The 56,816-nt window shown below is 49.9% G+C and carries 55 protein-coding genes and 3 pseudogenes (1 of these 58 running past the window's edge); 29 read left to right on the top strand and 29 right to left on the bottom strand.

Annotated features, from left to right (window positions below):
* The 15 genes from B5F34_RS13300 to B5F34_RS13230 form a co-directional block, all read left to right on the top strand.
* Nucleotides 1-387: the 3' portion of an Imm51 family immunity protein gene (locus B5F34_RS13300; RefSeq protein ID WP_087339932.1), read on the top strand. It extends 6 nt beyond the left edge of the window; only the last 387 of its 393 coding nucleotides appear in the window; its start codon lies beyond the left edge, outside the window; it ends in the stop codon at nt 385-387.
* A gap of 105 nt (nt 388-492) precedes the next feature.
* Complete coding sequence (locus B5F34_RS13295; RefSeq protein ID WP_087339929.1) at nt 493-843, top strand: hypothetical protein; 351 nt, start codon at nt 493-495, stop codon at nt 841-843.
* A 48-nt stretch (nt 844-891) separates the two neighbouring features.
* Nucleotides 892-1,239, top strand: coding sequence for a hypothetical protein (locus B5F34_RS13290; protein WP_087339926.1), 348 nt, complete (start codon nt 892-894; stop codon nt 1,237-1,239).
* Complete coding sequence (locus tag B5F34_RS13285) at nt 1,229-1,579, top strand: immunity 51 family protein (protein WP_087339923.1); 351 nt, start codon at nt 1,229-1,231, stop codon at nt 1,577-1,579. Before B5F34_RS13290 ends, B5F34_RS13285 begins: the two co-directional genes overlap by 11 nt.
* 82 nt (nt 1,580-1,661) lie before the next feature.
* Entirely contained in the window at nt 1,662-2,213 is a 552-nt protein-coding gene (locus tag B5F34_RS13280; protein ID WP_087339921.1) for a hypothetical protein, read from the top strand.
* A gap of 78 nt (nt 2,214-2,291) precedes the next feature.
* A complete protein-coding gene (locus B5F34_RS13275) occupies nt 2,292-2,786 on the top strand; it encodes an SMI1/KNR4 family protein (protein WP_087339918.1) in 495 nt (164 codons plus the stop codon).
* Nucleotides 2,787-2,864: 78 nt separating this feature from the next.
* A complete protein-coding gene (locus B5F34_RS13270) occupies nt 2,865-3,725 on the top strand; it encodes a hypothetical protein (protein ID WP_087339915.1) in 861 nt (286 codons plus the stop codon).
* Nucleotides 3,726-3,818: 93 nt separating this feature from the next.
* The gene (locus tag B5F34_RS13265) at nt 3,819-4,025 is read left to right on the top strand and encodes a hypothetical protein (RefSeq protein ID WP_087339913.1); all 207 of its coding nucleotides are present in this window, start codon (nt 3,819-3,821) and stop codon (nt 4,023-4,025) included.
* 32 nt (nt 4,026-4,057) lie between these two features.
* Nucleotides 4,058-4,933, top strand: a complete 876-nt coding sequence (locus tag B5F34_RS13260) for a DUF4261 domain-containing protein (RefSeq protein ID WP_087339911.1) — start codon at nt 4,058-4,060, stop codon at nt 4,931-4,933.
* Between the two features lie 137 nt (nt 4,934-5,070).
* Nucleotides 5,071-5,526, top strand: a complete 456-nt coding sequence (locus B5F34_RS13255) for a macro domain-containing protein (protein WP_087339908.1) — start codon at nt 5,071-5,073, stop codon at nt 5,524-5,526.
* Nucleotides 5,527-5,600: 74 nt separating this feature from the next.
* Complete coding sequence (locus B5F34_RS13250; protein WP_087339905.1) at nt 5,601-5,855, top strand: immunity 17 family protein; 255 nt, start codon at nt 5,601-5,603, stop codon at nt 5,853-5,855.
* 22 nt (nt 5,856-5,877) lie between these two features.
* Nucleotides 5,878-6,336: a hypothetical protein gene (locus B5F34_RS13245; protein ID WP_087339902.1), complete on the top strand. Its 459-nt coding sequence runs from the start codon at nt 5,878-5,880 to the stop codon at nt 6,334-6,336.
* Nucleotides 6,312-6,761 carry a hypothetical protein gene (locus B5F34_RS13240; RefSeq protein WP_239448958.1) on the top strand — a complete coding sequence of 150 codons (450 nt, stop codon included), beginning with the start codon at nt 6,312-6,314 and terminating at the stop codon, nt 6,759-6,761. Before B5F34_RS13245 ends, B5F34_RS13240 begins: the two co-directional genes overlap by 25 nt.
* 265 nt (nt 6,762-7,026) lie before the next feature.
* Nucleotides 7,027-7,563 (top strand): DUF4948 family protein, encoded by a 537-nt coding sequence (locus B5F34_RS13235; RefSeq protein WP_239448961.1) that lies wholly within the window; start codon nt 7,027-7,029, stop codon nt 7,561-7,563.
* Between the two features lie 21 nt (nt 7,564-7,584).
* Nucleotides 7,585-8,463 (top strand): WG repeat-containing protein, encoded by an 879-nt coding sequence (locus B5F34_RS13230; protein WP_083380899.1) that lies wholly within the window; start codon nt 7,585-7,587, stop codon nt 8,461-8,463.
* Between the two features lie 26 nt (nt 8,464-8,489).
* Here the strand turns inward: B5F34_RS13230 and B5F34_RS13225 are convergent, their stop codons facing one another.
* Nucleotides 8,490-9,575 carry an IS110 family transposase gene (locus B5F34_RS13225; protein WP_087339899.1) on the bottom strand — a complete coding sequence of 362 codons (1,086 nt, stop codon included), beginning with the start codon at nt 9,573-9,575 and terminating at the stop codon, nt 8,490-8,492.
* A gap of 339 nt (nt 9,576-9,914) precedes the next feature.
* Here B5F34_RS13225 and B5F34_RS13220 point away from each other — a divergent pair, with 339 nt between their 5' ends.
* The 4 genes from B5F34_RS13220 to B5F34_RS13205 all read left to right on the top strand — a co-directional run bounded on the left by B5F34_RS13220 (nt 9,915) and on the right by B5F34_RS13205 (nt 11,473).
* Nucleotides 9,915-10,331 (top strand): hypothetical protein, encoded by a 417-nt coding sequence (locus B5F34_RS13220; protein ID WP_087339896.1) that lies wholly within the window; start codon nt 9,915-9,917, stop codon nt 10,329-10,331.
* Between the two features lie 205 nt (nt 10,332-10,536).
* On the top strand, nt 10,537-10,860 hold the full coding sequence (locus B5F34_RS13215) for a helix-turn-helix domain-containing protein (protein WP_087339894.1): 324 nt from the start codon (nt 10,537-10,539) through the stop codon (nt 10,858-10,860).
* 11 nt (nt 10,861-10,871) lie between these two features.
* Nucleotides 10,872-11,165 carry a helix-turn-helix domain-containing protein gene (locus tag B5F34_RS13210; RefSeq protein ID WP_087339891.1) on the top strand — a complete coding sequence of 98 codons (294 nt, stop codon included), beginning with the start codon at nt 10,872-10,874 and terminating at the stop codon, nt 11,163-11,165.
* Entirely contained in the window at nt 11,162-11,473 is a 312-nt protein-coding gene (locus B5F34_RS13205) for a helix-turn-helix domain-containing protein (RefSeq protein WP_087339889.1), read from the top strand. The genes B5F34_RS13210 and B5F34_RS13205 overlap by 4 nt, the downstream gene beginning before the upstream one ends.
* Nucleotides 11,474-11,529: 56 nt before the next feature.
* On the opposite strand, the gene B5F34_RS13200 is transcribed toward B5F34_RS13205, so the two are convergent.
* Together B5F34_RS13200 and B5F34_RS13195 are read right to left on the bottom strand one after the other, a co-directional pair.
* Nucleotides 11,530-12,828, bottom strand: a complete 1,299-nt coding sequence (locus B5F34_RS13200; protein ID WP_087339886.1) for a site-specific integrase — start codon at nt 12,826-12,828, stop codon at nt 11,530-11,532.
* A 21-nt stretch (nt 12,829-12,849) separates the two neighbouring features.
* Complete coding sequence (locus tag B5F34_RS13195; RefSeq protein WP_087339883.1) at nt 12,850-14,073, bottom strand: site-specific integrase; 1,224 nt, start codon at nt 14,071-14,073, stop codon at nt 12,850-12,852.
* Nucleotides 14,074-14,487: 414 nt separating this feature from the next.
* Here B5F34_RS13195 and B5F34_RS13190 point away from each other — a divergent pair, with 414 nt between their 5' ends.
* The 4 genes from B5F34_RS13190 to B5F34_RS13170 all read left to right on the top strand — a co-directional run bounded on the left by B5F34_RS13190 (nt 14,488) and on the right by B5F34_RS13170 (nt 18,597).
* Nucleotides 14,488-15,024 (top strand): RNA polymerase sigma-70 factor, encoded by a 537-nt coding sequence (locus tag B5F34_RS13190; protein ID WP_162609339.1) that lies wholly within the window; start codon nt 14,488-14,490, stop codon nt 15,022-15,024.
* Between the two features lie 140 nt (nt 15,025-15,164).
* Nucleotides 15,165-17,786, top strand: coding sequence for a DNA mismatch repair protein MutS (gene mutS / locus B5F34_RS13185; RefSeq protein ID WP_162609338.1), 2,622 nt, complete (start codon nt 15,165-15,167; stop codon nt 17,784-17,786).
* A gap of 347 nt (nt 17,787-18,133) precedes the next feature.
* On the top strand, nt 18,134-18,328 hold the full coding sequence (locus B5F34_RS13175; protein ID WP_087339874.1) for a transcriptional regulator: 195 nt from the start codon (nt 18,134-18,136) through the stop codon (nt 18,326-18,328).
* Nucleotides 18,316-18,597, top strand: coding sequence for a virulence protein (locus B5F34_RS13170; protein WP_087339871.1), 282 nt, complete (start codon nt 18,316-18,318; stop codon nt 18,595-18,597). The genes B5F34_RS13175 and B5F34_RS13170 overlap by 13 nt, the downstream gene beginning before the upstream one ends.
* Nucleotides 18,598-18,788: 191 nt before the next feature.
* Here B5F34_RS13170 and B5F34_RS13165 read toward each other — a convergent pair whose 3' ends face one another.
* The 7 genes and pseudogenes from B5F34_RS13165 to B5F34_RS13140 form a co-directional block, all read right to left on the bottom strand.
* The gene (locus tag B5F34_RS13165) at nt 18,789-19,688 is read right to left on the bottom strand and encodes a prolipoprotein diacylglyceryl transferase (protein WP_087339869.1); all 900 of its coding nucleotides are present in this window, start codon (nt 19,686-19,688) and stop codon (nt 18,789-18,791) included.
* A 95-nt stretch (nt 19,689-19,783) separates the two neighbouring features.
* Entirely contained in the window at nt 19,784-20,689 is a 906-nt protein-coding gene (locus B5F34_RS13160; protein WP_087339866.1) for a ketopantoate reductase family protein, read from the bottom strand.
* Between the two features lie 91 nt (nt 20,690-20,780).
* A pseudogene (locus tag B5F34_RS17410) lies at nt 20,781-20,891 on the bottom strand (DNA-binding protein); the annotation flags it as partial.
* Nucleotides 20,892-20,908: 17 nt separating this feature from the next.
* Complete coding sequence (gene ychF, locus B5F34_RS13155; RefSeq protein WP_087339864.1) at nt 20,909-22,012, bottom strand: redox-regulated ATPase YchF; 1,104 nt, start codon at nt 22,010-22,012, stop codon at nt 20,909-20,911.
* 182 nt (nt 22,013-22,194) lie between these two features.
* Complete coding sequence (locus tag B5F34_RS13150) at nt 22,195-22,656, bottom strand: outer membrane beta-barrel protein (RefSeq protein WP_239448957.1); 462 nt, start codon at nt 22,654-22,656, stop codon at nt 22,195-22,197.
* A gap of 164 nt (nt 22,657-22,820) precedes the next feature.
* Nucleotides 22,821-23,090: a hypothetical protein gene (locus tag B5F34_RS13145; protein ID WP_087339860.1), complete on the bottom strand. Its 270-nt coding sequence runs from the start codon at nt 23,088-23,090 to the stop codon at nt 22,821-22,823.
* Between the two features lie 337 nt (nt 23,091-23,427).
* On the bottom strand, nt 23,428-23,820 hold the full coding sequence (locus tag B5F34_RS13140) for a DUF3836 domain-containing protein (protein ID WP_087339857.1): 393 nt from the start codon (nt 23,818-23,820) through the stop codon (nt 23,428-23,430).
* 541 nt (nt 23,821-24,361) lie between these two features.
* Here B5F34_RS13140 and B5F34_RS13135 point away from each other — a divergent pair.
* Complete coding sequence (locus B5F34_RS13135) at nt 24,362-24,718, top strand: hypothetical protein (protein WP_087339855.1); 357 nt, start codon at nt 24,362-24,364, stop codon at nt 24,716-24,718.
* A gap of 11 nt (nt 24,719-24,729) precedes the next feature.
* Nucleotides 24,730-25,701, top strand: a pseudogene (locus B5F34_RS13130) (IS3 family transposase); the annotation flags it as partial.
* Between the two features lie 533 nt (nt 25,702-26,234).
* On the opposite strand, the gene B5F34_RS13125 reads toward B5F34_RS13130, so the two are convergent.
* From B5F34_RS13125 to polA, 8 genes are all read right to left on the bottom strand, one after another.
* Nucleotides 26,235-27,107, bottom strand: coding sequence for a hypothetical protein (locus B5F34_RS13125; RefSeq protein WP_140393012.1), 873 nt, complete (start codon nt 27,105-27,107; stop codon nt 26,235-26,237).
* Between the two features lie 156 nt (nt 27,108-27,263).
* On the bottom strand, nt 27,264-27,815 hold the full coding sequence (locus B5F34_RS13120) for a DUF1573 domain-containing protein (protein WP_087339847.1): 552 nt from the start codon (nt 27,813-27,815) through the stop codon (nt 27,264-27,266).
* 39 nt (nt 27,816-27,854) lie between these two features.
* Nucleotides 27,855-29,993 carry a DUF4838 domain-containing protein gene (locus B5F34_RS13115; protein WP_239448956.1) on the bottom strand — a complete coding sequence of 713 codons (2,139 nt, stop codon included), beginning with the start codon at nt 29,991-29,993 and terminating at the stop codon, nt 27,855-27,857.
* The gene (locus B5F34_RS13110) at nt 29,968-32,931 is read right to left on the bottom strand and encodes a tetratricopeptide repeat protein (protein WP_087339844.1); all 2,964 of its coding nucleotides are present in this window, start codon (nt 32,929-32,931) and stop codon (nt 29,968-29,970) included. Before B5F34_RS13110 ends, B5F34_RS13115 begins: the two co-directional genes overlap by 26 nt.
* A complete protein-coding gene (locus B5F34_RS13105) occupies nt 32,928-34,388 on the bottom strand; it encodes a glycosyltransferase (protein ID WP_087339841.1) in 1,461 nt (486 codons plus the stop codon). Before B5F34_RS13105 ends, B5F34_RS13110 begins: the two co-directional genes overlap by 4 nt.
* The gene (locus B5F34_RS13100; RefSeq protein ID WP_087339838.1) at nt 34,385-35,752 is read right to left on the bottom strand and encodes a hypothetical protein; all 1,368 of its coding nucleotides are present in this window, start codon (nt 35,750-35,752) and stop codon (nt 34,385-34,387) included. Before B5F34_RS13100 ends, B5F34_RS13105 begins: the two co-directional genes overlap by 4 nt.
* 261 nt (nt 35,753-36,013) lie before the next feature.
* On the bottom strand, nt 36,014-36,883 hold the full coding sequence (locus tag B5F34_RS13095; RefSeq protein WP_162609337.1) for a helix-turn-helix domain-containing protein: 870 nt from the start codon (nt 36,881-36,883) through the stop codon (nt 36,014-36,016).
* A 423-nt stretch (nt 36,884-37,306) separates the two neighbouring features.
* The gene (gene polA, locus B5F34_RS13090) at nt 37,307-40,135 is read right to left on the bottom strand and encodes a DNA polymerase I (protein WP_087339945.1); all 2,829 of its coding nucleotides are present in this window, start codon (nt 40,133-40,135) and stop codon (nt 37,307-37,309) included.
* Nucleotides 40,136-40,221: 86 nt separating this feature from the next.
* Between polA and B5F34_RS13085 the strand changes: the two genes are divergently transcribed.
* Nucleotides 40,222-41,199 carry a polyprenyl synthetase family protein gene (locus tag B5F34_RS13085; RefSeq protein ID WP_087339832.1) on the top strand — a complete coding sequence of 326 codons (978 nt, stop codon included), beginning with the start codon at nt 40,222-40,224 and terminating at the stop codon, nt 41,197-41,199.
* A gap of 140 nt (nt 41,200-41,339) precedes the next feature.
* Here B5F34_RS13085 and deoC read toward each other — a convergent pair whose 3' ends face one another.
* The 7 genes from deoC to B5F34_RS13045 all read right to left on the bottom strand — a co-directional run bounded on the left by deoC (nt 41,340) and on the right by B5F34_RS13045 (nt 50,318).
* Nucleotides 41,340-42,242 (bottom strand): deoxyribose-phosphate aldolase, encoded by a 903-nt coding sequence (deoC, locus tag B5F34_RS13080; protein WP_087339828.1) that lies wholly within the window; start codon nt 42,240-42,242, stop codon nt 41,340-41,342.
* Entirely contained in the window at nt 42,223-42,567 is a 345-nt protein-coding gene (locus tag B5F34_RS13075; protein WP_087339825.1) for a nucleotide pyrophosphohydrolase, read from the bottom strand. Before B5F34_RS13075 ends, deoC begins: the two co-directional genes overlap by 20 nt.
* A gap of 29 nt (nt 42,568-42,596) precedes the next feature.
* Nucleotides 42,597-43,049: a D-aminoacyl-tRNA deacylase gene (gene dtd, locus B5F34_RS13070; RefSeq protein ID WP_087339822.1), complete on the bottom strand. Its 453-nt coding sequence runs from the start codon at nt 43,047-43,049 to the stop codon at nt 42,597-42,599.
* Nucleotides 43,050-43,345: 296 nt separating this feature from the next.
* The gene (gene uvrC / locus B5F34_RS13060; RefSeq protein WP_087339818.1) at nt 43,346-45,184 is read right to left on the bottom strand and encodes an excinuclease ABC subunit UvrC; all 1,839 of its coding nucleotides are present in this window, start codon (nt 45,182-45,184) and stop codon (nt 43,346-43,348) included.
* A gap of 164 nt (nt 45,185-45,348) precedes the next feature.
* Nucleotides 45,349-45,873, bottom strand: a complete 525-nt coding sequence (locus B5F34_RS13055; RefSeq protein ID WP_087339815.1) for an adenine phosphoribosyltransferase — start codon at nt 45,871-45,873, stop codon at nt 45,349-45,351.
* Between the two features lie 57 nt (nt 45,874-45,930).
* Entirely contained in the window at nt 45,931-47,805 is a 1,875-nt protein-coding gene (gene mnmG, locus B5F34_RS13050) for a tRNA uridine-5-carboxymethylaminomethyl(34) synthesis enzyme MnmG (RefSeq protein WP_087339813.1), read from the bottom strand.
* 443 nt (nt 47,806-48,248) lie between these two features.
* Entirely contained in the window at nt 48,249-50,318 is a 2,070-nt protein-coding gene (locus B5F34_RS13045; RefSeq protein WP_087339811.1) for a family 20 glycosylhydrolase, read from the bottom strand.
* Between the two features lie 217 nt (nt 50,319-50,535).
* Here B5F34_RS13045 and B5F34_RS13040 point away from each other — a divergent pair, with 217 nt between their 5' ends.
* Entirely contained in the window at nt 50,536-51,318 is a 783-nt protein-coding gene (locus tag B5F34_RS13040) for a hypothetical protein (RefSeq protein WP_140393011.1), read from the top strand.
* On the opposite strand, the gene ybeY is transcribed toward B5F34_RS13040, so the two are convergent.
* From ybeY to B5F34_RS13025, 3 genes are read right to left on the bottom strand one after another with little or no spacing between them, the layout of a single operon-like run.
* The gene (ybeY, locus tag B5F34_RS13035; RefSeq protein ID WP_087339806.1) at nt 51,315-51,731 is read right to left on the bottom strand and encodes an rRNA maturation RNase YbeY; all 417 of its coding nucleotides are present in this window, start codon (nt 51,729-51,731) and stop codon (nt 51,315-51,317) included. The two genes, B5F34_RS13040 and ybeY, sit on opposite strands and share 4 nt — an antisense overlap.
* Before the next feature lie 37 nt (nt 51,732-51,768).
* Nucleotides 51,769-53,001: a nucleoside recognition domain-containing protein gene (locus B5F34_RS13030; protein WP_087339803.1), complete on the bottom strand. Its 1,233-nt coding sequence runs from the start codon at nt 52,999-53,001 to the stop codon at nt 51,769-51,771.
* An 8-nt stretch (nt 53,002-53,009) separates the two neighbouring features.
* On the bottom strand, nt 53,010-54,017 hold the full coding sequence (locus tag B5F34_RS13025; RefSeq protein WP_087339800.1) for a M20/M25/M40 family metallo-hydrolase: 1,008 nt from the start codon (nt 54,015-54,017) through the stop codon (nt 53,010-53,012).
* A 326-nt stretch (nt 54,018-54,343) separates the two neighbouring features.
* Between B5F34_RS13025 and B5F34_RS13020 the strand changes: the two genes are divergently transcribed.
* Both B5F34_RS13020 and B5F34_RS13015 read left to right on the top strand, forming a co-directional pair.
* A complete protein-coding gene (locus tag B5F34_RS13020; protein WP_087339942.1) occupies nt 54,344-55,129 on the top strand; it encodes a DNA alkylation repair protein in 786 nt (261 codons plus the stop codon).
* 375 nt (nt 55,130-55,504) lie between these two features.
* Nucleotides 55,505-56,677, top strand: a complete 1,173-nt coding sequence (locus B5F34_RS13015; protein ID WP_162609336.1) for a 6-bladed beta-propeller — start codon at nt 55,505-55,507, stop codon at nt 56,675-56,677.
* A gap of 35 nt (nt 56,678-56,712) precedes the next feature.
* Here the strand turns inward: B5F34_RS13015 and B5F34_RS17405 are convergent.
* Nucleotides 56,713-56,816 (bottom strand): annotated as a pseudogene (locus B5F34_RS17405) (IS982 family transposase); the annotation flags it as partial.

Raw genomic sequence — 56,816 nt, 5'->3', positions numbered from 1 at the left:
ACAACAGAAGAAAGAGACATCTTTGCTAATGAGTATGTCCAAATTTACACAAATGGTTCTGGAAACATCGTTTTGCTCTTCCAAAATGAGGTTGAAAAAACATTGGCAATAGGAGAGCAAATGAATGAGATAAACGAAGAAGCATACATGAACGGTTACAACTGGGATGCTTTCTTCAACTACTATCTGGCAGAAAATGCACCGGATATTTTGGAAAGTATGGAAAGCGACCCTGAAGCTGGTTCTTACGCAGCTTATTTTGAGGACACCGCAGAAAACGAGCAAAAAGCAAAACGCTTTGCCGACATCATCATCTCTTTAATAGAAAACGAAGAAGATATATATAAAATTCTTCGAGAGAAAGGAGATGAAATCGAATGGGATTAACCATTTGTATAAATAGAAATAATTTATGCGGATAACACGCAGATAAGCAACCGTAACAGGTTGCTATCTGCATCCCATTAGCATCGAAGAATAAATTGAAATGTAATGAAAAAGATATTTAGTACAGCACCAGATGGCAATGATAATGCACAATTTGTAGGAGTAGAATATGTAAAATTTTCTATTTCTCAGATTGAAGATGTTTGTGATTGGATGAGGAAAAACGATGAAATCGCTCAACCATTATTAGCAAATATAGATTTGTTATTAACTATAACGAGAAAATATTCTGTAGATGCAAATCTATTAATCGAGAAAGACAAAGTAAAAGAATGGAGAAAAGTTTTCAACGATTGGTTTGAGCGTGTTGGTAATAAAATTCCTGCCAAATTCAGGGACGGTATAAAAGCCAATGGTGATGAACTATTTAAAGAGTTAGAACAATATGGGTACTAATGATTTTAGAAAGTATAATCTGGATGTAAAACTTAAAACAAATAAAAAATGAAAATATTTAGTACTGCACCCGATGGTAATGAAATGGCTGATATGGCAAATGCATGCTACTTTAATTTGGCTATAAAACAAATTGAAGAAAATGCAGAATGGTTAAAAACAGCCAACAAACCAACACAAGCTCTTTTAGCACACATTGAAATACTAATTATGCTTGCAAAAAGATTTCCAATCGATGCAAATTTGAGTATCAAAAAAGACAAAGTTCAAGAATGGAAAAAGACGTTTAATGACTGGTTTGAGCGTGTGGGAAATAAAATTCCTACCAAATTCAGGGACGGTATAAAAGCCAATGGTGATGAACTATTTAAAGAATTGGAACAATATGGACACTAAAGATTTTGAAATGAAAATTCAACCTTTCTTTTGGGTTGATCATGAATCGACAGCTTCAGTATGTCTGAATGTTGGAGAATACAAAGCTGAAATCTTCGAAGCAAGAGAGGACGAGGGCTTTGAGGGGAACGGCTATGACTGGGAGTCCTTAGCTCGTGTCTTTGTGGAAGAACAAGTACCAGAATTATTGGATAAAATTGATTTTGATTCTGAAGGTAGTATGTTTTGTGCCTACTCAAAAGATAAAGAGGCATTGAAAAGCTTTATTCTAAAATTCAAGGAAGCGTGTGAAAACCATGTATTGATTATGGATTTGTTTTCTCGTGCTGAACTTGATTAAGAAACGATGCTAACAAACACCTGTGCCGCCTAATGGCGGCAAGCTGCAAACCATTACCGATAATCATAAAAACAAATAAGATATGAACGAACGATATGCCAAATGTATTCCATTCGATAAGAATGTAAAAGGCAGGATTGGTGGTAATCCTCCTAAATGTATAGAAGAACAAATCCCCTGCGATTATAAGTTCTATGCAACATTAGTACATCCTGAAAAGGAGAATACTATGCTTTCTATCTTAATTCATCAAGACTATAATGCTCTTATAGACAATAATATATATCCTTCAATAGCAGTAAAAATAGTAGAGCATGAATTTTCTGAAATTGGTAATTGCGTAGAAAGACGAAACACTAATTTAAGAATGTGTTCTATTAGTGAATATTCAGAAAATAAGGATAGTGAGAATATGCTTGTAAAAATAGGTGGTACCCCTTCTCTGATTCAAGATGAAGAATACTATTATAAAGAATTAGAAGAACAGGGCTTTTCTTTTTTCTTGTCAATAGACGAGGATGGTTATAATGATGATGTTCTCATTGGCAGTTATCCTTTCGGATATGGAGCATTATACCTGTATAAGCATCATATAAACAATGAAATAATCGCAGGATTTTGGCAATGTTCGTAAAAAATCGGTAACAAGCACCTGTACCGCCTAACGGCGGCAAGCTGTCGGACATTATAAACCAGTAAAAAGTAAGAAAATATGATTGAAGCATTAAAAAAGATAGGATTCATCGTCACGGAACGATTGGAAAGAAAAGAACTAAGTCCTGATTTCCTTAACCGGTATTCAAATCTTCCTGCCGATTATCTGGAGTTCTTACAGCAATTTCAAGTCATTACGAATGAATGTGAAAACGTATGGTTTAATTCCATAGAGGACTTTAATGGGGATAGCAATAGCGAATTTCGTTGGAATGAATTTGAATTGATGGGACTTGAGACATTTGATGATGATGAAGAGGAAACTGAAATAATACGTTGCTTTTGGGACACTCATGTACCTATTGCTTTATCTGTAAAAGACGGATACCGATATTTGAGCATAGATTTATCATCAGAAAACTATGGTAAAATCTATTGCGGAGTTGAACCCGAATTTGAAGAATCGGCGGAATTGGTTTGTGATAGCTTCAATCAATTGTTGGAAATGTTGTCTTCTAATGAGAAAGAGGATATATTGACAAATTTCAAATAGGTTTATAACAAGCGGCTTAACTGCCCCGAAAAGGTCGGTTAGCCACCAACCATTAGCCACTTAAAAATAATAATAAAAATGACACATAACGAAGCCATAGAACTATTATTGAAAGAGTACGCTTCTTCTGACAAGAAGCGGCTTACAGAGCTATTCATACAAACCTTGCCAATAGGTCGGATTCATTTTGGACTTCAAGTTTTGTCGAAAATGAAAACATATTATGTTCATTCATATTCAATATACGACATTCCTAAAACAGGTGATTTTGACAAAGATGAAAAGTTATGGATAAAAGAAAAAAGGAAACCATTTTCAGAAAGAAAATACCTTACCTTTGAGAATATGACTGTAGAACAACAAAGGATAATTATGGAAGAACCTACAAGAAGCCCTTGTCATGTTTGTTCATCTTCCTTTGAGAAGGATATTGAAAAATATCCATTCAGTCCTAAATATGGAGTACATGAATCTGATGTTTTTCACATGGTACAATGCTTACAGCAAGAAAATAAGGAAAGTGTGAATTTCCCATATAATCTCAAACAACAGGAAGAAGGTCTGAATGTTCTTGAAGAAGTCTTTGCGACTATTTTATCAGTGCAGGAATCAGACGGAATTCGTGATGTGTACAAGTTGTTGAAGAAAAAAGAATTTTTCAAGCATTGGAAGAAAGAGGGTAAGCGTATTGATGTGGAATTTTATGCAGAATTGGCTTTACAACGAGTATTGGAAATAATGGGATATCTTAGCATTCTCCACACAGAAAAATATAGAGGCTCATTTTATGAGTTTAATGAGGGATGTCCTCCAAGCAGTAGCAGTCGTTCAGATTGGAATTACCCAGTGGATTTTTGGAGAGGAAAAAATGGCATTGATAAGATAGCTTTTAAGTATTGGTTTGGAGAGTATGATGAACTTGAAAAATACTGGAAATAATAAAGTGGCTAACAAGCGGCTGAACGCTCCTGTAAAGGCCGGTTAGTCGCCCAACATTAGTCATTAATAATATACACTAAAAATATAACAAATATGGGACTTGGATTCAACATTCGCACAAGGATCAGGAATATCGGAGCATTCAAGCGCACCGTGGAGAAACTGGCCGCTGAATCCGGCTATCATGCAGAGCATGACGAATCTGCAACGAGGGTAAGTTTTTGCAAATTAGGCGACCTGTTCCTGAACTATCAATATGAGGGAAAAGAAAACTCCGTGTGGTATTTCTGGTGGGATTAACCGATTCGTTTCACATTCAAAAGCATTTCAATATGAATCAAGTATTTCAACAAGACCTAAATACAAAGGAACTGCAGCCCGGAGGGCCTTTACTTATAAACCTTCTGTTCAAGGAACCGGTTGAATTGCCGGACACGCAGAGGGTGGCTGATGTATGCCGGAAGCATTTCGGCAATGTAGAATGCCGCGAAGGTGATGACAAGTCTGTCTTCATCACCGCCCTGGACCACATGGTGGAGTTTGAGGACGGGAAAGCACCCGTGCAGTTCCTGATGACTTCGTGCATGGACTTTGACGGAAAGACCGTGGACGACTTCACCCGGAGCCAGATGTGGGACTGCCAGGAGAGCCGTGACCGTATCCTTGAGGAATGCCGGTACAGTATGCTCGCTACGGACTTCCTTGCCCGTGGCCTGTCTTCTCTGGAACGTGCCAATCTGGAAATGGACTACCTTGAAGCGCTCGCCGAACTGTTCCCGTCCTGCGAAGCGTTCTTCTTCAGCGGCAGCGGGAAATTGTTCGAGGCGGAGGAAATCCGCGGCAATCAGATAGAAGGTCCTGACCGGTTCATCCGCTATGCCGTAAACGTCCGTTTCTTCACGATTCAGGGTTCCGACGACATGCTGGTCGATACACTCGGGATGAACACGCTGTTCCTGCCTGACCTGCAGTACCACTTCCGCGGACTTGATCCGAACTGGGTAGTGAATCATGCCTACAACGTAGCCTCCTATCTGCTTACAAGCGGCAATGAAATAGACTCGGGAGAAACCGTCGATGGAATCAAAGACGGTTATATGGACCGCAGCATCCAGTGGAAATGCCAATACGAAGACGCGCTGATACAGCCCAAGCGTCCCGTACTTGACATCAACACGGGAGAATATGCATCTGGAAATCGGAAATAACAGGAACCGACAGTTCGGGTGAAACGATAAAGGCATTGTTTTGCCTGATATCCATCTGATGAAATAAGAAACTCAACATGCAGATAGCGTTTCGAAAGAGGCGCTATCTGTAACTTATAACAATAAAAGTAAGAACAATGATAGAGTATATTGAAAAAGGCGACATATTCCGCATTGAGGGCGTGAGCAACTATGCGCACGGGTGCAACTGCGCCGGTGCGATGGGTAAAGGCATTGCATTGCAGTTCAGAGAAAGATACCCGGCCATGTATCTTGAATATAAGCAGCTGTGCAAGGAGCATAAGTTTTGTCCCGGCGATGTCTTTGATTATGATTATGGCCACGGGCATATTTATAATCTCGGCACTCAGGCAACATGGCGGACACGAGCCAAAATAGAGTACATTGAGAAGGCATTGAAGCAGATGCTTGAACTTGCCGATCATGATAATGTGACGGCCATAGCTCTACCGGCCATCGGTGCCGGGTTGGGCGGTTTGAGATGGGATGATGTCAAAGCTGTTTTGGATAAGGTTTCAAACGATTATCCCAAGATTGACTTGTATGTAGTTGAGACTTATCAAAGTGAATAACGGTAGATAACAAACGGATTAATCTCCTTTGAAAGATTGATTATCCGCTGAACATTAACCCAATAATACAGACAATGAACGAACAGATAGACAGACTTTCTGAAAGGATAGCCGAGAATCCCCGCTACGGCTATCTGATAGTGGGCGGCATCCTGCTGCTATGGCTCATCGGCGTGATATGCGGGTGGAAATGGACCTACGAGCCGAACCGGTGGGGATGGTATTGGGTGCGTGAGACCTTCGGCGAGAAGGCGTTGCGCATTTGCGTGGGCGCATTGCTGGTCATCGCCCTGGCAGGCGTGGCGTGCCTTTATTTTGCCACGGCGTAGGAAACGAAAAACGGAATGCCTTATGAGGAAACAAGAATATAAAGAGCAAGAGCGGCCACGGCGCTACTATTTCTTCGACTATTTGTTTTGGTTGGGAGAAATAACATGGTTGAATTATCACACATACGATATCAAACAACCCAACGGGAATGAAATGTTGGTGGTTTGTTCCATGTCCTTTATATTCATACCCATTCTGACTATCGTTGGCCATTTTCTTTATGATTATGACCGCTCTATCTTCGAATTCTTTTCACTCGTCCTTTTAATCGTCTGGATTGTTGCCATCATCATGAAAGACAGGCTGCTCGGCAAAATATACCCACCCTCCCGTCGGAAAGCGGTCATGCAGCATTATGAAGGACGCAAGTTCAGCCAAACCAGGTGTTACTTTTTCTTTTTTACCCTCATTCTTTTATTCATACCGGAACTGGTTTTGTTATCAACCGCACTGAAATGGATAAACGAAACTATCAAATGACAGACAGCCGGAACGTGTTTTGCCGCTTCTTCTACATATTAGTGATGCTGCATAAAATCATGCATAGCCATTTCACCGACTGGAACAACAAAAGGAAGCGCAAGGCGTTGGGGGCTGGGATATATGCCCTGACTATCCTCCCCGAATTGCTCCTGCTGAACGGCACTCTGTTCGCGGCGGCGGGACAAGACGGGTATGTGCATCTGGAATCCAACTGTCAGAAGGTCGTCTTTTACGGCGTGTCGGTGCTGGCTTTGCTGCTGATGGTCATCCCTTGGGGATTTCTGGATGACAAGAAAATCCGCAAGGAAGTCCGGCAGGAACTCCGTGAGCGTCCCCGCTACTGGAAACGGGCGATGTTGATTTACATTGCGGCTATCGTGGCGTTGGTGGTAGCGGTGAACATTGCGTTTCCCTACTTATAATACTAAGCCGGAGTCAGCGCTGAAGTTCCACAACGGTGGAAAGGTTCATTGAAATAAGCGGAAAACTTAAAGTGTTGAAACGGGTCACAAACAGCTTCCTAACTTCCAAAAGCCGAAATGAAGCATCAGGAAGACTCCAAGGAAGCATATTGAAAATTGAGCGTAAATGTACTATTTTTCCGGCTTTTACGGCAGGATTGCGAGGTGTTTTTTATAATTTTGTATGCAAATGAAAGGCAAGATACGAAAATACATACCGATTTTAATGTGGACGGCGCTGCTGCTTGCGGCAGGGTGCGGCGCTCCTCCCGTGCCGCCGTCCGACGAGGAGATGACACGGCACTTCCTCGCGCATGAAGCGGCGTTCGAGACGCTTCGGGAGGTCATCGCCCGCTGTCCCTACGGGATGTACTATCCGGCCTACGACACACAGGACACCGCCTGCCTGAAAGGAATCTCCACGGAAGACCGGCATAGGCTGGACTCGCTGCTGGCGGCAATCTCTTGTGAGCGGGTGTTCTACTACGGGAAGGAGGCGAAGAAAGAGGCGATAAAGAAGTCCGGTTGGGACGGGCAGGACACCACCTACACGAGCTTTTCCATTCCGTACTTCTCGCACGGCTACTCGATTGGCGGGACAAGCAAGGACTTCGTGTACGATCCGGGATTGAAAAGCCATCCCGACGGGCACGTCACGGAACACGGGGATTTGAACGAGATATACCGCAGGGCATACAACGACACCACGCTATACAAACGGATTAAGGGAGACTGGTACATTCAGTTGGAGCATGACAACTGACCGATAACTTAACTGACGTATATGGAGAAAGGACAACGGAAATACGGGCTGAAAACAAAGGGAAACATAATATTCCTGTGTGTCGCCATGATTCTGTGCGGCTGCGGCTGCGCACGGCATTACACGGTCTTCCAATACGACAACGGCGACGATTATTCCAGTGAGGGGCTGTACCGTATCGTGGACAGGAAAGGACGCATCGGCTATGCCGACAAAGAGGGAAAGACGGTCATCCGCCCCCGTTTTGCTTTCGGCTATCCCTTTGAGGGAGGCAGGGCAAAGGTAACGGATTCCGGCCAACGGAAAGAGGTGCCCGGTTCCGGCGGAGAGTACCATTATTGGGAAAGCGACGGATGGTATTATATCGACCGGAACGGGAACAAGCTGCCGGATTACCGGCTGCTGCAGAGCTTACGGTACACTTATACGGGTGATTCCATCATAATAACAGACGATGCAGATAAAGAGCAATGCGCAGGCATCCATGAAAACATGATACGGCCTGTCCTGGCAGAGCTGGCATCCTCCCTGAACGGATGCGGAGAAGCGGAGCGCATGGCCGACCGAGCTGGATACTGCGATGTCCGCCATTACCTCGAAGTGCCCGGAACGGATTCCCTGCAGGGAGGAAATATCTGGATAACGGTGGACATCCTGTCGTCCAATAACCCGGATTTCAATCGCTGCTTGAATGCCATTGGGAAAAAGGAGTACTACGCCTTGAAATGGGCGCCGGAATCCCCGGAACAATGCCTTGTGTTCACAGAGGAAAGGAAACTGGTCGTCGTGTGGTGCAGCCTGTTCCATGACGGAAAAGAGGCGGTGCAAAAGGTAAGGAAGATATTGGAGCCTTTAACCGTCGATTCTCCGAAGTATAAGAAACAAACAGAAGGACACTAAAACTTAGAGTATTCTATGTTCATATCCTAACATATTGCATGATTTAACGTGAGATTAACATTTGCAGTTTTATTCGTTCTTGTTTTCTCTGTGTAGAATTTATATGTGTTAGGGTCATAAAACGTTTTCTTCTTGACCAATGTCACGATAATTCGAATAAGTTTGTTCTTTACGTTGTTCAATGCGACCTGCGGTTTCTTTCCTCTTTTTATCAGGCGTTGGTAATATTCTTTGATTTCCGGGTTGAAGATTTTGGCGATGTGAGCCGCCTGCCCCAGTAGGGACTTGATAAGCTTGTTGGCGAAATGGCTCGTCCTTGCCGGCACGTCCACGCTGGTGCCGGACTGTTTCCCGAACGGTGCGACGCCATAGTAGCAGGCTATCTTCCGGGCATCATAGCCGAACTTCTTGAAGTTATTCGTGTAGATAATGATGCAAGCCGCATTCTGCCTTGCCACACCTTTTATGGAGGTGATGATGGCGTAATTCTCCTGTAGTTCCTTATCCGACTCAATGATAGAATCTATCATCCTGTCACATTCGGCGATGGCCTTGTTTATCTCAGCTGCAATGTGCTTGCTTTTCCGTTTGATGAAAGACATGGCCTTGTCCGCACCTATGGCTTGCTTGTCCTCCATACGCACCTCTATCGCGACCTTCTGTTGCACGAGTTTGTGCCTGTAAAGGAACACCTCCCTCAATTGGAAGAGGGATTCGCTCATGGGTTCAAACAGGACGGCCTTGTCCTGGTGCCTCCAGGCGTATTCCGCAATGACGGCGGAGTCCGCCTTGTCGCTTTTGACACGTTGTATTCCGCTACTGTGCTTGATGGCATAAGCGTTGGCTATCCAGATGTCATGTCCCTTGCCGTACAACCATTTGCTCAACCCGATGCTGCACGATCCGGTGTCTTCCCCGCAGAACAACCATTCGTCTTGCCTTGTTTGCCATGAGTTTGTCTTCACCCATTTGACGAAATTCCTGTAACCTTTCGGCCCATTGGGGAAGGAGCCGTGTTCTCTTGTGCCTATTTCCTGTATTCCGCACGCCAGGATAACGGTTGCGTCGAACTTTTCCTTCGAAAAGTCAATGCCAATGAATAACTTTTTCATATTTTTGTTCCTCCATCTTTAAAACTGATAAAGCTGTGTTTGACTCTAAACTCTAAATAGGCTCGTGGCCATTAATATTCTATCGGAGCTTTGCAGCTTGGCGGGGAGGAGCCGTAACGTGGAATAGTCTCTCGGGACTCGCTTCTTTCTGGTATCTCCTCCCTGCCTATCAGTCTTTATCTTCATACAACAAAGATAATCGACTGACATCGCATTTATAAGTTCTCGGTATAAATTTATCCGCTACGCTTAGCTTTATTAAGATAAATTCCCCACTCGCTTATCTTGCTGCTGCAAACTTAGAGCTTCTTCATTTAAGGAGGATTAATTGACAAAGGCATGGCTAAATTACAGGCAGCGATAGCAATGACATTGGACGGTTCCATTCCTACGGAAAGCGAACCGTTGATGGAGTGGATACAGTCGGACAGGGACGGCTTCCCGTACTGGCGGAAGCGCGGTACCAGACTCCTGTTTCCCGGTTATCCGCTGGTCAGTCTTATCTGCGAGAAAGACATTGCCGGGCCTTCCACGGTTTTCCATGCGGAAATATACGATGAAAAGAGCGTGGAATTTCTGCGGGGGCTGTCACTTTACAGCCTTGTCGATGAACTTGTAATCTTTCTTATCCCCTCGGTCAGTACCTTCCCTTTGTCCGTCTCCGCTCACCTCCCGTCAGGCAACTGGCGGCTCGTCAGATCCAAGACCTTCCGGAACGGCGTGTGCCGTCTGCATTATTGCAGGACGTTGCAATAGACCGTTGCAGGACATTGCAAATGCAATATGCCCGTCAGCCCTCTTCCTGGAAGGCTGATTTTTTATTTCTATGATATTCAGCGTTTTGCCTGTTTTCGGAAGAATAATCTGCCGCGTTGGTCTGTGATTTGGCCTTTATCATAATGAAACCTGTTGCGCAACAGTGTGAGAAACGAAGTATTCACGCACTAAAACAGAATTCAGTATGATACAGATAGACCGGGAGACATTCCAGATGATGCTCCACCAGATTATGGAACGCTTTGACAAGATAGAGGACAGGCTGAACCGCATGAACCGGCAGACGGCCGCCCTTGAAGGTGACAAGCTGCTCGACAACCAGGACATGTGCGAACTGCTCGGCGTGACCAAGCGCACCCTTGCGCGTTACCGCCAGAAGAAGCTCGTGACCTACTACATGATTGACGGACGCACCTATTACAAGGCTTCCGAAGTTCAGGAGTTCCTGAACCGGAAAGGGAAGGCGCTGCCCGCAAGGATCAGGAAAGAACTGGGTATTCAATCTTAATCAGAAGACGTATGGAAATAATATGTATAGACAAAAAGACTTTTGACGAGTTCCGGATCCGTTTCTGCGAACTTGAAAGCCGGCTTGCCCGGTTGTGCCGTTCAGGCAAGGACATGGGTTTGAAGAACTGGATGGACAACCAGGATGTATGCGACGTGCTTCACATATCGAAGAAGACATTGCAGGTGTACCGTGACAAGGGGCTTCTGCCTTTCACACGCATCAAGCACAAGATGTTCTACAAGCCTGAAGATGTGCAGAACCTGTTGGAATCAAGTTATCACCCCTTAAAAAGAAAGCCATGAGTTACCATTTCATAGAGAGGAAAGACCCTCACGTTGAAGTCCTTTTCCAGGGACTGGAGAATTTGGAAAGAATGTTGTCCAATATGGAAAAGACTCCCAAGCCGATGTTCAAGGGAGAACGTTTCCTGACGGACGAGGAACTGTCCGGCATACTCCGGATAAGCCGGCGGACCCTGCAGGAGTACCGCACGCTCGGTGTCATCCCTTATTACCTCCTTCAAGGAAAGGTGCTCTACAAGGAATCCGACATCCAGAAGATGCTGGAAGATGCCTACAAGAGATGCCGGGAAGAACAGAGGTGGGTATAGCATAAGACAGGAAAATGGAGAAACAGGCCGGGCTGCCGCTTCTCCATTTTTTTTCATCATCCGGCACGTTGCCGCCGTTTCCGCCTTTTCCCATCAAACTCTTCCTCATAAAGGAATGTTTCCCGGTTGAAGGAAGAGTCCTTCAGTTTTTTCATGTCCTCCTCCACCTTTTTGTCGGTGACTTTCGCATAAATCTGCGTGGTCTCGATGCGCAGGTGTCCCATCATGCGGGCCACCGTCTCAATCGGGACACCCAATGAGAGCGTGATATGGGTACCGAAATTATGCCGGGCCTGGTGGAAGGTAAGCGGAAAGCCGTATGCTTTTCCCAGCTCCGTAACAAGTGTGAGGAAATACTTGCGGCAATAAAGGTTGAACACCTTGTCGCTGTTTCTTTGGTCTTTGTACTTCTCGATTATTTTCATCGGGATGTCCAGCAGCCGGACGGAAGACGGTGTGTCCGTCTTCTGTCTCCGATAGTGTATCCACCAAGTTCCGTCATCAGCCTGCGTGATGTCGTCCGTCTTCAGCCTTTTCAGGTCGGCAAACGCCAGTCCGGTGAATGTCGAGAAGATGAACATGTCCCTGACGAACTGAAGCTGAGGTTTCTCCACCGGAGTTTCCATCAGCTTTTTCAGGTCCTCCAGTTTCATGTGGCGGCTTTTGCGCCGGGGAAGTTCCGGGTGCAGTCGGCAATAGGGGTCCCTGCGGAGCGTTCCCTGGCTCACGGCCCGCATGGTCATCTTCTTCAGCCTGTACAGATGTTCATGTACCGTCTTGGGGCTCATGTCGCGGTCTGTGCGTAGAAAGACCTCAAAATCATCATAGAAAACACGGTCAAGACTGCGCAATGTCACATCTTCTACACCTTTTTTCTCATGCACGAAGGCGGACAGGTGCTTGTATGACCGCATATAAGAATCGTAGGTCTCCTTGATTCGGTCAACTCCTATCCGTTTCCTGTATTCCTCGTTGTGTTCCCGGAAAAGGGCGAGCAGGGTAAGCGGCTTCTGCCCGATGCCCTTCACCGCATTCTTTACCAGTTCCGCCGTGATGAAGCCGAGGCTGTCCTTTATCCGCCTGTAATGTCCCTCAATTTCGGCGGTCAGGTCGTCTATGGCCCGATTCACGGTCACGGCGTTTGCGCTGCGGCCGTCGGCGCGTCCCTTTCCCGGGTTCCAGATGGCCGGATTGACTGATACCTTCGTGCCGATCTGCTCCCATTCGGCATCTATGCTGACCTTGCACAGCAGCTGGCAGGTCCCGTCCTTGCGGACTTTCGTACGGTTGATATAGAACAGTACCGCAAAGGTGCTGCGGTGTTTGATGTCGTTGTTCTCTGTATTCTTTTTCATATTACCAGTGTGTTTAAGTTGTTATATGACTACGGAGAAACGCTCCGCGATTCTTTCATTCAGGGCGTTCGTGTCAGAGTCTATCTTGTCGTCAGTCACTTTGGCATAAATCTGCGTGGTCTCTATCCGGCTGTGGCCGAGCATCCTGCTGACCGTTTCAAGCGGGACTCCGTGCGAGAGGGTGATCTCCGTGGCGTAGGTATGGCGCCCTGAATGGAAGACGAGCCTGCGGTCTATTCCGCAGATAACCGCAATGCGCTTCAGATAGAAATTCATTGTGCTGTTGGCATACATCGGCAACAGCCGGCCGTCCGGTGCGGTGTCGCGGTACTTTTCGATAATCCGCAAGGGAAGTTCCAGTAGAGGGATTTCAAACTCCACTCCTGTCTTTTCCCGTGAACTCCGTATCCACCATGTCCCGTCATCGGCCAGGGAAAGGTTGTCTGTCGTCAGCAGCCGCATGTCGCCATACGGGATACCGGTATAGCAGGAGAACAAGAACATGTCCCTCACATGGTACAGGGACGGATTGTGAAGCGGTGTGGTCATGATCCGGTGCAGTTCCTCGTCCGTGAGGTACTTTTGTTCCGGTTTCGGATGCACGGGTTCGTAACCGAAGAACGGGTAGGCGGTGATGATGCCGTCAGCGATGGATTCGCCTACCACGGTCTTCAGCCGGACCGTGAGATTGATGACAGTACCCGGAGCCAAACGGCATTCGGTACGCAGATGCAGGTCATATTTCTCAATGAAGGAAAGGTCCAATGTCGAGAACGGGACATCCGATACCTTGTATTGTGACCGGATGAACCTCTCCAGATGGCTGTATGCGTTTCTGTAACCAGCGAGACTTTTTGCCGTGCGGTTTATCCCGATCCGTTTCTCGAAATTGCCGATGAACTTCATGAAATAGGCCAACAAGGTTTCCTGTTCGGAGGCCATGCCGAGCAACCGGTGCTTCACTTCCTCGGCGCTGACACCATCACGCACGGCGGACAGCTCCGCATATATGCCGAGCGCTCTTGCCCGTATCTCATCCAGGCGGTTGTTGATTTCCTTAGCCGCCACGCTCTTGCCCGTAGCCCGGCCTGCCGCCCACATCTTCTGCGGCACCCTCAGCTTCATGCTGAAAGCAGACTCCGAGTATTTCCCGATGTTCAGCCTTGCCATCACGGGACAATACCCGTCGGCATCGGACTCGCTCTTTTTAAGGTAGAACGACACCTTTACATTCGTCTGATTCATAACCTTTTCCTTTCTTGCAAAATTACCGGATAAAGGTCAAATGAGAGGCATGACGAATATGGCAGAATATGGAAACAAGTCCCATGCTCAAAAGAACCGGCCCATATTTTTCCCGCTCTGCGAAAAAATGACTATCTTCGCTAACGCAAATATGCAGGGACAGCGTTCTTTACGGTGATATGACAGAGGAATCGGGAGTCCGTTTCGCGTGGATTTTCTTCCCCGAAAAAGGCAACGGATAGGTAGCAATTCATTTTCCTAACCCATCAAAAAACGGCTGATGCCCTCCAATGATGGACATGGAATACAACCGCACATCACCTTTCATTTCCAACTGCTTGCATTATTCCTCCGAATTTCATCCGTATGTTGGCGAGTTTTGCAATATTTGCGGCCATAGTTGCTATGGGTAAAATGGAAGACGAAAAAGATATGCTGCTGCGTTTGAAAAATGGAGACACGGAAGCCTTTGCTTGTGTGTACAGACGCTATTGGCGGAAAGTCTATCGTTTTGCTTCTCTTTATATCACTTTGCCTGCCGATGTGGAAGAGGTAGTGCAGGATGTCTTCCTCAGCCTGTGGAAGAAGCGCGGCACCATTGAGGTGGAACAGGGTCTGGACGGCTATCTGTTCATTGCCACCCGCAACACTGTTTTTAACCATTTGCGCCGTCATTTCAATTATTCTTTCTATCGGGCTACTTTGGAAGAAGCTGTCGGTAACAGTTATAATAATGTCGAAGAAGACCTTCATGTTGCCGAGCTCCGCCAGCGTTTGTACAGTTTGCTGGGTTCGATGCCGACCCGTCGTCGTGAGGTGTTTCTTCTGAGCCGCGAGGGCCAGTTCAGTTACAAAGAAATTGCCGTGCGGCTTGGCATTGCGGAGAAGACTGTAGAACGCCATATCAACGAGGCACTGAAATACCTGCGTCAGTATCTGTTGGAGTCGTAGAGGAATCAATACCGCTATTTTTTTGTGGTCCGCCACTCCCGTTTCTTTCCGTTGTACGTCCGTATTTTCGCAGAAAAGGAGTATCTTTGCCGGGAAAAGTCCGATGGGACAGTCTTCGCATACTAAAAAGCATTGATTCTATGGATAAAGATATCGTCCTCACCCCCATGATGAAGCAGTTTCTCGACCTCAAAGCAAAGCATCCCGATGCCTTGATGCTGTTTCGTTGCGGGGACTTCTATGAAACCTACTCCACCGATGCCGTGGTGGCTTCGGAGATACTGGGCATCACCCTGACCAAACGCAACAACGGCAAGGGCGGACAGACCATTGAGATGGCAGGATTCCCTCACCACGCGTTGGATACTTACCTGCCCAAGCTGATTCGTGCCGGCAAGCGTGTGGCTATCTGCGACCAGCTGGAGGACCCTAAGCTGACCAAAAAACTGGTGAAGCGCGGCATCACGGAACTGGTGACCCCCGGCGTCTCTATCGATGACAATGTGCTGAATTATAAGGAAAACAATTTCCTGGCCGCTGTGCATTTCGGCAAAGGAGCCTGCGGAGTAGCTTTTCTGGATATATCGACGGGAGAGTTTCTGACTGCAGAAGGGACTTTTGATTACGTGGATAAGCTGCTGAACAATTTCGCTCCCAAAGAGGTGTTGTTTGAACGGGGCAAACGCCCGATGTTTGAAGGCAACTTTGGCAACAAGTTCTTTACGTACGAGCTGGACGACTGGGTGTTTACCGAAACTACCGCCCGCGAGCGACTGCTGAAACACTTTGAGGTGAAAAATCTGAAAGGGTTCGGGGTGGAACATCTGAAAAACGGTATCATTGCTTCTGGAGCCGTCTTGCAGTATCTCATCATGACGCAACACACGCAGACCGGACACATCACTTCGTTGGCACGTATTGAAGAAGACAAATACGTCCGCTTGGATAAGTTTACTGTGCGCAGCCTCGAACTGACTGGCTCCATGAACGATGGCGGCAGCAGCCTGCTGGACGTGTTGGACAAAACCATCAGTCCGATGGGTGCCCGCCTGCTGAAGCGCTGGCTGGTGTTCCCGCTGAAAGACAAGAGACCTATTGATGCGCGGCTGGATGTGGTGGAGTATTTTTTCAGACATCCGGATTTCAAAGATCTCATCGGGGAGCAGTTGCACCAAGTGGGCGATATGGAACGCATCTTGTCCAAGGTGGCCGTAGGGCGTGTGTCGCCCCGCGAAGTAGTGGCGCTGAAAGTGGCGCTGCAAGCCATTGAGCCTATCAAGGCAGCCTGTCTGGAAGCAGACAATGCCAGCCTGAACCGCATTGGAGAACAACTGAATATCTGCCAGTCGGTGCGCGACCGCATTGAGAAGGAGATAAACAACGATCCGCCTCTGCTCGTCAATAAAGGAGGTGTCATCAGGCAGGGAGTCAGCGCGGAACTGGACGAACTGCGCCGCATAGCCTATTCGGGCAAGGACTATCTGTTGCAAATACAGCAGCGTGAGAGCGAACAGACGGGCATCCCCAGTCTGAAGATTGGTTACAACAACGTGTTCGGCTATTACATCGAGGTGCGCAACGCCCATAAAGACAAGGTACCCCAGGAATGGATACGTAAGCAGACACTGGCCAATGCCGAGCGCTACATCACCCAGGAACTGAAAGAATACGAAGAGAAGATTCTGGGGGCTGAAGACAAGATTCTGATATTGGAAGCTCAGTTGTATAACGAACTGGTGCAATCGCTTGTTGAGTTCATCCCGCCCATCCAGATAGATGCCAACCAACTGGCACGGCTGGATTGCCTGCTCTCCTTCGCCACAGTGGCCCGGGAGAACAAGTATATCCGTCCTGTCGTGGCCGACGATGATGTGCTGGAGATTCACCAAGGGCGTCATCCCGTCATCGAGAAGCAACTGCCCATAGGCGAGCAATACGTGGCCAATGATGTGCGTCTGGATACGGAAACGCAGCAAATCATCATTATTACCGGTCCCAACATGGCAGGTAAATCAGCCTTGTTGCGCCAGACGGCTCTCATCACTCTGATGGCACAGATTGGAAGTTTTGTGCCGGCCGAGAGCGCCCACATCGGATTAGTCGACAAGATATTCACCCGTGTGGGGGCCAGCGATAATATTTCGGTGGGTGAATCAACATTTATGGTCGAGATGAACGAGGCTGCCAATATCCTGAACAACCTTTCGCCCCGCAGCCTCGTGTTGTTCGACGAGTTGGGTCGCGGCACTTCCACTTACGACGGCATATCTATCGCCTGGGCCATTGTGGAGTATATACACGAGCACCCCAAGGCTCGTGCCCGTACCCTTTTCGCCACGCACTACCACGAGTTGAACGAGATGGAAAAGAGCTTCAAACGCATCAAGAACTACAATGTGGCAGTGCGCGAGGTGGATAATAAGGTTATCTTTCTCCGCAAACTGGAGCCTGGAGGCAGCGAACATTCTTTTGGCATACACGTGGCCAAGATGGCCGGTATGCCCAAGAGCATCGTGAAGCGGGCTGATGAAATCCTGAAGCAGTTGGAACAGGAAAACCGCCGGACAGGTTCCGTCTCAGGAAAGACCATCACCGAAGGGGCTTCGTCGGCGGGGGGCATGCAACTCAGCTTCTTCCAGTTGGACGACCCGGTGCTGTGTCAGATTCGTGACGAAATACTGAATCTTGATGTCAATAACCTCACTCCGCTGGAAGCGCTGAACAAGCTGAATGACATCAAGCGGATTGTGCGGGGGAAGTAGAGAGTTTTTTATAAAGGCGTGTAATTCCTTGTTGTTTCACTGGATTTATTTACCTTTGTAATAGGATAAAACAGAGGAGCGAGAGGTAGAAAAAGCTTTCTCTTCCCTTGGTTAGCCTTGAGGAATTCGATGAAGAAGCGGAAAAGGAATATCTCCGTCTGGTACAGCCCGAAGTAAAATCATCCTCTTTCCGCAGTCCAGGACAAGCATCGATACATTATAATAAAAGTAGAGCGTACTTTGACAGGTGGGAAACAAATGAAATAATAAAAAGAAAGGCCATCGATATGTTCATTCTTCAGCATTTTTGTTACCTTTGTATCGGTAACTATAAATGAACAGGAAGCATGAAAGTAGGAGATAAAGTACTTATTTCGCCCGACTTGACACTGCAAAAAGAGTGGCTACCGGGCATCATTATCCAAGTGGAGAATAATCCCTTTGTAGGCATCGTGATTTCCGCAGAAACGGAAGACCATAACGTGTTCTTCGGGCGGGAAGACTTGTTCAAACTGGCAAAGGAGGAAGTATGTTTGCCATAAGTTTCGACATGACGGTTTCAAGTCTTGAAGAGCATTATGGAAAACCATATAACCGTGCTTATTACGAAATAAAGGAATGCCTGAAGAAAAACGGTTTTGAGTGGATTCAAGGCAGTACTTACCTCACGGTCAATGGAAACCTAAGCAACTTGTATAAGGCAATCAATGACCTTTGCAAGTATGATTGGTTTAAGAAGTCGGTTCGTGACATCCGTGCCTATAAGGTAGAGGATTGGTCTGATTTTACTCAGATTGTCAAGGAAAGTTGATTCATAAACCCTACCCATTGTTTCGTTCCGCCCCTCTCCATGCAGGAGAAAGGCGGAATGTTTGTATTGACAGGTTGGGAATTGTAGTTTATGGATTTGCTGGACATGTTGTCCTTCGTAGATACGTCTGAGATGCTGGCGAAACTGAAGCAAGCCATATCTCTATTTGGGTACATCCTACAGGACTTTCGTCAAGCCTTTATCTTCTTCCCGTAGAAGAACATGCAATATATCCCGATGGCTACGAACGGGATGCTGAGCCACTGTCCCATGTTCAGCGTCATGCCTTGCTCGAAGGCTACTTGGTCGGCCTTGAGGAATTCGATGAAGAAGCGGAAAAGGAATATCTCTGTCAGGCACAGTCCGAAGTAAAAGCCGCGCCGGTGGGGGAAAGCAGCAGGCAGGGCGGCTACCTCGTCCTTCTTCATGCCGATGGTTGCCTCGGCGCGTGTCTTGAGACCCAGGCGGTAGAAATACAGCATGCCAAGACAGAAGATGAAGTAGGCGATGGCTTCGTACAGCTGTCCGGGATGACGTGGTGTCATGTCTACCCGTTCGAAGATGAAGGCCCAAGGCACATCGGTGGGGTTGCCGATGATTTCCGAGTTCATCAGGTTGGCTAAGCGGATGCAGCAGGCGCAGATAGGGGTGCCGACAGCAATGATGTCCAGCACGTCCATGAAGTGCATCTTCGTCTTGCGGCAATAGAGCCACAGGGCAATGATGAGGCCCAAAGTGCCGCCGTGACTCGCCAGACCTTCATAGCCGGTCCATTTCCATCCGCCGTCGGGCAGGAATTTGATGGGGATGAACATCTCGATGAAAGGCTTTATGCCAGACAGGTAGTATTCCGGCTGGTAGAACAGACAGTGCCCCAAGCGGCAACCAACCAGGATGCCGATGAAGCAGTAGAAGAAAAGCGGGTCGAACTTGTCATCGCCTATTTTCAGGTCGCGGTATTCGCGGCGCACGATGAAGTAGGAGCATGCGATGCCCACTATCCACAGCAGGCTGTAGTAGCGGATGGGAAACCCGAAAAGATGAAAGAACGTCGGGTCGGGGTTCCAGTGGATGTAAAGTAAAAGGTCCATGTTAATTGAGAATTGAGAATTAAGAATTGAGAATTAAGAATGAGGAATGATATACATGATGTCTATCAAAATATTCTTCGTTCTTTATTCTTCATTTATTTGAATTTCTCTGCCACGCGGCGGTACGTCGGGATGTTTACCCCGTGTGCTTCAGCCGCGTCTATCAAGTCGAACAACAGGCCTTGCACCTCACTCTCGTGTCCGCGGGCCAGGTCTTTCTGCATGGAGGCGGTGCTGTGCGGGTCCAGCTTGTCGATGACTTTCAGGTTGTATTCCACTAAGTCCGTCGGAAGGTCGATACCCAACCGGCGTCCCAATTCGTTGCTTTCGCGGGAGAGACCGATGAAGGTATCCCTGATTTCGCCGGGTTTCTGCACCTCACCCATAGGTACATCGTAATAAGCTCCTGTTACTGCCATGGCAGAGATGAACGACCATTTGACAAACGTGTCGCGGTTGATGTCGTCGGACAAATCAGCTTTGATGCCGCTCTCTTCGAGGTCACGTTTCACGGCCAGCAGCGTGTCGCGTGACACGTCCGTCCCTTTGTGCGCTCCATATACCAAGCGGAATATCTTGCCCATCTGTGTGATTTCCCCTTTGCCGCTGACGAAGCCCACGATGTAGATGCAACCGTCGAGCACCGTCACGCCGGGCACCAACCGTTGGATACGCGGCCCCGTGCCATAGACGTTGAGGATGGGGATAACCACCGTATCGGGCTTCGCCGTCCGCCGGATAAGGTCGGTGATGGAGTCGACGGAGTAGCCTTTCACACAAACGAAGATGACGTCGGCCTTGCCTTGGTATTCTTCGGCGGTGCAGGCGGGGATGTGGAGGGTGTGTTCGCCCTTCAGGTCGCTGTGCAGCTTCAGACCGTTCTGCCGGATGGCGGTCAGGTGTTCGCCGCGGGCAATGCAGGTCACGTCTTTGCCTGCCAGTGCCAGGAAGGCGGCGATGCTGCCGCCTACGCCTCCGGTTCCTGCGATTAAATAGTTCATTTTTATAGTGGTTAGTGGTTAATGATTAATGGTTAATAGTGCTTGAAGGCGATGGGGGGCGGGGCTTGTCGTTTTGTTGCTTCGCAGCCTGCAGTTCGGCCATTTGAGCTTGTGTCAGCCACACGGTTTCATCTTCCAGCCGGACCTTCAGTTTTATGGCTTCTTCCGGCTGGTAGATGATGATTTCATTGGTATCCTTCATGACTGTGTATATCCGCTTTACACATTGAACCGGAAGTGCATGATGTCCCCGTCCTGCACCACGTAGTCTTTGCCCTCCACAGCCAGTTTTCCGGCTTCGCGTACAGCGGCTTCGCTACCATATTTTATATAGTCATCGTACTTGATGACTTCGGCGCGGATGAAACCTTTCTCGAAGTCGGTATGGATGACTCCGGCGCATTGCGGTGCTTTCCAACCCTTGCGATAAGTCCACGCCTTTACCTCCATTTCGCCGGCGGTGATGAACGTCTCCAGGTTGAGCAGTTTGTAGATGGCTTTGATGAGGCGGTTGCAGCCGCTTTCCTTCAGGCCCAAGTCTTCGAGGAACATTTGCTTTTCTTCGTAGGTTTCCAGTTCGGCAATGTCGGCCTCGGTCTGGGCGGAGATAATCATCAGTTGGGCATCTTCGTCTTTGATGGCTTCGCGCACCTGTTCGACGTATGCGTTGCCTGTAGCGGTGGAAGTATCATCCACGTTGCAGACGTAGAGCACGGGTTTGGTGGTGAGGAGGAACATTTGCTTGGCGCAGGTTTCCTCGTCTTCGTTCTCCGGCACGACGGTGCGGGCGCTGAGGCCTTGTTCCAGGGCTTCCTTGTAGCGCAGCAGGAGGCCGTACTCGGTCTTTGCCTGCTTGTCGCCGCCGACCTTTGCCTGCTTCTCGACGCGCTTGATGCGGTTCTCTACAGTCTCTAAGTCCTTCAGTTGCAGTTCGGTGTCGATAATCTCCTTGTCGCGCACGGGGTTTACCGAACCGTCCACGTGGACGATGTTGCCGTTGTCGAAACAGCGCAGCACGTGGATGATGGCGTCACACTCGCGGATGTTACCCAAGAACTGGTTCCCCAGTCCTTCGCCCTTGCTGGCGCCTTTCACCAGTCCGGCGATGTCTACGATGTCGCACACGGCGGGCACGATGCGGCCCGGATGTACCAGTTCGGCCAGTTTGGTCAGCCGCTCGTCGGGCACGGATACCTGTCCCATCTGGGCGTCGATGGTGCAGAAAGGAAAGTTGGCTGCCTGTGCCTTTGCGCTGGACAGGCAGTTGAAAAGGGTGGATTTTCCCACGTTGGGAAGTCCTACGATACCTGCTTTTAATGCCATAGCTATATGTTGTTTTTTGGTTGTTAGCTTGATTGATTGTCCGTGCAAAGGTACAGATTTATCGTTGATGTGGCAAGCAATCTGCTTACTACTCGCGTTTGGTGGGTGGAAGCGGGCAAAAAAAGAGGGCATGCCCGAAAGCACGCCCTGTTCCAAAAAAGGTCGTCTGACCCCGTGTTTCTTCAGAAGCGGTACATAGCCGAAATCATCGGGACGAACTGGCTGTTGCTCATGATTTGTCCCTTGGCCTCTACGCCCAGCTTCCAATGGTCGGTGAGGTTGAACATGATACCTGCACCGAGGTTGACGCCGAACCAGCCTTCTTTATCGAAGTCATCCTTACCATGTAAATAGCTGAGACCTACCAGCGGATAGACTTCAAATACGGGAGCCCGGTAGACATTCCAGTGGAAGTCTGCATTGATGTCCCAGAATTTCACGTCATACTTTTTGAAATAGTGGTTAAAGCTAGCCACTATGTCAAACTGGTCGCTGATGTCATACAGTAAACGGCCGCCCAGGAAGCCTTGTTCTATGTCTGTACCATAACCCAAGTTCAGGCCGATTCCCCATTTACCATCTTGCGCCTGCATGCCGACTGCAGTCAGCAGACACATTGCCATTGCTAAGAATAATTTTTTCATGTCTTTCTATTTTTAAGGGTTGAACATAATTTGTCATCTCCTTGGCCATAACGGGCCGTTTTTGGTTATAACAAATTGCATGTTCTTTTGTTCAGGCGGGAGTAACTAATTTCGACAGAAAGTTACAAGACTTTGTGTCTCTGTGTTTGATGCAAACTAACTTCTCAGCCCTGTACTGCGAGTACGTTTTCCATCACGTAGTACACGGTGAAGAAGCCGATGCAGAGAAACGAAAAGCCTATACGGAACGCCGTGCCTTGCGGTGCTTCGGCTTTGTGTCGCCGGTAATACAGCAGCATGCGTACGGTGAAGTAAAGCGAAGCGAAGGCTGCCAGCAGGGCGAAATGCACCAGGCGGGTATAGCCCATGTAGCGCGATGCTCCCCACAGCAGGTAGCACAGCAGATTGAGGAAAGAGACGGTGGCGTAGTTCATTATTATCAGTTTTGCTTTTTTTACGTGGCAAAAATACGCTTTTATCGGCATATACGCCTCATGTTGCGGCAAGAAAAAAAGCCGGTATGCTCACGCACGCCGACTTTCATTCACGTTTTTATAAAAGGGTTTTGGTTATTGTTAGGAGTTTTTTTTAAGAGAGTAGAGGGGAGATTGTCCGAGAACTCTTCCGACACTATCATTCTGTCATCCCGAGCGCAGTCGAGGGATCTCAAGACACGTTCCTGTAGATTTAGTGAGATGGCTCGACTTCGCTCGCCATGACAGAATGATAGCAGCTGATAGATTTTCGGACAGCCTGAGGGGGGACAATGGCTTATTGGATGGATTCGGTCATTGTTACCGTCGATTCCGGTTGCAACACGTATTCTTCTTTTTGCTGATTCCACCGATAAGATGCGGTCGTGATGTTTCCATCTTTGTAGGTGTAGCGCATGCATAAGTCCTTTTGCCATTCTTTCGTATGCTTGTTCCACACCAGAATTTCGCTCATGGTCAGCCGGTTTTGCTCGTCATACGTGTAGTGATATTTCATATAGTTGGCCAATAAACCGCCGTCTGCTTTGTATATGGTTTCGGCCACTTTTTGCCCGTTCACTTCTTCTGCGTTGTAGAACAATTGTAATTCGTTCTCGGCAGAAAGCGTAAGGCTGCTTATCAACATCAGTGCTGATGCACACATTGTTTTTACAAAACTTTTAGCGTTCATAATATTCTCCTGTTTCTTTAGATTGCTGTCATTTGTCAATTGATTTATCTTAATTGCGGCGCAAAGGTAATGCTTTCTTGTGTATCCGCAAGTTAAAATCTGATTATTTATTGTCAATATGTCAAATCCGGCTTTCTGCGTAACTATCTTTTTGATACGGCGAATTAAGAATAAATATCCGTTGGATATTCTGTTTTGCTTTTGGCTCTACAGTTTGGGAGGCTGTGTGCGGAGAGTTTTTGCTTTCTGTCTGATGGTTAAACTGTGTTAATCCCCGGATGTCGCTTGGTTTCTTCCCGTATGTAAAAGAATAAAATCATGCGGGTGCATCGCTTACCTGTCTGTAACCCTTAGTTTGAGCGTCGTAACCCTTAGTTTGAGCATCGTAATATGGCACTTTAGCATCGTAACCTTTCACTTGAGTGATGAAAGGGTGAAGGCAGTTGTTGTATGCAGGTCGGCTTTCACCCGACAAAGAAAAATCCTCGGTGTTATCCTGAAATAGGTTGACTCCTCAAGCCACAGTTCATGTAATAAAAAAATGAAAAATGAGAATCGATTGACAAGAGCGCTGAATGACGCAGAGCGTTGTTCGATTGTATGTGAGGTGTTGTCCGGTAAGCTAAGCCGTGCCGGTGCCATCAAAAAATACCGTATCAGTGAGGTCACACTTTACCGTTGGATTCGTAAATTTGCATCTCCGAGTTTATTAGAAATGGAAAAGCAGCAGAACCAAGAAATCCAAAAGAAGAAAGAGACTCCCCAGGCCGAACTTGCCCGTTTGCGTGAGGAGCTCCGTGTGACCAAGGCCAAGGCCGCCCTATATGAGGAGGTGGTCTCTCTGGCCAGCGAGCAATACGGCATTGAGTTACTAAAAAACTTTGGTCCCAAGCAGTAGAATCTCTTGCGGCAAAGTGTCCGGATTATACCATTTCCGGCCTTTGCTCTCTGCTTGGGAAAACAAAGCAAGCCTATTACAAGCGTAAGCGCTCCCAGAGCCGGACACTTCTGGAAGAGCGTATTGCCATTGAGTTCGCCAATGAGACGCGTAGCTGCGATCCCGGTATAGGATGTGGAAAGATCTGGCACAGGTTCAACCGTAACGGTTCCCATATACGCATCGGCCGCGACCGTTTCCTGTTCATCCTGTATGCAAACGGATTCAAGCTCCGTGGGAAGGTCCGCGCCCCGAGGACAACAGATTCCAGACATGGTTTGGCATTGTATCCGAATTTGGTCAAGGGACTTTTGTTAACACGTCCGAACCAGCTATGGGTCAGTGACATAACCTATATCACCCTATGGAAATCGGAAGACGAGTACTCATTCTGCTACCTCTCCATCATCATGGACGATTACAACAAGGAGATTGTGGGCTATGCCGTTCACGACACGTTAGAGACCGCAGGCTGTCTGGAAGCTTTGGATATGGCCCTGGACACAACCGCACATAGGCGTACGCAGAAACTGATCCACCATTCAGACAGGGGCACCCAATACGCCAGTGCCGCTTATGTCACAAGACTTAAGAGCAATGGCATAGAAGTGAGTATGACCGAGAACGGAGATCCGAAGGAAAACGCCGCCAGTGAGCGTGTCAACAGCACTGTAAAGAACGAACTGCTCCATGGAGAACGGTTTACCACAATCCGGCAAGTCAGAGAAACATTGGCGCGAAGGATCAAATTCTACAATGAGGAACGCCCTCATATGAGCTTGAACATGTGCACGCCATTGGAATGTAGGAATATGACTGGAGTAATCGAGAAAAAGTGGAAGAGAATGAGAGAAAAGTATCTTGAACCGGAAAATATGGAGAGGGTTGAATCCCCAACTCAAACAAATGGTTTATCTTTGCAAGGACAAGAATACGGTGGGTGACAGCTTATGCCGTTACAGACCACCCCAAAATCAGAGGGGAGAGAACTCCACCGGATTTTGACAAGATAACGGATGAGTTCTACTTTGTCCGTTATGGAACTGGCAAAGGAAGACTTTGAAAGTGTATGAAAAAACGGGTAAACTCATATTAGGAATAAACATTTATGAGTAAACCTAAAGTAGTAATCAGGCTTAAACGAGTCAACCTAAATTAGGAAACCACATTTTGTGTTAAAGGGGGGTGAAGGATGTATCTTTCACAGTAAGGGGCTTATATACAGAGGGATGGGGTGGGGTGAAGGCGTGAAGGATATGGGCGTATCAGAGATGGACAGGTAATGACATAGGTGAAAAAAGCAAAGCTCCTTCGGATAAGCAAAGCTTCGTGCGGACATTCAGGCGAAAAAGAAAGAGAACATGCCGCGTAGCACGCTCTCTTTTCTGTTTGGAAACGCCTGAAACAGGCTGTTCTCTTTATGCGAAAAAGTCCGTACGCCACCGCAAAGGCGTACATCCAGGGGCGATGATACGGGTTAGTCTTCCGTAGGGTAGACGGGAATTACTTCAGTTGGTACATCGCTGTCCAACTGGTTCACATGGATGCTGACCTTGATGTAAGGCGTGTTGCCCAAGCCATCAACGGCATCCACGTTCCCATCGGCGTCAATCGGGTTGCCTTGGAGGCCGCGATATACGTTGTAGCGCACTGAATAGCCGTATTCGGGTTCGTTTTGGTTCTCAGTGATCGTGCTGTGGAGGACGGCACCATTATCATCTGCCACCATCTGTGTAACGTCATAGCCTCTTTCGGTATCAGCATTGACTTCATCGCTTGAGTTCAGGCCGATCCAAGCCAACTTGTCAGCGTATGTGAAGCGTTCCACATACGTGATTCCGTTCTCGGTCGGGTCTTGGATTTGGTTCTCAATCCACAGATAGGTCTCGAACGTGATTTCGGGCTGCGTTTGAAGCGCTGGTTGCAAGTCGATTTGAAGGCCTTCGACTTGGATGGTCAAATCGTCGCCAGTGATTTGGATCTTATTACTCATATATCCGGCTCCATTACTATCGCTAATAGGAGTAACTTTCACGTACTCACCATTAATGCGAATAGCGAAGTCATCCGCTTCAAGCACATACGACTCCCATTGGCTGAGAACATCATCGGGGATTTCTAACGTGAAATATACTTCGCCTTCGCCGATGCGGGTCACGGCTTTGGTGTCATTCAACGCACCGACGCGCATGCCTAATCCTTCTTCTGTGGTTACGCCCACAGAGGAAGCATACACTTCTTCCGTTGTCTGTTCCCCATCCCCCGGAGTATTACCGTTAGGCAGTTCATCCGAGGAACAAGCTGCAAACAACGCCGACGCTGCGAATAAAAATAAAAGATTTTTCTTCATTGTCTTACATTGTTTTTAATAAGTTAAACATAAGTTTGGTTCGATAAAGCCGGGACTGGACTGCTCCCGTCCCAACCATGTTGCGGATTCATTACGCCCTTGGGCGGCGTACGGACTAAGTTCTTCACATTTTCATTTTTTATTTTTTGCTTTTCATTATTTCTCTTTTTCTTCCCTCCAAGGATACTGCTCATGCGAGCGGCTGTCCTTGTTGATGTCCACGTAATAGCCGTGTTCGTTTTCTTCGCCGTCCACCAGTCCCTTCAGCATCTCGTTGCGCTCCACGGCTTCCTTATACAGCTCTTCGTAGTCGCGTGTATAGTCGGCGTGAGGCACCACGTTGACGTCGAACACCAGTTTGGCAATGCCGTGCGGTTTGATGTTGCCGTGAATGCGTATGACGTGCTGCACGAATCCAATGTTCTTGGCGCTCTGGTATTTGAACTTTAAGCGTATCGTTTTCTCGGGCAGCACCATGCGCGATTCCGGCATCGTGACGATGCATCCGCACGAGGGCTGTATGTCGCGGATGATGAGAGGCTCATCACCCGTGTTGGTCACGTCATAAATCAAGTCCAGATCCTGCCCTGCAATGACGGGGTAGTAGTGGCGGATAGAGTCGGGCACTTGCACCGTGGTCATGCCAATCTTTTTCTTGCAGCCGGTCAGCATCGTGCAGCCGACAGCTGCTAACAGGAGTCCGAACATTTTTATGTTAATCCATCTTCTCATATCGCATACCTACTCTCAAAAGACATCGATTTCATCCATCGCCAGGGTGGCCCGTTTGTGTGTGCCACTCTGTGTGATGCGTATCTGTACGGGTAATTCCGGTTTCAGTTTTCCTACTTTGCATTTCACTTTGTATTTTGTGAAAGGGGCGGCTGTCTCTGCCGCCGGAGGGGTGACGCTTCCTGCCGGTTGTTCTCCCTTTTGCCCTATCTCGATGTGGGCAGGCAGCAGGATGCGCCAACGCGGGGCGGAAAGCAACGAGAACTCCAGCAAGTCGCCGCTTTGCAGGCTGCCTGCGGGCACCTCCAATACTAATTGCTTTGCCGAGTTGATGAGCCAGCCTGTGTGATAGTCGGTGGGTAGGGCGTACTTCCCGTCGGTCAGCAGGTTGAGGTCGGTATATCGCCGGTCCAGCTTGCTGCCTGCTGCCAGCTGGACTTGGTTGAGTTTGTCGGCAGGGGTGGCATTTTCTGCCATCAGCTTTCGCCAGCCGTCTATGTAAATATCCAACCGTCCGTTGGCTTCGCGGTAATGCTGCATGTTGTCGAAAGCTTCGTGTCCTTCCAGCAGTTCAAGGCAGTCGGTTGCCTGGCGGGTATCGTATTTTCCTTGCGGCCGGCGCATCAGTTCCAGGCGCGTGAATTGCAACGCTGTGAGCAAACGGTTGAGGCGGGTACGCTCTTCGTCCTTGGCTTTCTTTGATTTCCGGTCCAATTCCCCGATGAAATCAGTGAATTTTTCTTCGTCCAACCAAGCTTCCACTGCATCGCCTATGCCTCCGTAGAATGGTAAGGTTGCTTTGCCCCGGCGGACTTCAGCTTCCCAGTCCAGGTAATGTTCCGTCAGAATCTCGCCTGTTACGGGATAGAAATGCTGCAGATAATGTGCGGCACATGAGTCCGTGGAGCAGTCCGGATTGACCAGCAGGCAGGAGAGGACGTAGGTCTGTACATCGTCCATCGAGGTATAGTCGTTGCCGCTTCCATTCAGGAAGATGCCTTTCACGCCTAAGCTGCGCAGGTGGCGCATGCGGTCTTTCATCAGTCCGAGGCAAGGGTAGGGTGTCAGGTAATCGTCGAAGTTGCGCATATAATCCCATACGTAGATGCGCGCGGTGACTTTCTTCCATTGTTCCAGCAGCTTCTTGAAACGCCGTGCCTGTGGGCTTTTACGGAAGTCGGCCTTTAGCGGTATGTCCATAGCACTGATCATGACTCCCGCATTGGCGGGCAACGGGCTGGCAGGTGCGTTTAAAGTAGTCAGGTAGGAAGAGGTGAAAAACAAGTGCTGCGGGAAGCGTTGTGCAAGCCGTTCCAGCAACCGGGTCACGGCGGGTGTGGCCGTCTTGGGAGTATTGCCGGCGCGGGTACAGGCAAGACAAGTGCATACGATGTCATTGTCTTGTGGCATGAGCATAAAGCGTGTCCCTTCCTTTTCGCTGAATTCATCGAGGATAAACTGCTCTATGGTGCGATACAGCCTTTCCGACGAGAAGCAGAACTGGTCGGCAAGGTGCTTGCCTTTCACCTGGGCCTGTGCATCCTGTGGCACTTCACCGCCGAAGAGCTTGTGCAGGTTATGTCCCCACAGCCCCCAGTCGTAGTCGGGGTTGTGCGATGCAGTGATGGGCATCAGTTCGTTGTCAGCATTGGAGGGAGTGTAAAGTCCCCGGTATTCAAACGCAAAGTCACCGGCCTGGGCCTCATTCATGTTCAGCATGGCAGGAGGCAGGTCGGGGGCACTGATGCGGTTGTCGTCGTGTGCGGCCGCTGCCATGAATTGGTAAAGCAGCCACAACATCGCCTCATTGTCGCGGGTGGTCAGTGTGAGCCTGTTGTTGTGGCGGTCAATGGCATAGGCGTGTGCGGCGTCCGGGTCTGTGCCTACCACAATGTGCAAGTTGTTCTTGCCTGCAGGTTCCCCCTGGCGGATAATGCCGGTCCGGCCCGTGCGACGGTTAAGATGATTATAAAGATACTCTGCCCAGCGCTCCCCGCCGTCTGTACCGTCTGATACCACGCAGTAGCTGTCGTAGGCATATAAACTCCCCGCCTGCGTCTTTGTGCGCGAGCAGGAAGCAAACAGCATCAGCAACAGGGTGGCGAGGCACAGGCCTGTGCGGCAAGGTTTAGAAGTGTATCTGTAACTGTACATATATATTATACAAATTTCTGTAGCTGGTTTCCAGATAATCCATGAAGTCAGAATATCCGCCTTCGCGTGCGTTCACCTGGTTATAGAAGGTGTTCCACGTTCCTAACACCCCTACCGAGATGTTCTTGTTTATCATGTAGCTGCCTCCTAATCCCACCATGGTGTTCATCTTGCTGAAGGTTCCGGGCATGGCGTATTCAATCAGTCCCGCTTCGGGTGCGCTGCCTATGCTTCCCGTGAAGTAGACATTGGTGCGTCCGTCGTTGGTGGGGAAGAACTTCACTTGCGTGGCTGCATTGACAAAGAGCTTCTTGTTGAGTAAGAATCCGTCTACCTTGCCGCTGACACGCACCTTGTCCCACGACTTGGCTGCGCCTATGCCTGCGCTCACCAGATGGTGCTTGGTCTCGTTCCAGTGGTCGAAAACCCAGAATCCTTCGGCATTCGGGTCTCCTTCGGGCTGTTCCCAGGCAAAGCGTTTGTCATAGAAGCGTATCTTGCGATATGAGGCATGTACATCCCATTCCACATCCTTGTTGGTGGTATAGGTAACTTGTGCGGTGGCAGAGATCTGCGGGAAGTAGCGGCTGGCCCATGCGGCGTTGGCCATTACACTCCACTTGCGCGAAAAGTAGTGTGTCCACTCCCCTTGCAACTGCACGCCCACGCCGCCCGGTACCTGGTCGGTAGGATCTTCGCCTGCCGCGCTGCCGTCGCGTCCGGCGTAATAGATACGTCCGGTGACGTCGTCGTGCTTCAGCTTGCGGGTATAAGCGGCTGTTGCCACGGAGTTGATGATGTCTTCCTCGCCGTAACGTCCCTGCATGTATTCCAGGAACACCTCATTCTTGTAAGAGCGGCTTTGCAGTCCTTCCAAGTGACGCCTGTGGCTGCGTCGTTCTTCGGGTGCAGGCTTGTATTTGCTCTGATACACGTAAGCCGAGTCATACTGTTTCAGCGCCTCATGTGCCGTTCCCTTGGCCAGCATCAGCGACGGGTTGCTTTCGTCGAACAACAGGGCTGTGTCGGCCACGGCCAGAGCTGTTTCCGGGCAGTGCTCCTTCAGCAACTGATAAGTGCGCAGTTCGCTGTTCTCCGAGAAAGCGCCCACCAGTCCTGCATTGTCGGGATAGGTATCCAGGCTCGGGCGAACCAGATCGATGGCGCGTTGGAACTGCTTCTGGCGGCAGTATGAGGTAGCCTGTTTCACGATGAAATCAGTCTCTTCCGGATAGATGGCACGGGCCGAGGCGGTGTAGCGGTCGAAGTCGTCGTGCCTTCCCAGCAGGGCCGACATGTTGATGGCATATTGCAGTCCCTCCATAGAAGACGGGTTGACCTGCAGCAGCCGTTCACTTTCCATCAGCGCCTTGTGGCTGGCTCCCTTTTCGATAAGTTTCTTGATGTAGGGGATAGCCGTTTCTTCGTAGGCTGAGGCATATAAGGCACGCTCTCCCAGTTTGGTGGTGTCCTGCATGGCATCGGCCAACAGGTGCAATGCCTCATCGCCCCGCCCCAGCTTGCCGTACACGTCGGTCAGTTTTACCAGATAAGTGGGTTCGTCCGGGTTGTTGGCATGCAAGGAGTCGAGTGCTTCCAAGGCGTTGTTATAACGTCTTAACTCATAGTTACAGGCAAACACCTTGTTCCAGGCAGATGCTCTGATGATAGAATCCTGCGCCCTGTTGGCTGCTGCCGTGGCGTAGGGCAGTGCTTCCCCGTAGAAACGGTCGGCCATCAGCTTGTCGGCTTCGTTCATGCGTAGCAAAGCCAGTTCGTTGGCTATCTCTGCGTCCGTTGGATTCAGGTCATATAGCGTTTTCAGTGCATTGTATGCCTTGCCGGTATTTCCCATCCGGCGGTAGACCACATATTCCTTATAAAGCAGTCCGGGCAGTTCTCCTCGTTTCTTTTTGGCTTCAGCCAGGTAATAGAGTGCATCTTCGTCATACCTGCGCAGAATGGCCGTATTCATCATGTAATCCAGTGCCTCGTCACTCTTGGAATTTTCGTACACTTTGCCGTAGAGTACGTATGGGTCGTTCATGCGGGCAGCGTTGGCAGCTTCTGCCATCAGGCCGTTGTAGAAAGCTGCCAGTCGGCTGCTTCGGTTGAACCGCATGCGTTCTTTGACAAATGCCAGTGCTTCGGCGTACCGCCCTTCACCGGCCAGGATTCCTGCCCGTTTGGTAATGAGGTCGGTGCTTCCCGGCAGTCGTGACACGCCTTTGCCCATCACTTCCAGGGCTTCGGTGGTATTGCCTTGCTGGAGCAGCAGGTTGCTCAGATAGAGGTAGTAAGTAGTGCTGTCCGGCATCAGGTCGACCAGTTCGCGCAAGGCGTCGATGGAGCCGGCTCGGTCTCTGATTTTGTACAGCCGGTAGAAGTTTTCTTCCACCCCATAGGCATATTCGCGGCTGACGGCTGTGTCGTTGGGGTAAATCTGGTGCAGCCGTTTCAGCAGGCGGTTAGCCTCCACATGGTTGCCCTGCAGGCGGTACAGTCCGATTTTCTTTTTCCACAGTCCCCGCCAATAGGGATTGATTTCCAGCAGTTCGTTGACGTAGCAGATGGCGCTGGAGTAGTTCTTGGTTTCTTCCTCTACCTTGATAAGCAACTGTTTGGCACGTACATTATCGGGATTATCCCGTACGGAGATAATGAGATAGAACCGTGCCTCGTCATAGTTCTTCTTCTGGTAGTAGTACTGGCCGTTCAGCTCGTTCAGGCCGGTGACTTCAGGGAATTTCTCCAATCCTTGGTCCAACAGCTGTTTGCCTTCTTCCCATTTGCCCTGTTTGAACATGCCGCGTACAGTAACCTCGTAGTAGTCGGGTGTACGGAGTCTGTCGTCGTCGGTTACGACGTTGGCTGCATAGAGGCTGAGGAAGCAGATGAATACAGCTATAAAACTGAGTAGACAACCATTCCGTTTCATGCTGCCACCTCCTTTCCTGAATTGATTTCGGGTGATGACTTCTTTTTCTTGTCGGTGCCTTTCCGTCGCATCTCACCCCATACCGCCTTGGTATTTACCAGATAGTTGAAATATCCTTTGATAGAGAATAAAACAATAAGCGGATGATAAAGGAACGGCTCTAATAAAGCTGCCCCCAGCACCCAGAAGTAGGATGTGACCTTGCGGAAGGAACCTCCCGTGATGTAGTCGTAGAACATGACTACCAGCGACAGCACGATACAGAATGTGTAGATGGCTAAGAAGATGACGAGTGCCGCCGGCCAGTTTACTACACCGGTAAATGCCTGGTAGATGAACGTGATGAATCCTACGAATTCTATGATGGGAGCAATCAGCTCGAATATGAACTGGTAGGGCATGGTGATAAGCCCCAGTTTCTTATAATTCTTGTTCAGCAGGAAGTCACGGTGCCGCACGAAGGTCTGTAACAAGCCTCGTCCCCAGCGGACACGCTGGCGGTAGAGTGTGCGTACGCTGCTCGGCACTTCGGTCCAGGCACAAGTGGCAGGAATCTGTACCACGCGGTACTTGCGTTTGAAGTCGCAGCAGTAACCTACCATGCGTATGAGCATATCCATATCTTCTGCGAAGGAGTCTGAGCGGTATCCACCTGCGGCAATGACAATCTTTTTGTCGAAGAGTCCGTATCCACCGGACACGTTCGGCATGGCGTTGATGGTAGACCATCCCATTTTTCCTACCAGGAACGAGCGCATATATTCCAAGGTCTGGAAGAGGGGAGCCGGCATGTGTGGCGGCCGTGCTTTGACAATCTGTCCGTTCTCTATCTTGCATCCGTTGGATACGGCCATGATGCCGCTGACGGCGATGACACTGTTGTCTTCCAGGAACGGCATGATACATTGCAGGATGGCATCGTTTGCCAAGATACAGTCTACGTCTGTATTAATAAAGTAGGAATAAGAAGAAGCATTCAGTCCTGCATTGACAGCATCGGCCTTGGTGCCTCCGTTTTCCTTGTCCACCACGATGAGGCGGTGATATTCCGGATTGGTAGATTTCAGCAGGCGCCGGTAGGGCTTGGTATGTATGTGTTCCACGTAAGCAAAGGGCACCTCTACCAGCTGGAAGTTTTCGATAAGCAAGTCCAAAGTCTTGTCTTTGCTGCCGTCGTTCACGATGATGACTTCAAACGTGGGATAGTCCTGTGCCAGCAGTGAGCGGGCATTGTTGACGATGGTGCGCTCTTCGTTGTAGGCCGGAGCGATGATAGACACACCGGGAGTATAAGGGCTTTTGTCTATGACATATTTGGCGTAGGGAGTAAGGTGGGCATTCTTGCGGCGCAGAATACCTATTTCGGCCAGCCACATCAGGATGACATACGAAACGATAAGCCCCATGGAGTAGAAGAAAATGGCGTATCCGTAGAAATAGAATATCAGGTCTTTCATGGCGCGTCATTATTTATGATGGGACTTTCCACGTGTTGAAACAGCAGCTGGTCTTCCCTCTTTGCCTGTGCTTTGAGCCGCAGGAAAGAAGTCTGCCCTTTGGCTCCCGACAGCCAGAGGCAGCGCAAGGCTGTACGCCGGGTGTAGTCGGATGCTGCTTTCTCGTAAGTTTCCGTAAAGAAGGGGATGCTTTTTCCGGATTGTATTTCCAAGAGTGCGTGCAGGATGCAGCGTCGCAATTGTTCCGTCTGTTTATGGTAGACTTTCTTCATGCCTTCTTCGCCAGCCTTGAATTTGCGTATGCCCATGCTGACAAATGCTGCCTCACGGTAAGCGAATTCGTGCGCGTTGAAGTATTGGAACAAGAATTCCATGTCGTTGTCTTTTCCCCAGTAAGCTACTTCCCTTATGAAGAAGGCCACCAGGTCGGTGTGTTCCATTTTCTGGAGGAGCGGCAGGAAAGAGGGTACCGGTTTGCCCGCGTCATTGATTTTGAAAAAGACTTCGTGCATCTCCATCTTGTCCCAGATGCTGAATACGGAACGGGTCAGGTCGGCATGTTCGAAGAAATAGAACGGGTCGATTTGGCTGTTGCCCATATAATACAGGCGTGCTGCCCGGCGAAGCCTTACATGCTTATTGTTGAGGAGGTGTGCCATGGTGCTGTTGGGCAACTCCATGTTGGTCAGTCTGACTGCCTGGATGACCCGCACTTTGTTGGCTTGTTTGCCTTCGGCAAGTCGTTTCTCCACATAGTCATTGATGCCGACCAGGCGCATGGCACGCTGGATGTTGGTCAGGTTGGGGTTGAGGGTATTGGTATGTGTACTTACTTCAATGAATATGTATGTCCATTGGCGCAGTTCCCATCTTTTCCATTTCTTGGGCTTATAGTCAATACGGCGGCTGATTTCATCGGTCGGCAGGTTCTCTGTTTTCGCCAGACACACATCAATCAGCTTCTCCAGGTATTGTTTTCGCAATTCGTCGTATTTCTTGCGGTTTCGTCTGCGCAGGTAGATGTCTACGCTCATGGTAATCACCAGCAGCAAGAATCCCAGGCAGCAAACAATCACCACTCCGTAGGATACTCTTACTACCCACGGATAGCCTGCAAACAAGTGCTTGTAGAGGTAGAAATAATACAAAGGTACGTTCCATCCCCAAATCTCGTACCGATTACCAAGGGGGGAGACTTCACTGTCGCTGTCACTGTCTGCGTTTCCGGCATCTTCGTCTTCGGAAGAGGCACCGGTCATTTCTTGCGCAGCAGTGTCATGGGGTGACGAGGCATCCGCAGGAAGAGGCGTGGCAAACGTACAGACCGTTGCCAGCAGGAGTATGATACATCCGTTCCTTTTCATGGACTACTGTGTGCATAAACATGTTAGTAAGAATGGGGTTATATATAGTTTGTTTTGTTTGCTTCTTTCAGTATATCAGTCCATCCGAAAGCGGATGTGTCGGTCGGGAGGAAAGAACTTGTATGAGCTTTCTTCTCCTATTGGCTTGCAAAGTTAAAGACAACAAAACTTTACACGCTATGATTCTGCGTCAAAATGATACAATAATAAACCATCTGGCGGGATTTATGACAATAAAGGTCCGTTTGTGGCTTTTTTTTATCAGATTGAGGTCGAATGCCGCAGTTCAGTCAGTGTCATGCCAAAATCATCTTTGCACAATTTCATCAGATAATTGGGAGTCAGTTCGTATTTGTCGGCGATTTCTACGATGCTCAGTTCCGTTTGCAGAATGTCGTGCAGGATGTCTTCCCGGCGTTTGTTTGTAAACCATTCTTTGGCACTCATCTGGAAGGTTTCCTTAAATTTTCGGTTGAGTGTGCTGGGTGGAATATGCAATATGGTGGATAAATCTTTTACCCGCATGGTGTTGGAATAGTTCTTCAGCACTTTCTCGCGGAAATCCAAGTTGCGGCCGAGCAAGGGAGCAAAAAGCGAGGCAATTTCTTCGGGTGCGTACAGGTGTTCTATCAGAATCAGAAGTATGCTGATTTTGTGGCTCAAGTAAGTGGAGTAGGCGTCCGGACGAATAGCGGGAAGGGCATTCAGCATCGAACAGGCCTCTTCTTCAATCAGATGGCGGATAGGCAGAATGAATAAGGGAGAGGCAGTGGCGGTGGAAGCCGGGCAGTACTGTTTCAGCTTGGTAGGGAGTTGGAACCGTTCGACCGGGCACGACAGTAAGGTGGCCGGTTGCATGGCATGGGCGTGGAACTTTTCTCCCACGGGGATAAAAAACAGACTTCCTTCGCTAATAACTTGTCCGTTATTCTGATTGGATATGTGAATAACTTGTAAGGAACCTTTTAATAAGAAATAGAGGGTAGAGGAGGAGTTGCCCACTTGGCTCAATACTTCTCCTGCTTCCAGGCGTACGCGCTCCAATGGAGGTTCTTTTTTGGCGTTGAAATCATTTGTTTTGCTGTCTTCTGCTGTCGGATGGTTCTTTCCCTGTTCCGTTCTTCTGCCCATGGCATTCATTTTTTTTGTTTGTTTTGTTGCTTGGTGGCACCTGTCCCGGTTGGACATTTGTCTCTTTGTTTGTTTTGTTTGTGCAAAAATATCCTATCTTTGCTTATCTTCAAAATGAATGCTTTGTTTTTCTGGGGGATGATAAGATTTTTTTATAAGTATATGGCAAAATGGAAAGACTCTTTTGCGTAAATGTCTTCACTTGGGAGATGTTGGAGAGTTTCAGGCGTGTAGATATATAAGAAGTCTGCTTCCAAGGCATTAGAACTTTCTTTCTTCTACCTTGAAAGCAGACTTCTTATATATAGCGTATTTCGCTCCGTAAGCTCCAGTTGCAGTTGTGGCACCAGTGCCCTGTCTTGACTCCGCTTCCGGCTGTCGGAGGCAGGAGAATTGCTCCGGTGGAATCAGTGTTTTTGGCTATCAGTGTGCCTCTAACCAGTTCTTCCCCCAGCCGCAGTCTGCTTTCAGCGGCACTTGCATGGGGCAGGCCTTTTCCATCTCTTCGAGGACAATCTGCTGCACGCGCTCCTTTTCTTCGGGTAGCACACTGAAGTTGAGTTCGTCGTGCACCTGTAGAATCATCTTGGATCGCAGTCCTTCGTCCGTGAACCTCCGGTAGATGCGTGCCATGGCCACTTTGATAATATCTGCCGCACTGCCCTGGATGGGAGCGTTGATGGCGTTCCGTTCGGCATATCCGCGCACGGTGGCGTTGCGTGAGTTGATGTCTGGCAGGAAACGTTTGCGGTGGAAGATGGTTTCCACGTAGCCCTGGCTGCGTGCCACTTCAATGCTGCGGTCCATGTAGGCTTTTACCTGCGGGTAAGTGGCAAAGTATCCGTCAATCAGTTCTTTGGCCTCCTGCCTCGACACGCCCATGCGCTCGGCAAGCCCGAAGGTGGAGATGCCGTAGATAATGCCGAAGTTGGCAGTCTTGGCTTTGCGCCGCATGTCTGGTGTCACTTCGTCGATATTGATTTTGTATATCTTGGCGGCAGTGGCGGCATGTATGTCGTTGCCGCTGCGGAAAGCTTCAATCATGTGCGGGTCGCCACTGAGGTGTGCCATGATGCGCAACTCTATCTGCGAGTAATCGGCAGAGAAGAATTCGCATCCGTCGTCGGGGATGAATGCTTTTCGGATTTCCTTGCCGTCGTCATCGCGTACAGGGATGTTTTGCAGGTTGGGGTTGCTCGAACTGAGTCGGCCCGTGGCAGTGACCGCCTGGTTGAACGATGTGTGTATGCGGCCCGTATGCGGGTTGATGAGCTGTGGCAGTGCGTCGACGTAAGTGCCCAGCAGTTTTTTCAGGCCGCGGTGTTCCAATATCCGGCCTACCACGGGATGTTTCGTGCGCAGGCTTTCCAGCACCTCTTCGGAGGTAACGTACTGGCCTGTCTTGGTCTTCTTGGGCTTGTCGGCAATCTTCAGGTGGTCGAACAGCACCTCGCCGACCTGTTTGGGCGAAGCGATGTTGAATGTTTCTCCGGCCAGTCGGTATATGTCTTCTTCTATCTCTTTCAGTCGCGTGCCGAATTCCCGGGAGGTCTGTTGCAGAGCTTCTGTGTCGATGCGCACACCGTTGGTTTCCATGTTGACCAGCACGGGTACCAGCGGCATTTCTATGTCGTAGAATAATTGGGCGCAGTGCTGTTTTTCCATTTCTTCTGCAAGCACGTTCTTCAGTTTGAGGGTGACATCGGCATCTTCGCAGGCGTAACGGTAGACCTCGGCAGGCGGTAGGTCGCGCATGGACTTTTGCCCCTTGCCTTTGGCGCCGATAAGCTGGTCAATGTGTATAGTGCGGTAGTGCAGGTAGATTTCTGCCAAGTAATCCATGTTGTGACGCAGCTCCGGCTGGATAACGTAATGAGCCAGCATGGTATCGAACAATGGGCCTGCCACATGTATGCCGTAGTTTTTCAGTACAATCATGTCGTACTTGATGTTCTGTCCTACTTTCAGGCTATGTTCATTCTCGTAGAGGGGACGCAACAGGTTTACGGTGGCCAGTGCTTGGTTACGGTCGGCGGGGATAGGTACATACCAGGCGCGGTTTTCGGCATCACTGAAGCTGGCGCCTACCAGTTCTGCTTCCATCGGTTCGGTGCTGGTGGTCTCCGTGTCTATTGAGAGAATTTCCGATGTAAGCAACTTTTGAACTAATTGGCGTATTTCCGCTTCGTTTTCAACCAGTTGATAGTCCACCTGTATGGTTTCTAACGTGTCGAGATTCGAATCTTTCCCATTGTCCGTCCCCTCGCCCGGAAAAATCGCAAACAAATCGCCTTGGGTGGGTGCGGTGCGGGGACTTTCTTCAGCCTGGGCAAAGAGTGGTCCGGCCAAAGCAGTGCCGGACAGTGGGGTAGAGGTTGGCTTACCCAGCACGCGGTCGATGAGGGAGCGGAATTCCAGTTCGTCGAAAATCCGGCGCAAGGCATCGGCATCGGGTTCTTCGCGTACCAGGGCATCCATGTCCAGCTCGATGGGCACATCCGTCTTGATGGTAGCCAGGAATTTGGAGAAGCCGATTTGCTCGCGGTTGCTCTCAACCTTGGTCTTCAGTGCGCCTTTCAGTTGATCGGTGTTTGCCAAGAGATTCTCGATGCTTCCAAACTGGGCGATGAGTTTCTGGGCTGTTTTTTCGCCTACTCCCGGGCAACCGGGGATGTTGTCCGAAGCATCGCCCATCAATCCCAGCATGTCAATGACCTGGCGCGTGTCGCTGATGGCGAATTTGGCCTTGACCTCTTCCGTCCCCATTTTCTCGAAACCGCCTGTGTGTTTAGGGCGATACATGTAGACACAGCCTCCCACCAGTTGTCCGTAGTCTTTGTCGGGCGTCATCATATAGGTAGTGATGCCGCGACGTCCTGCCTCGGTGGCCAGCGTACCGATGACATCGTCTGCTTCGTAGCCCGCAACTTCCAAGATGGGGATGCGGTAGGCGCGGATGATGTCTTTGATGACAGGCACGGAAAGGCGGATGACTTCTGGCGTCTCTTCACGTTGGGCTTTGTACTGCTCGTAAGCCTCATGGCGGAAGGTGGGACCGGCGGGGTCGAAGGCCACGCCGATGTGTGTGGGCTGCTCTTTCTTCAGCACTTCTTCAAGCGTGTTGACAAAGCCGAATACGGCCGAAGTATTGAAACCTTTCGAGTTGACCCGCGGGTTTTTGATGAGGGCATAATAGGCCCGGTAGATGAGCGCATAGGCGTCCAGAAGGAAGAGTTTTTCGGTTGAATTCATATAATAGTCCTTTTTTTTATGGTAAAAGTACAAAAAAATACGGTATTAACCGTTTTATTCGTATTTTTGTGCCACAAATTACGTATATGGACCGTTCATCTTTAATTAATGCACCGATTATCGGGGAGATGGAAGACTTCAAGCGGCTGTTCGACAGTTCGCTTTCCAGCTCCAACCTGTTGCTGCAGCATGTCATCGAGCACATCCGGCACAAGACGGGGAAAATGATGCGCCCGATGTTGGTATTGCTTTCTGCCAAGCTGTTGGGGGGCGAAGTCCGTCCCGCCACGCTTCATGCGGCTGCCGCGCTGGAGTTGCTGCACACGGCCAGCCTGGTACACGACGACGTGGTGGACGAGAGCACGGAACGTCGTGGACAACTGTCGGTAAATGCTGTATTCAATAACAAAGTGGCTGTGCTTAGCGGCGACTTTCTGCTGGCTACGGCGTTGCTGCAGGCTGCGCAGACCCGTCATATTGACATCATCGACTTGATTTCTGTTTTGGGCCGCGACTTGGCGGACGGGGAGTTGCTGCAGCTTTCCAACGTACAGAACAGGGAGTTTTCCGAAGAGATTTATTTCCAGGTCATCCGCAAGAAGACCGCCATGCTGTTTGCCGCTTGTACCAAGGCTGGTGCCCTGTCGGTGGATGCGGACGAAGAGAAGACCGAACTCCTGCGTCTCTTCGGGGAGTATATAGGCCTCTGCTTCCAGATAAAAGATGATATCTTTGATTATTTTGACAGTAAGGAGATAGGCAAGCCCACGGGCAATGATATGCTGGAGGGCAAGCTGACCCTGCCGGTTCTCTATGCCCTCAACAGCACGCACGATGCCGAGGCTACGGCCATCGCCCTGCGTGTGAAGAATGGCAAGGCCACACCCGATGAAATCAGTCGTCTTGTGGCATTTACCAAAGAGAAAGGTGGAATTGAATATGCGCAGGAAGTGATGGATGCCCACCGCCAACGGGCATTGTCGCTGCTCGATGGCGTGCCCGACTGCGAGGTGAAGAGGGCGTTGCAGGCGTATATCGACTACGTGGTGGAACGGGAAAAATAAAAGAAGGTCGGGTGGAGGCAAGCCTTTAAAGGCTGCCGTCGGATACAGACCTTCAAACAGCGAGTTCCGGGAGACGGAGCGTGGAAAGCATTCACGCAACCGATACCCGGAACTCGCTGTTTTTTTTGTATGCTACTGCCTTAGAACCATTTCGTTTCCTTGCCCAAAATGTCGCTTAGCAGCAGGTTGGCCAGGCGGCTTGTGCCCAGACGGAAGTAGAAGTTGTCCAGCCATTCTTCACCTAAGATTTCCTTCACCAGCGTATAATAGGTGAGAGCATCTTCCACCGTGTTCAGTCCGCCGGCGGGTTTGAAGCCGACACGTCGTCCGGTCAGCTCGTAGTATTCCTTGATGGCTTGGCACATCACGTAGGCGGCTTCCGGCGTGGCGGCTGGCTGTTGTTTGCCCGTGCTGGTCTTGATGAAATCGGCACCCGCATACATGGCCAGGATAGAAGCCTTTTTGATGTTTTCTGCCGTGCGCAAGGCTCCTGTCTCCAAGATGACCTTCAGGCGGTGCGTCTTACACGTCTCTTTCAATTCCTCGATTTCATCGCACATTGCTTCGTAATCGCCCGCCAGAAACTTACCTACAGGGATGACGATGTCTATCTCTGTGGCACCTTCGGAGAGGGCCAATGCCGTTTCGGCAATCTTCACCTCTGGAAAGGTCTGCGACGAGGGGAATCCGCCCGATACGCAGGCTATCTGGACATCCTCCACCTCAAGCGTGTCGCGCACGATTTCCGCAAAATTGGGGTAGACGCAGATGGCAGCCACATTCTTCAGATCGGGAAATTCCTCGTCGAAGCGGTTGACATTTTGCGTGAAGCGCATCACGCTTTCGTCGTTGTCTTCGCAGCGCAGGGTGGTGAGGTCTATGCAGCTGAAGAGGAATTTCTTTACTTCAGGCGTATTGTTCTCTGCCCGTTTTTTCTCGATGATTTCAGCCGTTTTGGCGGCTACTTCGGCGTCGCTCAGCCGGGTTTCATACTTGGCCAGTGCGGCGTCATACTTGCTCAGGTTACTGTCTTTCGTTTCCATTTTCTTTCAGTTTAGGGTTGTTTATGTGTCTTGTCCGGTCGCGGTTCGTTTTCTTTTCCAAGGTGCGGCGGAAAGCCTCGGTCAGGTCGGTTCCGGTCTGGTTGGCGAGGCAGATGAGCACCCAGAGCACATCGGCCAGCTCTTCTTCCACATTGTCTTTCTCGCCGGGTTTGAATGACTGGTCGCCGTAGCGGCGTGCCATGACCCGGGCCAGTTCGCCCACCTCCTCGGTCAGTACGGCCATGTTGGTCAGTTCGCTGAAGTATCGCACGCCATAGGTGCGTATCCAGTTGTCTACTTGCTGTTGTGCTTCTTGTAAGGTCATATTGGTACAGGTCTCGTGAATGGTACGTTCTATTCTTTGTTTTTTGTATCCATGCAGATGGTGACCGGGCCGTCGTTCAGCAACTCCACCTGCATGTCGGCTCCAAATTCGCCCGTGCCCACCGGTTTTCCCAAGGCTGTGCCGAGGTCGCGGCAGAACTGCTCGTAAAGCGGGATGGAGATTTCGGGCCGGGCGGCGCGGATGTAGGAAGGACGGTTGCCTTTCTTGGTCGAAGCGTGCAGGGTGAATTGGCTGACGACCAGGATGTCGCCGCCATAGTCCAGCACAGAACGGTTCATCACTCCGTTTTCATCGTCGAAAATACGCAGGTTGACAATCTTGTGGCAAAGCCAGTCGATGTCTTCCTGTCCGTCGCCTTCTTCTATGCCTACTAAGATAAGCATGCCCTGTCCGATGGCCGATTTGGTCTGCCCGCCAATGCTGACAGAAGCGTGGCGCGTACGTTGTATCACTACTCTCATGATTTTGCTTGCTATGGTTGGTTATCTTTTTGCAAAGATACGAATCTTTTTTGGTTTGTCTGTGCTTGGCGGCTACTTAAACTCCCGAAAGCGGATTTCCAAGCGCTTCGGAGCCGATTCCTTCGCGCTTGAAAGCGGCGTTCTAAAGGCTTTGAAGCACAGCCCTTGTCTATGGAAGGCAAGGGCCTGCCCGACAGAGTAATACCTCCGAGTAGGATGATACCCTCTGTTTGCAGGAAGACCTGTATCACTTTGTCGGGTAACCGGTTGCCGGTGTAGACCTGCAGACGTAATTTTTAGCCTTTTTCAGGCGTTTTCGCTTGGGCAAAGTATTCTTGTATGATTTGAGCTTTTGCACGGCCTATAACGGCTTCTAATGCCTCGGCAGAAGCTTCTCGTATGCGCTTCACACTCTTGAATTCTTTCAGCAGTGCTTCTTTGGCTTTAGGACCGATTCCCTTGATTTCATCGAGCTCGGAAGAGATTTGTCGCTTGCTTCGTTTTTCGCGGTGGAAAGTGATGGCATAACGGTGTACTTCGTTCTGGATGCGGGTCAGCAGGAGGAAGAGGGGTGAGGTCTGTTTCATGCCGATAACCTGTGGCGGATTTCCAAACAACAGTTCGGACGTGCGGTGGCGGTTGTCTTTGGCCAGACCTGCCACGGGGATGTCCAGTCCCAGTTCGTCCAGCACTTCCTGCACGGCACTCATTTGTCCCTTTCCACCGTCGGTGATGAGCAGGTCGGGCAGGGGGGTGTCTTCCTCCATGGCGCGTGTATATTTCCGCCTTACCACTTCTTGCATCGAAGCATAGTCGTCCGGTCCTTCCACCGTCTTGATGTTGTATTTCCGGTAGTCTTTCTTCGACGGTTTTCCTTTGATAAAGACCACGCAGCCCGCCACCGGGTCGGCACCTTGGATGTTTGAGTTGTCGAAGCACTCGATACGTATGGGCAGACGGTCCAGGTGCAATGTGTCTTGAATTTCTTTCAGCAAGCGAGTGGCTCTCTGTTCCGGGTTCAGCTTGTCTGCCTGTTTCAGGCGGTCGGCTTTGTATTGCTTTACGTTGAGCACAGACAAGTCCAGCAGCGTCTTCTTATCACCCCGTTGCGGCACGGTGAAAACGACGTTTTTCAGCTCTATGCCCGGGTCAAAAGGCACGATGATTTCGCGCGAAAGACTCTTATACCGCTCACGCATTTCCACAATGCCCAGCCCCAGCAATTCCTCCTTGCTTTCGTTCAACCGTTTTTTGTATTCGAAAGTGAACGCCTGGTTGATGGCACCGTTGGTAATGTGCAGGTAATTGATAAAGGCAGATTGCCCGTCGGTATCCTCCTCGATGGAAAAGACATCAATATTATGCAGCACGTGGCTCACTACTTCCGATTTGGCGCGGTAGTTCTCCAGCAGCAGATATTTTTCTTTTACGGCTTGTGCTTCTTCAAACTTCAGTTCTTCTGCCAGCTTCTGCATTTCCTGGTAAAGTTTTTGTTCAATCTCTCTGGTGTTGCCTTTCAGGATTTCTTTTATCTGTGCTATGTTTTGCATGTATTCATCGTGCGACTGCTTGCCCACGCAGGGTGCCGCGCAGTTCTTGATGTGATATTCCAGGCAGACGTGGTACTTCCCAGCACGGATGCTTTCCGGTGTCAGGTTATGATGACACGTGCGCAGGGGAAAGAGGTGCTTGATAAGGTCAAGCAGGGCGTACATGGTAGGCACATGGCTGTAAGGCCCATAATAGCTGGAACCGTTACGGATGATTTTACGGGTGCGGAATACACGCGGAAACCATTCGTTCTGTATGCAGATGGACGGATAGGTTTTGTCGTCTTTCAGCAGCACATTGTATCGGGGCTTGTATTTCTTGATTAGGTTGTTTTCCAACAGCAGTGCATCTTCTTCGGTCTTCACTACGATGTAGCGGATGTCTCTGATTTTGCTGACCAGGATGCGTGTTTTGCCCGCTTCGTGCTCCCGGTTGAAGTAGGAGGATACGCGTCGCTTCAGATTTTTCGCCTTTCCAACGTAGATAATGGTACCTTCGTCGTTCAAGTATTGGTAGATGCCTGGGCTGTCGGGCAGATTCTGCACGATGCCCCGCAGGTAATCGTTGGTCTTTAGTTCGTCCATAACATAATGAGGTTGGGTTGGGGATAGGAGGGCGGAGCGGTTGCAAGTGCACCTCTTCTTGGGTAGAACGGATGATGCCGTGGTCTATTCTTCTTGCGTTGAATCTTTCCGGCCGGCATCATCCGTGTATGTGGAAGTTTGGTTTCCGTACTACTTTGTCATGTTTATACGGTCAGCAGCGTGTCCAGTTCGATGTCGTTGCCAAATACACTCCGGCCGTTCAGTTCCTTCAGTTCGATGAGGAAGTTTACATATATCTTTTTCGGGCGCATGCCTTTCACCATCTGGCAGGCTGCTTGCATGGTTCCTCCTGTAGCTAACAGGTCGTCGTGCATCAGCACCGTATCTTCTGGTCCGATGGCATCTTTGTGTATCTGTATGGTGTCAGTACCGTATTCCTTTTCGTAGCTTATTTCTACGGTTTCGGCAGGCAACTTGCCTGGCTTGCGCACCATGACAAAGCCAGCTCCCAGCCGGTACGCCAGTATGGAACCCAGGATGAATCCGCGCGATTCGATACCTACTACCTTGGTGATGCCCTTATCCTTGTACGTTTCGTACAGACGGTCGGCTGCCTCGCGGAATGCTTCCGCATCTTTGAAGAGCGTGGTTACGTCGTAAAACAAGATGCCGGGCTTGGGGTAATCCGGTATTGTTCGAATGGTTTTTAAAAGAGTTTCGTTGCTCATAATCAGTCTTTTTATAGGGTTTATTGAATCTTTTGTTTCACGTGGAACGGGAGCCGCTCAGCGTCCGCAGAGTAGCAGGAGCACGTTGATGTCGCTGGGTGATACGCCTGGTATGCGGCTTGCCTGGGCTATGGTTTCCGGGTCTATCTTGGTCAGCTTTTGTCGCGCCTCGGTAGAGAGCGATTGCAGACTGTTGTAGTCGAAGCGTCCTTTTATTTTGATTGCTTCCAGGCGGGCAAGCTTGTCGGCAATCATTCGTTCGCGAGTGATGTATCCTTCGTATTTCAGAAGTATCTCGGCGGCTTCTATCGTTTCTTCTTTCCGGTCTGTCAGTCGGTCAAGCTCGCGTTGGAAGGCAGGAATATGTTCCGCGATTCCTTTCAGCGTGATTTGAGGACGGTTTATTAAATCTGCCAGTTTGCAGCCTTGCCGCAGGGGGGTAGTCCCCATTTGCTCCAGAGCCTGGTTGATAAGTGCAGGCTTGACGGAATAGGCACGCGTGAACTCCAGAATACGTCCGATTGCCTCACGCTTGCTGACGAGCAGTGCGTAGCGTTCTTCTGTAGCGAGCCCTAACTTCCACGAACGCTCTGTCAGTCGCATGTCAGCATCGTCCATGCGGAGTAGGATGCGGTATTCTGCCCGTGAGGTGAACATGCGGTACGGCTCGTCCACGCCTTTCGTAACTAAGTCGTCGATGAGCACGCCGATATAGGCTTCGTCGCGTCCCAGGGTAAAAGGCGTTCCACCATGACAGTTGATGTGGGCGTTGATGCCAGCTACGATGCCTTGCCCGGCAGCTTCTTCGTAGCCGGTCGTTCCGTTTACCTGTCCTGCAAAGAACAGATTCTTGATTTTCTTTGTTTCCAACGTATGTTTTAGTTGGGTAGGGTCGAAGTAGTCGTATTCGATGGCATAGCCCGGGCGGTAGACGACTATGTCGCGGAAAGCGGGAATCTGCTTCAAAGCTTCAATCTGTATGTCCATCGGGAGCGACGACGAGAAGCCGTTCAGGTAATATTCTTGTGTGCTTTCGCCTTCTGGCTCCAGGAATAACTGATGCTGGGGCTTATCGGGGAAAGTGACGATCTTTGTCTCAATACTGGGGCAGTAGCGGGGGCCGATGCTCTGGATTTGTCCGTTGAAAAGGGGAGAATCCGGTAGCCCGCGTCGCAGTATCTCGTGCGCTGCTTCATTGGTGAAACAGCTCCAGCAGGGCAGTTGTCTGAGTGGACGTGTATCGGTGTTGAGGAAAGAAAAGCGGTGGAAATCATTCTCACCATCCTGTGCTTCCATATCCTCATAGTGTACGCTCCGTCCGTCTATGCGCACGGGAGTACCGGTTTTCATGCGCCCACAGGTAATGCCGTGTTGGACGATGGATTCAGTTAATTCGTATGAGGCGGGTTCTGCCATACGTCCTCCGGGGAGCATGACGTGGCCGATGTGCATCAGTCCGTTCAGGAATGTTCCGGCAGTCAGTATCACGCAACGAGCATGGAATGTAACGCCCCATACTGTTTCTACGCCGCACACTTCGCCATCTTTCACCAGCAGCCGGCGCACGGTATCTTGCCAAATGTGCAGGTTGGGCATGTTCTCCAGCACTTCGCGCCAGGCCCAGATGTATTTGTTACGGTCGCATTGTGCACGCGGGCTCCACATAGCCGGTCCTTTCGAACGGTTGAGCAGGCGGAACTGGATGGATGTGCGGTCGGTGACTATTCCAGTCCATCCACCCAATGCGTCTATCTCCCGTACGATTTGTCCTTTGGCGATGCCACCCACGGCGGGGTTACAGCTCATCTGTGCAATTTTGTTCATGTCCATCGTGATCAGGCATGTACGTGAACCCAGTCGTGCCGATGCAGCTGCTGCTTCACATCCGGCATGTCCGGCGCCAATCACGATTACGTCATAATTGAATTCCATTCGTTAGGGTCTCCTTATTAAATCAACGTTGCAAAGGTAGTAAAAGTTGGGCGAATATTCGACATCGGATGTTTACTGGCACGTTTTCCTGCTTAAATTCGCGCACACCGGGATGTGAGACGCAAAAAAACGCAGGGAAAAGGCATCAGTCGAAATCAAGATGTAAGCAGAGTGGGGAAGTATAGCGTCTTTCTGTCTGGATTTTGAGCCGGATAGACCTTTGTTCTGCACAAAAAGTGATAAAGATACAGCGTGTTGCTGTCAAAATGATGTTTGTCTGATTCCTGTGTGGAACCATAAACCGGGAAGGCTGGGAGAAAAAAGACCGCCCGTCGGAAAAACTTTTCCGACGGGCGGGGCATTTCAGGAAGAAAATAGCAGGCATCCCGCTCAGTCACTTCGGGGGAGACGTCATGACCTTACCGCGGGAAGAAGGCTTCCGCTTATCGGGGAGGAAGCACTACGATTTCGTCGGTGAAAATCCAGCCGCCCAGTTCTTTCCCCGAGCGTGCCTGGTAGCGCACATAGCGTGCCGAGGTTTTCCCTGTCCAAGTATGGTTGACAAAGGCAAAGCCCGGTTCACGGCTTACCTGGTGTGTTTCACGTTTCAGTTCCTTGAAATTCTTTCCGTCATCCGATACCGATATGATGACCTCTGCCGGGAGGAACACTTCCGGACCGGCAGCCTGCATGAAGTCGGCACCAATACTGCCTATTTCGGTCGACTGTCCCAAGTCGATGGTAACATCCAGGCGGTTGCGTGAGATGAAGCCTTGCCAGCGTCCGTCAGAGTAAGTCCAGTCGCCGCGTATGCCATCAGTCAGCGCTTTGTCGCCAGCAGCTTTGTATGTCTCGTTGAAAGGAGCGTTGTAAGTGACCGGCTTGTTCAGCGCCAAGTGCTCGATGGGTTGGCGCGACTCGGGGCGGTGTCCTACTTCGTCTTTCAGCGGGAAGGGATGGTAGCCTTGTGCGCTGAGGTCGTCTACTGCCTTGAGGGCACGGCGGTGGAAATCGGCGAAATCTTTGCGTTCGGGAACACTCCATCCTACTTCGGCCACAGCCAGCAAGCGCGGATACATCATGTATTCGTAGTATTCGTCCGTCGGGATATATTCAGCCCACTGATTGGCTTGTACGCCGTATATCAGGGCAGCTTCTTCGGCACTCATTTCCGGCTTTACGGGGTCGTAGGAATAAACTTTTTCCAAGGGCACGTAACCTCCGATGGCTTCGGGCTGCGAAATGGGCGCATCCTGGTAATAGTCTAAGTAGAAATATTCGGAAGGCGTCATAACGGCACGATGACCGGAGCGTACTGCCTTTAGTCCACCTTCTTCGCCACGCCAGGACATGACGGTGGCATTGGGTGCCAGACCTCCCTGCATGATTTCATCCCAACCCAGCAGTTTGCGGCCGTGTTTGTTGAGGAATACCTCCATGCGGTGTATGGCATAACTTTGCAGTTCGTCCACATCTTTCAGCCCTTCGTCCTTCATGCGCTGCTGGCACTTGGGGCATTCTTTCCAGGGGTTCTTGTTAGCTTCATCGCCACCGATGTGGATGTATTCCGAGGGGAACAGTTCCATGACTTCCGTCAGCACATTCTCTAAGAATTCGAAAGTCTTTTCGTTGCCGATGCAGAATTCCGCATTCTTATAAGGTTCGCCGGAGCAGGACAATTCGGGATAAGCTGCCAGCACTTCTTCGGAGTGGGCAGGCATTTCAATTTCGGGAATGATGGTGATGTGGTGCTTGGCCGCATAGTCCAACAGTTCGCGGATGTCGTCTTGCGTATAATAGCCGCCGTAAGCGCCCGGCGTGCCTTCTTCGCAATACTTGCGTCCGTTGTCTTTGAACCACCAGTCTTTCCATACAGCGTCGGGACGCCAAGCTGCAAATTCCGTCAGACGGGGATATTTCTTGATTTCAATGCGCCAGCCTGCACCATCGGTCAGGTGCAGGTGCAGGCGGTTCAGTTTGAACTGTGTCATGGCGTCTATCTGTTTCTTGACAAATTCTTTCGAGCGGAAGTGGCGCGACACATCCATCATGAAACCGCGGTAGGCGAAGCGAGGTTGGTCGGTAATGAGACAAGCCGGCACACGAAGATTGCCTCCGTCTTTTTCGCTCATCTGCTTCACGGTCATAAGGCCGTAATACAGTCCGGCGTCCGAGCGTGAGGCGATGCGGATGCCTTGCGGTGTTACGCTCAGAGTGTAGCCTTCGGCTGATTCGGGGACATTGCTTTCCGTCTTTTCCAGTACGATGTGTCCTTTTGCCACAGCACTCAGGTTGTCCGTGTACTTCAGGGAAGATACTGTGGCATTCAGCAGCTTCAGTTCTTCACCCTGCAGGTTGGTGTAGATAGGTTGGCTGGCTTTAAACACGAATGCGCCTTCCGTCTGTTCCATTTGCAGCGGAACCGGGATGACCGATTGTGCCTGTAGGAAATGGCTGCCGCCGCAGAACAAGGCGACAAGAAGCAGCCGCGAGAAAAAAGTCGAGTTTTTCATACGCTTTGTTTTTGGAGTTATACGTTTTTGCAAATATAAGACAAACGGAGCGTTATTCCATGCGTTTCCGCCTTTTTCTTTAAATAGTCTTATCCTTTTTGGCGGATATATTGCCTTTGCGTATTTTTGTTGTTTCCTAATTGATTACTTACTTATTATGATTAAGTGCGTCAGATGTATGTTTGTCCGTTTATTAGGCTGTTGTCTGTTGGTGTGTATGGGATTACCCGTTTGGGCGCAGGAAAAAGACAGTTTGCGGATTCGTCCGGATTCTTTGCCTCTGGTTCCCCAGACCGGTTCAGTCCACCTTGCTGCGCCTCGTCGGGATTTGCCAGGTGTTAGTCGTGTCACGATGCCTGTGCCTGCTCTGCGGGAAGTTATGCCACAAGGCCCTTATATCCCCTACCAGTTGAATCCTTCCCCGCTGTTCCGGGGAGATTATGCTACGGGTGGTGTGTTGGGATATATGGGAGGCGGTGCCTGGGTAGGTTCCGGTTCTCAGTTCAGTGTGCCCGGTATTGGCCGCTTCAACACCGCCTCTCTGGGCTGGCAGAAGCAGTTCAGCGATCGTCTGCAATTGCAGTTGATGGCCGATGCGCTGAAGATGAATACGGCCCATTTCACCGGTCAGTCCTTCGGCCTTTCGGGGCAGTTGATTTACCAGGCTGCCGACCGTCTTTATTTCCGTACATTTGGTGGAGTGGGGTTAGGCGATTTCAGGATGCGCCCCACCTACGGCTTTGGTGGAGCCGTAGGCCTTGGCGTGACCGAACGCTTTGGCATAGAGTTGGGTGCGCAAAGCTACTACAACACCCTGACCGGCCGTTGGGAGGTGCTTCCTGTGGTAGCTCCTTATTATAAGTTCGATAAGATGAAGTTGCAGATTGACGTAGGCCCCATTCTCCTCGAAGTGATACGTGGGGCGATACAGAAAAGCCGTGGAAAAAGTTCCCGTCCGGGGCCTACGATAATGCCCGATGTGCCCGGGTTCAGGCATTAACCGATTCTTATGGATAGCGCCCGGTTTTCGGCCTCTTCCATGATTTCGCGTTCACCCGGTCCTTTGTCATTGATGCCGCACAGGTGCAGCACTCCGTGGATAATGACCCGGTGCAGTTCCGTATCATAGTCCGTATGGAACTGCTCAGCGTTGGTGCGCACGGTGTCCAGGCTGATGAAGAGGTCGCCGTTCAGCCGGTTGCCCTCGCAATAGTCAAAGGTGATGATGTCCGTATAGTAATCGTGTTGGAGATATTGCCGGTTTACTTCGAGAATCTTCTCGTCCGAGCAGAATATGTAGGCTATTTCGCCCACGCGCTTGCCGTAGGTCTGTGCCACGGCCTTAATCCATTCGGTGGTTTCCCGACGCTTGATGTCGGGCATTTCCACGCCTTCTGTCTGATAAGTAATCATATTTTATCTTTTTGGTTAGAGTCACTTTCCCCTTCCGTCAGAAGAAGAATATATAGCTGATGACAATCGCTGCGATGACGCCCGACAAATCGGCTATCAGGCCGCACGTTACCGCATTGCGTGTCCGTGTGATGCCCACGCTCCCGAAGTAAACGGCCAGGATGTAGAACGTCGTGTCCGATGCGCCGCGGGCCACACAACTCATGCGCCCCACAAACGAGTCAGCCCCGTATTGCTCCATGGTGTCAATCATCAGTCCGTTTGCCGCACTTCCGCTCAGGGTCTTCATCAGGGCCGTGGGCAGTGCACCTACAAAACTTGTGTCGATGCCGCACAGCGCCACTATCCAGCGGATGCCGTCGATCAGCATATCCATGGCACCGGAGGTGCGGAATACGGCAATGCCCACTAAGAAAGCCACTAAGTAGGGAATGATGCGTATGGCTGTCGTGAAACCTTCTTTGGCTCCCTCGATGAAGGCATCATACACATTGATGCGCTTCCACAGCCCCCATACGATAAACAGCAGGATGATGCCGAACAGGATGATGTTGGCCGCTAAGGTGGAGTAGGTGCCCATCTCGTCGCGGTTGACTTGCGTGAACATCCAGATGAGCGACGCGAAGAAAAGCCCGATGCCCCCCACCAGCATGAGGATGGGTTTGCAGAACAGATTGATGCGCTGAGCGATGCTCACCGCAAGGACGCCCACTGCCGTAGAGATGGTCGTAGTGAGCAGGGTCGGGATGAAGATGTCCGTGGGTTGTGCTGCACCCATTTGGGCACGATACATCATGATGCTTACCGGAATCAGAATCAGTCCCGAAGTGTTGATGACCAGGAACATGATCATCGGGTTGGTGGCCGTATCTTTCTTCGGGTTCAGTTCCTGCAGTTCTTTCATGGCTTTCAGTCCCAGCGGAGTGGCGGCGTTGTCCAATCCCAGCATGTTGGCAGACAGGTTCATGAAGATAGACCCCATGGCAGGATGTCCTTTGGGAATGTCCGGGAACAACCGGCAGAATACGGGACTGAGCCAGCGCGACAGGGCATGGATCATACCGCTGTTTTCACCAATCTTCATGATGCCTAACCACAGCGACAGGAGGCCGGTCAGTCCCAGCGAAATCTCGAAAGCGTTCTTCGACGAGGCAAATGTCGAGTTTACCAGTTCGGTAAAAATGTCTGTATCGCCTGCTACCAGCAGGCGGTAGAGTGCCACGACAAAAGCAATGAGGAAGAACGCTACCCAAATGTAGTTTAAAACCATGTTGTGAACTAATATGTTTTTTCATTGGCCAGGTTCCACATGTTGAGGAATGCCGCGCGCGTGATGTCCGTCAGTTTTTCCCAGTTGATACGCTCGGCATGGTCGCCGGGTTGGTGGTAATCCGGATGTCCGTCCGTGTGATACCAGATGATGGGAATCTCCTGCAGGGCAAACGAGCCGTTATCGCTTCCTCCGATGGGGCGGTCCCAGGCCCGGTAGTCCGGCTCCAGCTTCAGACCATATTCTTTTATGTCATCTTTCAACCATTGGCCGAAGGCGGGATGCGACTCGGTATAGAAGTACACCACGTGGCGCGGCCGGTCGGGGTTGTTGTTGCGTCCTATCATGTCGAAGTTCAGGTAGCCTTTGATTTGTTTGACGAAGGGGCAGGTCTGCACGAAATACTTCGAGCCTAACAGTCCCTTTTCCTCTCCGTCCCAGAAGGCGAAGATGACGTTGCGCAGCGGCTTCTTGCCCGATGCGGCAAATGCCCGTGCGATTTGCAAGGCTGCCGACACGCCCGAAGCATTGTCGTCTGCCCCGTTGTATATCTGATCGCCCGCCAGGGTCGGGTCATAGCCGATGTGGTCGAAGTGCGCTCCAATAATGACATACTCGTCCGTCCGCTCACCGGGAATCCATCCTAAGATATTGTTCAATTTCAGGCTGCGGTGCGTGCCTTGCTTCAATCGTGCCAGTGAGTCGGGATGCACCTGCCAGCGGCCTTTCTGCTGGCGTTCCACGGCACAGGCTTCAAACGGCTGGTAGTATGCCATGGTGCCGGGCAGGGGAGCGATGCCCGCTTCTTTCAGTTCCGAGGCCAGGTAGCGTGCCACGATGCGCGAACCCGGCTGTCCGGCCTCCCGTCCCAGCAGTTCGTCATCAGCCAGAAACTCTACGATGGCTTCTGCTTTGTCCTGATTGATACTCTGCAATCCTTTTTCCTTGGGCGATTGTGCAAATGTTCCCACTGATGTTCCGAGAATACAGGCGATTCCCAATAATACTTTACGCATGGTTTCCTGATTTTAAAATAAGTAAATGTGCAAAATTAAGTGATACTAAACACAGAGACACGGAGTCACAGAGTTATTTTTTCCCCTTTCGTATGCGGCGAAGCCGGGGACTCCGTGTCTCTCCTGTCATTTCTCCGACAGAAAGTTACGGAACTTTGTGTCTCTGTGGCTTTGTGTTTAATATAAATTAAATCTGATTGATTACTTACGTACTCAACCATGCAAATGTAGGAAATACTTTCCATATTGTGCCCATCTTCCGCGGAAAGTCTTATTTTTGCAGTGAATTTCAATATTTAATCTTTCTTTTACCTTATCCGACCTATATGACAAACTCTCTTCAGACTGTCCAGTGCCGTGCTGCTGCCATCCAGGCCGAACTGGAGACGTACATCAATCCCGTGAAGCGTGAATACCTGCCCAAGTTCTTCAAGACCGGACCGGGACAGTATGGCGAAGGCGACCGCTTTCTGGGTGTTGTAGTGCCCGATACCCGCCGCGTGGCCAAGCTCCACAAAGACGAGCCATTGCCTGTCTGTGCCGTTTTGCTGGAAAGTCCCTGGCATGAATGCCGGCTTTGCGCCCTGCTGATGTTGGTGGAACGTTTTAAGAAAGCCCCGGAGGAAGAGCGCAAGTCCATATTCCATTTTTACCTGGCACATACTTCCCGTATCAACAACTGGGATTTGGTCGACCTCAGTGCTCCTTACATCGTGGGCGAATACCTTGTGGATAAGCCCCGCGAAGTGCTTGTCACGCTGGCGGCAAGTTCCCTGCTCTGGGAGCGGCGCATTGCCGTGGTCTCTACGTTGGCTTTTATCCGGCGGGGCGACTTTGCCGACATCTTGTCTCTCTGCACTTTCTTTCTGGAGCGTGAAGGCTATGTCCTCCGTCCCGGTGCCCGCCGCAAGTCTTCGTCCATGCACGACCTGATGCAAAAAGCTCTGGGCTGGATGTTGCGTGAGACAGGCAAACGCGACAAGGCCGTGCTAACTGCTTTTCTCGATGCTTCCTGTACGAAAATGCCGCGCACGATGCTGCGCTATGCCGTTGAGCGGCTCTCTCCGGAAGAAAGACGGCTGTACATGGGGCAGGGAAGCGCAGAATCATGACGGGCAAAGTATAGAAACTGATTTTATTAGGCGTATACATCCGTAAACCAAACAAAATGCTTATCTTTGTATATCTTTCTGATTAATGTAAAGTCATGTTATTTTGTTTTTTAAGTAAGATAAGTAATCAATCAGAATTAGTTTATATTAAACACAAAGACACAGAGACACAAAGTTCTGTAACTGTCTGTCGGAAAAATGACGAGGGAGACCACAGAGTCCGCGGCTTCGCCGCATACGAGAGAAAGGAAATTAACTCTGTGGGCTATGGACAAGAAAACAAAAACTTTGTGTCTCCGTGCCTCTGTGTTTAGTATCATTTAATTTTGCACATTTACTTAGAGTCTATAGATTATGCACTTATACAGTTGGATTATGATACATTTTGTAAAACAGGTGGGTTTATTGGGAATATTGTGTTTCCTTTGTGCCTGCCAGTCCGGCAGACAGCAGGAGGCAGGCTCCATTGTCCCGACAGATGGGTTAAAGACGATTGCCGTACAGGTGGAAGAGGGCATGTTTGAACACCTTGGCGATTATTTGTATGCGGATTCCTATGTCTGTTTAGACACGGTACCATTGCTTGGCGACATAGAGAAAGTAGAAATCAAGGATGACAGGATTTATGTGCTCGATGCCTTCAACAAGATTGTGTGTTACGATATGCAGGGCAAGGCGCTTTTCGTGCTCGATGCGCAAGGCGGTGGACCGGGCGAATATGCTTCGGTTACAGATTTTACAGTGAACGCAGGGCGGCAAGAGTCGTTAGTGTATGACCGTGACAAGAAGGTGCTGTTGTTCTATCATCCGCACACCGGGCAGTTCTTGCGGTCGGAGCCGTTCAGCAAACCTGTGCCCGGTGCGTTGGCAGCATGGCAGGACACTTATTTCTATGACAGCAGGTCGCACGATAGTTATCCCGATGATACCTCCCTGCACTACTCCTTGCTGGTATCGGATGACGGGACAACGGTGACACGCCGTTATTTTCCGCACGTAGAGGCAGAATCCGCCTGGCGTTTCACGGTCACGGCTCATCCTTTCAGTTACAATGATTCTGTCTTGTATTATTGCAAGAACTACGACTACATTGTCTATGCCCTTTCGGCAGACAGCGTATGGGGTGCGTTTGACATTCGCCTGCCGAATCCGCTGCCTGCTTCGAAGGTAGAAGACAAAGCCGATGAGCGGGATTTGGTGAAGTCGGCATGGTCCATGGGCATCGAGCAGGTTTTTGTATGCGACGGGTTGTTGTATTTTACGTTTACCAAAGACGGCTTCTGGCAGTCTGCTCTTTACGATTTGTCCCGAGGAAAGCAAATCTATTGCGGACGGCGAATGTCCGATAAGGAAGGGAAGTCTGTGCCGCTGTTCCGTATGATCGACGGCGTGTACCGGCAGCGTTTCTGGGGTATCCTGTCGCCGGATGCCTTGGCTTATGAGCAGGAGCATCGTCCGGCTGGTCTGCCTGATGGGTTGAAAAATTACCATCCGGAGACAGGGAATCATGTCATTGCCTTCTATAAAGTGCGTAAAGCAGGTCAGTAATCATTCAATTAGATTTAGTTTACCCGTTGGCGGAATTAAGTCAGCGCATACTTGACTCTGCCAATGGGCTTGTTGTTTTTGTAGTTAATGTATTGTAGGATTGTAAGTGCGCTGATTTTCCCGATAATCCGGGCGAACA

This window comes from Mediterranea sp. An20 (assembly GCF_002160055.1).
Lineage (GTDB): Bacteria > Bacteroidota > Bacteroidia > Bacteroidales > Bacteroidaceae > Bacteroides > Bacteroides avicola.
This window is presented reverse-complemented; position numbering and strand designations above follow the sequence as displayed.

Bases quoted from the DNA above. Each gene is read 5' to 3' on its own strand.
- B5F34_RS13295 (WP_087339929.1), top strand. From the start codon at position 493: ATGAAAAAGATATTTAGTACAGCACCAGATGGCAATGATAATGCACAA.
- B5F34_RS13215 (WP_087339894.1), top strand. From the start codon at position 10,537: ATGATACAGATAGACCGGGAGACATTCCAGATGATGCTCCACCAGATT.
- B5F34_RS13160 (WP_087339866.1), bottom strand. From the start codon at position 20,689: ATGAACTATTTAATCGCAGGAACCGGAGGCGTAGGCGGCAGCATCGCC.
- B5F34_RS13105 (WP_087339841.1), bottom strand. From the start codon at position 34,388: ATGAAAGACCTGATATTCTATTTCTACGGATACGCCATTTTCTTCTAC.
- B5F34_RS13230 (WP_083380899.1), top strand. From the start codon at position 7,585: ATGGAGAAAGGACAACGGAAATACGGGCTGAAAACAAAGGGAAACATA.
- B5F34_RS13025 (WP_087339800.1), bottom strand. From the start codon at position 54,017: ATGCGTAAAGTATTATTGGGAATCGCCTGTATTCTCGGAACATCAGTG.
- B5F34_RS13265 (WP_087339913.1), top strand. From the start codon at position 3,819: ATGGGACTTGGATTCAACATTCGCACAAGGATCAGGAATATCGGAGCA.
- B5F34_RS13075 (WP_087339825.1), bottom strand. From the start codon at position 42,567: ATGACCTTACAAGAAGCACAACAGCAAGTAGACAACTGGATACGCACC.
- B5F34_RS13190 (WP_162609339.1), top strand. From the start codon at position 14,488: ATGGAAGACGAAAAAGATATGCTGCTGCGTTTGAAAAATGGAGACACG.
- mutS (WP_162609338.1), top strand. From the start codon at position 15,165: ATGGATAAAGATATCGTCCTCACCCCCATGATGAAGCAGTTTCTCGAC.
- deoC (WP_087339828.1), bottom strand. From the start codon at position 42,242: ATGGAAACGAAAGACAGTAACCTGAGCAAGTATGACGCCGCACTGGCC.
- ychF (WP_087339864.1), bottom strand. From the start codon at position 22,012: ATGGCATTAAAAGCAGGTATCGTAGGACTTCCCAACGTGGGAAAATCC.
- B5F34_RS13245 (WP_087339902.1), top strand. From the start codon at position 5,878: ATGAGGAAACAAGAATATAAAGAGCAAGAGCGGCCACGGCGCTACTAT.
- B5F34_RS13220 (WP_087339896.1), top strand. From the start codon at position 9,915: ATGGCTAAATTACAGGCAGCGATAGCAATGACATTGGACGGTTCCATT.
- B5F34_RS13270 (WP_087339915.1), top strand. From the start codon at position 2,865: ATGACACATAACGAAGCCATAGAACTATTATTGAAAGAGTACGCTTCT.
- B5F34_RS13165 (WP_087339869.1), bottom strand. From the start codon at position 19,688: ATGGACCTTTTACTTTACATCCACTGGAACCCCGACCCGACGTTCTTT.
- B5F34_RS13290 (WP_087339926.1), top strand. From the start codon at position 892: ATGAAAATATTTAGTACTGCACCCGATGGTAATGAAATGGCTGATATG.
- B5F34_RS13260 (WP_087339911.1), top strand. From the start codon at position 4,058: ATGAATCAAGTATTTCAACAAGACCTAAATACAAAGGAACTGCAGCCC.
- B5F34_RS13055 (WP_087339815.1), bottom strand. From the start codon at position 45,873: ATGAGCAACGAAACTCTTTTAAAAACCATTCGAACAATACCGGATTAC.
- B5F34_RS13240 (WP_239448958.1), top strand. From the start codon at position 6,312: ATGGATAAACGAAACTATCAAATGACAGACAGCCGGAACGTGTTTTGC.
- B5F34_RS13195 (WP_087339883.1), bottom strand. From the start codon at position 14,073: ATGAATCAGACGAATGTAAAGGTGTCGTTCTACCTTAAAAAGAGCGAG.
- B5F34_RS13120 (WP_087339847.1), bottom strand. From the start codon at position 27,815: ATGTTCGGACTCCTGTTAGCAGCTGTCGGCTGCACGATGCTGACCGGC.
- B5F34_RS13125 (WP_140393012.1), bottom strand. From the start codon at position 27,107: ATGAAGAAAAATCTTTTATTTTTATTCGCAGCGTCGGCGTTGTTTGCA.
- B5F34_RS13210 (WP_087339891.1), top strand. From the start codon at position 10,872: ATGGAAATAATATGTATAGACAAAAAGACTTTTGACGAGTTCCGGATC.
- B5F34_RS13175 (WP_087339874.1), top strand. From the start codon at position 18,134: ATGAAAGTAGGAGATAAAGTACTTATTTCGCCCGACTTGACACTGCAA.
- B5F34_RS13225 (WP_087339899.1), bottom strand. From the start codon at position 9,575: ATGAAAAAGTTATTCATTGGCATTGACTTTTCGAAGGAAAAGTTCGAC.
- B5F34_RS13250 (WP_087339905.1), top strand. From the start codon at position 5,601: ATGAACGAACAGATAGACAGACTTTCTGAAAGGATAGCCGAGAATCCC.
- B5F34_RS13045 (WP_087339811.1), bottom strand. From the start codon at position 50,318: ATGAAAAACTCGACTTTTTTCTCGCGGCTGCTTCTTGTCGCCTTGTTC.
- B5F34_RS13110 (WP_087339844.1), bottom strand. From the start codon at position 32,931: ATGAAACGGAATGGTTGTCTACTCAGTTTTATAGCTGTATTCATCTGC.
- B5F34_RS13030 (WP_087339803.1), bottom strand. From the start codon at position 53,001: ATGGTTTTAAACTACATTTGGGTAGCGTTCTTCCTCATTGCTTTTGTC.
- B5F34_RS13140 (WP_087339857.1), bottom strand. From the start codon at position 23,820: ATGAACGCTAAAAGTTTTGTAAAAACAATGTGTGCATCAGCACTGATG.
- B5F34_RS13015 (WP_162609336.1), top strand. From the start codon at position 55,505: ATGATACATTTTGTAAAACAGGTGGGTTTATTGGGAATATTGTGTTTC.
- B5F34_RS13285 (WP_087339923.1), top strand. From the start codon at position 1,229: ATGGACACTAAAGATTTTGAAATGAAAATTCAACCTTTCTTTTGGGTT.
- B5F34_RS13145 (WP_087339860.1), bottom strand. From the start codon at position 23,090: ATGAACTACGCCACCGTCTCTTTCCTCAATCTGCTGTGCTACCTGCTG.
- B5F34_RS13150 (WP_239448957.1), bottom strand. From the start codon at position 22,656: ATGAAAAAATTATTCTTAGCAATGGCAATGTGTCTGCTGACTGCAGTC.
- B5F34_RS13020 (WP_087339942.1), top strand. From the start codon at position 54,344: ATGACAAACTCTCTTCAGACTGTCCAGTGCCGTGCTGCTGCCATCCAG.
- B5F34_RS13040 (WP_140393011.1), top strand. From the start codon at position 50,536: ATGGGATTACCCGTTTGGGCGCAGGAAAAAGACAGTTTGCGGATTCGT.
- polA (WP_087339945.1), bottom strand. From the start codon at position 40,135: ATGAATTCAACCGAAAAACTCTTCCTTCTGGACGCCTATGCGCTCATC.
- B5F34_RS13170 (WP_087339871.1), top strand. From the start codon at position 18,316: ATGTTTGCCATAAGTTTCGACATGACGGTTTCAAGTCTTGAAGAGCAT.
- B5F34_RS13280 (WP_087339921.1), top strand. From the start codon at position 1,662: ATGAACGAACGATATGCCAAATGTATTCCATTCGATAAGAATGTAAAA.
- B5F34_RS13100 (WP_087339838.1), bottom strand. From the start codon at position 35,752: ATGAAAAGGAACGGATGTATCATACTCCTGCTGGCAACGGTCTGTACG.
- dtd (WP_087339822.1), bottom strand. From the start codon at position 43,049: ATGAGAGTAGTGATACAACGTACGCGCCACGCTTCTGTCAGCATTGGC.
- mnmG (WP_087339813.1), bottom strand. From the start codon at position 47,805: ATGGAATTCAATTATGACGTAATCGTGATTGGCGCCGGACATGCCGGA.
- B5F34_RS13255 (WP_087339908.1), top strand. From the start codon at position 5,071: ATGATAGAGTATATTGAAAAAGGCGACATATTCCGCATTGAGGGCGTG.
- B5F34_RS13135 (WP_087339855.1), top strand. From the start codon at position 24,362: ATGAAAAATGAGAATCGATTGACAAGAGCGCTGAATGACGCAGAGCGT.
- B5F34_RS13115 (WP_239448956.1), bottom strand. From the start codon at position 29,993: ATGTACAGTTACAGATACACTTCTAAACCTTGCCGCACAGGCCTGTGC.
- B5F34_RS13275 (WP_087339918.1), top strand. From the start codon at position 2,292: ATGATTGAAGCATTAAAAAAGATAGGATTCATCGTCACGGAACGATTG.
- B5F34_RS13095 (WP_162609337.1), bottom strand. From the start codon at position 36,883: ATGGGCAGAAGAACGGAACAGGGAAAGAACCATCCGACAGCAGAAGAC.
- B5F34_RS13085 (WP_087339832.1), top strand. From the start codon at position 40,222: ATGGACCGTTCATCTTTAATTAATGCACCGATTATCGGGGAGATGGAA.
- B5F34_RS13200 (WP_087339886.1), bottom strand. From the start codon at position 12,828: ATGAAAAAGAATACAGAGAACAACGACATCAAACACCGCAGCACCTTT.
- ybeY (WP_087339806.1), bottom strand. From the start codon at position 51,731: ATGATTACTTATCAGACAGAAGGCGTGGAAATGCCCGACATCAAGCGT.
- B5F34_RS13235 (WP_239448961.1), top strand. From the start codon at position 7,027: ATGTGGACGGCGCTGCTGCTTGCGGCAGGGTGCGGCGCTCCTCCCGTG.
- uvrC (WP_087339818.1), bottom strand. From the start codon at position 45,184: ATGGACGAACTAAAGACCAACGATTACCTGCGGGGCATCGTGCAGAAT.
- B5F34_RS13205 (WP_087339889.1), top strand. From the start codon at position 11,162: ATGAGTTACCATTTCATAGAGAGGAAAGACCCTCACGTTGAAGTCCTT.